Genomic DNA, 54,807 nt, shown 5'->3' on the forward strand with positions numbered 1-54,807 from the left:
CCGAACTCACCGTACATCTCGGTGATGGCCTGGGTCTCCATACCGCCACCCAGCAGGGTGTCCAGTTCCGGGACGCGGAACGAGAGTTTCCTCACGTCCTTTCGCTGCTCGAAGATATCCTTGCCGGTCTTGAACCCGCCAACATCTGCAGCTTCGCGGGCAGCCTTGATGATCTTCTTTGCCGTGGACTCCGAGATCTCCGAGACCTCGGAGAGCTCTGCCGGCGATGCCGTGGCAATGCTCTCGACCGAGAGGTAACCGGCTTCCCGGAGTTTATCCGCAGTGCTCGGGCCGACGCCCGGTAAATCTTCAATCTCGAGTGGTCCTTCAGCCATTTCTTATAACACTCCTATGGCACAACAAGATGTAAAAGATTAGCACATAAACCCCCCAGCGTGCGCAGGGTGAAAGTGCCGTTCATTCGTCCAGGGCGTTTTTCAGGGTCGCTATGTGCGCTGTAACCGTCTCGGGCGTGATCGCCACCGGCACGATCTCTTCCGGGAGGATACGGCTGCCGCGAACGGTGCCGGTGACCTGCAGCTCCGTCCCGGCCGGGAAGTCCGCATCGATAAGGTACCGCTCGCTGCCATTGTCGATGAAAGTGCACCCCGGGCCCGGGATGATGGTCCCGGAGAAAACAATGGGCCGGGCCCGTTCATTTGGGACCCTCACAACGCTCCCGCGTCCTGCCGCAAGCTCGATGTTCCCGAACCGGCCGGGTTTCGCGGTGGCATGGAAGACCTCGATTTTGTCCCCGGTGGCCAGCGGGACGAGCGCATGGTCGCCCCAGAGCACCACGTTCAGGTTGTCGCTCCCATCCGTAATGACGATGTTCTTCACCCAGGACGGGGCACCGTTCCGCGTGGTGAATGACCGTGGCTGCTGCACCTGCTTCACCTCGCCCGTAACGGAATAGATCCCCTGGTCGCCCACCGAACCCGGAGGCGTGAACGGGACAGATATCTCCAGGTCCGCGGGTACGACGGTGCTCTTCTCGTCAAGGCTGTAACTTCGCCCCTCGTCGCGCTGGTTTGGTTTTGCGCCGGTGATGTGGAGGCAGGACCCCGGAGACACTGCAAGGAGGAGTTCCGGTGCCCATGCAACAAGCCGTGCAGTCCCCGCGGCATCCGCGACAAGAGCCTCCACCATCTCCCCGGTCGATCCATCGCGGCGGGTATAGCTGCGGGGCTCCCCGCGGAATACCAGGAGAACGTCGAGATCGACCGGCTCGTTCGAGAGGCTGCCATTCCCGTTTTTTCCCTGCGGGATGTTGATCTCGATACTGACTTTCCGTAACGCCAGTGCATAGATCTCGCGGGTATTCTTCCCGGGGTGGCGGCCGATGACCTCTAAGACCTCTCCGGCAGTCACGTCCAGTGCGGCCCCTGCCTTCTCGTCCCAGAGGACAACGCGGGTGGTCCCGGTCTCGTCGCCAAGGAGGAGCGTTGCGACCCAGCCTTTCTCGCCATCGGCACGGTCGAACTCTTTTGGCTCGGTCTTGTCAACAACTTTCCCGAAAAAAGAAAAAAGGCTGGACTTTGCACTGAGCCCCTTGATCTTCACGTGCTCCCGGCCCAGCTCGCCGACCACCATCATCGCGGCGGTCGGCTCGTCCACGAGGTCGCCGCACTCGTCGATCTTCTTCTCTACGCGCTGTTCGAACTCCTCTTTTGTGATGAGGTCGTCGACCAGTGCATAATGGAAGAGCACAGGGCAGGTCCTCCACTACTCGTTAAAGGGATGGCTGCTTGTGATCGTGAGGAGGCGGTGGAGGTTCACAGCTGCATCTTCCGCATGCGTTCGATTGCTTCCCGGATCCGTGCCACCTCGCGGGTGATGGCAAACCTGACATAGCCCTCCCCGCTTGCACCGAAGCCAACGCCCGGTGTTGCAACGATCCCCGCCTCGGTCAGGAGCCGGCCGGAGAATTCCATGCAGTCCTTTACCGGCAGCCAGACATAGAAGGTCGCCTTCGGGACCGGAACATCGAAGCCAAGGTCTTTCAATCCCTTGCAGAGCACGTCCCGCCGCTCCTGGTAGATAGAGCAGGCCTGCTTCACGCAGTCCTGCGGGCCGGAGAGTGCGGTGATGGCGGCGTGCTGCACGGCATCGAAGACACCGGAGTCCACGTTTGTCTTGACCCGCCCGAGGCCCGCGATGACATCGGCGTTACCAACCGCCATGCCGATCCGCCAGCCGGTCATGTTGTAGGTTTTCGAGAGCGAGTGCATCTCGATACCGACTTCCATGGCCCCGGGGGTTTCGAGGAACGATGGGGCCTTGTAGCCATCAAAGGAGACCTCGGAGTACGCATTGTCCGAGACCACAACAATACCATTGTCGCGGGCAAAGTCCACGACTTCCTTGTAGAACCCTGCCGGGGCAATGGCACCGGTGGGATTGTTCGGGTAGTTGATATACAGGATCTTTGCGGCTTTTGCCACGTTCTTCGGGATGTCGGAGAGGACGGGAAGGAACGAATTCTCCCGCAGGAGCGGCATGTCGTGCACCTTTCCCTCGGCAAAGAGGGTACCGGTCCGGTACACCGGGTAGCCGGGGCTCGGGGCGAGCACGTAGTCGCCGGGGTTGACGAACGCTTCGCCAATGTGGGCGATGCCGTCCTTGGAGCCCATCAGGGCAACGACTTCTTTGTCAGCGTCGAGCGTGACACCGAACCGCTTTTTATACCAGCCGGCAACGGCGTTCCGGTAAGCCGGCATGCCGGCATAGTCCGGGTAGTGGTGGTTCTTTGAGTCCTTTGCTGCCGCAATGAGGGAATCTACGATATGGGGCGGCGTTGCAAGGTCCGGGTCGCCGACACCGAGGTCGATGAGATCGACACCTTTCTTCCGTTGTTCGGCTTTCATCGCGTCGATCCGTGCAAAAAGGTACGGCGGGAGATTGCTCATGCGTGATGCGTACATAGGTACCCACTATTTTGGCGCTGGACGCTATAGAATGTAACTCCCTTCAGGGAACGGGTCTTTCACCGGCCGCCAGTACCGGGAAACATGCTTATCTGCCAGCAGGAATAAGATCAGCGGCATGGAACGAGAGCATCAGGCACAACAGGGAGCGGAGATCTGCGTGATCTGGTCAACGGTGCCACCCTCACGGTCGGAGGACCTGGCACAACGCCTCCTGGAAAAAAACCTGGTCGCCTGTGTCAGCATTCTTCCGGTCCGGTCGCTCTACCGCTGGAAGGGGGAGGCATGCGATGACCGGGAGCACCTGCTGATCATGAAGACCCGCCGGGAGCTTGCGGATGCGGTCATCCGGACCTTAAAAGGCATGCACCCCTATGAAGTCCCGGAGATCATTGTCCTGCCCGTCACGGCCGGCCACCTCCCCTACCTTGCCTGGGTGAAGGGGGAGACACGCGAACCATGATCCATATCCATCACGCCATCCAGGTCACTGGCGGCGTTCCCCGGGAAACCGACGATGCCATCGTCATCGAGGACCGGTTCGAGCTCCTGCTCAATGACCGGCCGGTGGCCACCATGGTTGCGAGCCGCGACCAGCTGCGGGAACTGGGCGCAGGCTACGTGATCAGCGAGGGACTGGTCCGGTGCGTGGATACGGTAATCCTTGACGGGGACAGGATCCTGGTCTGTTCCGGTACCGGTTGCGAAATGAACGGGAAGAAGCAGGAGACGGGATCCTCCGGCGGGCAGAGTTTCCTCTCTCCCTCGAAAAAGGTGGCGGGATCGCCGGATCTCCGCATCACTCCGGAAGAGGTGATTGCCGTCACCCGGGAGATAGAGACCGAACTCTGGAGAAAGACCGGGGGTGTCCACTGCTCGGTCCTCTTCTCCGGTGGCAGGCTCCTTGCAAAAAGCAGCGATGTTGGCCGGCACAATACGGTGGACAAGCTGGTGGGCCATGCGGCCTTGAACGGCATCGATCTCTCCCGGTGCGTGATCGGCTGCACCGGGCGGCAGCCGGCAGGCATGGTCCGGAAATCCGCCAATGCCGGTATTCCCATCATCATCTCGCGGGCTGCCTCGACTGACAAGGGGATCGCGGAAGCGGAAGCAGCGGGGATCACCCTCATCGGGTTCTCGCGGGGCGACCGGTTCACGATCTACACACACCCTTCGCGGGTAGTACTCCCCGAAAACGGCACGACCGGGTTGTAAACCTCCATGCGCAGAATTATCTGATAGAGATGAGTAATGTGAGTACCAGGAGTCAGGGACGGGAAGAACGTGGCAGGTGAACCGATGGCAGATCCGGTGGCGGGGGCAAAAACGGCCCTCCTCGTGCTCGGGTGTCCGCAGGTGCCGGTACAGACAAGTATTGCGCTCTATCTCATGAACCGGCTGAAGAAAGCAGGGATCACGCCGGTCGTTGCCGGGAACAAGGCGGCAAACACCCTGCTTGTGGTTGCAGACCAGGAACGCCACTATCTTGGCGAAGTGCTCGATCTGGACCGGGCAGTAGGCCTCATCACGGACAAGAAGCGCACGTTCGACCTCTGTTTCGTCTTCATCCACAACGATGCCGGCGTCAGCTATGCGGCGACCATGGGCGCGATCACGAACGCCAGGCTGTACGCGCTGGTGTATGGCGAGCATTACGAGGAGCAGGAAAAGAAGATCGACTTTCCCTGCACGGTGGTTGCGGCAAAGGCCGTGCACAATCCCCTGCCCCTGAAGAAGGCGATTGACGAGGTGGCGCCATGGGCTGCGTAGAGTCGATGAACTACGAGATCGTCCTCCGGGATGCTACGTTTAAGGAGTCGCGGGACTATATCCGGGGCCATTTCAGGGAATCGATTGATGTCCAGCCTGGCTTCAAGGTCTTTGACGTCCATGTCATCGGCCTCCCCCCGATCGCTATCGGGCTTGACGGCGATTTTGTCATCTTCCCGTACACAAAGCCCTGCCACGGCACATTTCTCCTCCGGGTCGAGGACAAGGCAGAGGCTGCCCGGCTCCGGGCACTGAAAAAGTAACGGCCTGACTCACTCCTGTTTTCTTTTGCTCTCTGTTTTGCGGGAACCTCTGCCTGCGAACCTGTACGTCGCACGTGCCTGAAGACCGGGAACTGAAAAATACAGAACCAAGTGATATCCTCTATCCCTATATAGCAGGTTGATCAATAAGGAACTATACGGGGTGATCATGGCCGGCAAGGGAAAGATCCTGCTGATGGACGACGAGCAGATTATTCTTGACGTGACAAACGAAGTCCTCGGGTTCCTTGGCTATGAAGTCATGTTTGCGCAGGACGGGGAGGCAGCAGTCGCGCTGTACAAACGCGAGAAGGAAGCCGGTGTCCCGTTCGATGTGGTCATCCTCGATCTCTCCGTCCCGGAAGGGATGGGTGGCAGGGAGGCGATGGAAAAACTGCGGGAATACGATCCTGCGGTGAAGGCCATCGTCTCCAGCGGGTATGGCAATGATCCTGCGGTCACCGCATATACCGATTATGGCTTCTCCGCAAAGCTCACCAAGCCCTATAAGATCACGGACCTGAAGGCAACACTTGAGGAGATACTGAAAAAATAAGGGAATACTGGCACCGGCCCGTCAGCTGCCGGCTTTTTTCCTGATTTTGTCTATTGCTGTGGCTACTGCCCGGCGGACATATTCGTCCTTGTCGTCGAGGAGGGCATGGAGCGCTTCGAGCGCACGGGCATCGCCGATATTCCCGAGTGCATCGGCGGCACCCCAGCGCACGTACCAGTCGCCGCTCTTCAGGCACTGGATGAGAGTATCGACCGGTGCCTCGCTCCCGAGCTTCCCGAGCGCCCAGGTTGCCGGGACCTGCACAAACGAGTCCGGTTCCTTGAGCGCCTTGGAGAGGCAGACCGCGGCCCGCTTGTCGCCGATCTTCCCGAGGGCGTCGGCAGCGCTCCAGCGCACGTACCAGTCCATGTCGTTCACCGACTGGATCAGCGGCTCCACGGCCCGCTTGTCGCCAATCTCCCCGAGCGCCCAGACGGCCCGCACCCGCACCCACCAGAGCGGGTCCTTCAGGGCAAGGATCAGCGGCTCCACGGCCGGCTCCCCGATCTGCGCGAGGACGTAAGCGCTCCGCCACTGGGTGTCGCTGTCCTCGTCATGCAGGGCAGCGATCATGTGAGAGATCGCCACCTCTCCCATGCCGGCAAGGACCCGGGTTGCATGCCACCGGACATCGTGGTCTTCCTCGGACAATGCCCGGAGGAGCTGGGGGATCGCCCGTTCGCCGATATGGCCCAGGGCAAGGCCGGCCAGCCAACGGATGTCATGGTCGTTCTCCCGCAGGGCGCGGACCAGGGGCTTGATTGCCGGTTCCCCGATATCCCCGAGGGCAAGGGCAGCCCTCCACCGGATCCCGAGGTTCGGGTGCCGGATGGCCTTGATGAGCCCGTCCATGTCCATACCGCTTGTCGTGTGGATGGAGTAGGCCTTCCTGTCGGTGCCTGTATGCTGCATTTCCAGTCTGTTCACCCCTGTTCTGATGATTGGTTTGAGGATATTTGAATATGCCGAATGAACGGGATCCGGGGGAATCCGGGGCAGAATTACAGGAAATACAAACGGGTTCCGGGTTTTTTCAGGCACGCCGCCTGCACTCATGCCAACGTATATACGCACCATGGCAGCACCGTATCATACGGGGATACCATGCCAGAAGAACGGGAAGTGTCGGTCCTTGTCGGCGGGAGAGCAGGGGATGGGATCAACAATGCCGGTGCACTCGTTGCCCGGCTGCTCAGCCGGCTCGGGTACCGGATTTACCTGTATTTCGACTACCCCTCGCTCATCCGCGGGGGACATAACTTTGCCGTGGTCCGTGCCGCCAGTCGCGACGTGGGGACCTGCCGGGAGAAAGTCGATTTTGTCCTTGCCTTGAACCAGGAGACGCTGACACGGCACCGGGGGATGTTCCATGAGGGTACGGCGGTTCTCTTCAACGCGGACGTGGTGAAGTCAGAAGGCCAGGGCATCCCGGTCAGACAAATCCTTGCCGCAGAGCAGGCACCGGAGATCATGGGAAACTCTGTCATGATCGGTGGTTTTGCCAAAGCTGCCGGTATCCCCTGGGACCTTGTCGAAGACGTGTTCAGGGCAGTGCTCCCGAAGGGGACGGACCTGAACCTGAAGGTTGCCAGGAGGGCATACGACCAGCTTGCCGTTGCCCGGGCAATCCCGGAACGCGGGGACCCGCCCCTTCCCCTGCTGACCGGAAACGAGGCGATCGGCCTCGGGCTCATCCGGGGCGGGCTGGACGCGTATATCTCCTACCCGATGACGCCCTCCTCAAGCCTGCTGCACTTCCTTGCCGGCGAGAAGGAGAAGTTCGGGATCACCGTGGTCCACCCGGAGAACGAGATCGCCGTTGTCCTCATGGCGCTCGGGTTTGCCTATGCCGGGAAACGTGCTGCGGTCGGCACTTCCGGGGGAGGATTCTGCCTGATGACCGAAGGGCTCTCCCTTGCCGGGATGGCCGAGCTGCCGCTTGTTTTCGTGGTCTCCCAGCGGACGGGGCCTTCTACGGGCCTTCCCACGTACACGGGGCAGTCCGAGCTCGCGTTCGTACTGCATGCCGGGCAGGGGGAGTTCCCCCGGCTGATCGTTGCCCCCGGCGATGCCGGGGAAGCGCTCGCCTGGTCCGCCATTGCGCAGGAGATCTCCTGGCAGTTCCAGGTCCCGGTGTTCGTCCTCCCTGACAAGACCTTGTCGGAAGGGACTTACAGCATTGACACTGCTGCACTCCCCTCGCGGGAAGACGGACTCGCGGTTCCAGGCCGGGCCGCATCCGCATCACTCCCGTACCGCCGTTATGCCGATACACCCGATGGCGTCTCGCCGCCTGCATTCCCCGGCACCCCGGGGGCGGTCGTGAAGGTGAACAGCTATGCCCACGACGAATCCGGGTATACAACGGAAGAAGGCGACATGGTCTCGCTGATGACAGAAAAACGGCTCCGGAAGCAGGAGGCTCTCGCCCGGGCAATGAACACCTTCCCGCAGGTCAATGTCCTTGGAAAGCCCGATGCACCGGTGGCCCTCCTCTGCTGGGGCTCGACAAAGGGTGTCTGTGCTGAGGTGGGAGAGACCCTCGGGCTCCGGGTGGTCCAACCGGTTGTCCTCGAACCATTCCCGGTGACCCAGCTGCGGGTAGCGCTCTCGGGTGCGACAACACTCATCTGCGTGGAGGAGAACGCCACCGGCCAGCTGGCAGCGATCGCGTCTGAATACGGCATCATTGTTGACAAAGAGATCCTCCGGTATGACGGGCGCCCGTTCACGTACGAGAGCCTGCTGGAAAAAGTTCGGGAGGTAGTTTCATGACCGGTCGGGACCTGATCACGGGTGTCCAGAACACCTGGTGCCCCGGGTGCGGGAACTTCACCATCCAGCATACGCTCAAGGCGCTTCTTGCCGAACGCGAGAAGGAAGGCCGGTCGCTGGACAATGTCGTCCTTGTCTCCGGCATCGGCTGCCATGCCAAGATCGCCGATTACCTCAACATCAACAGTTTCTACTCCCTCCACGGCAGGACGATCCCGGTGGCGACCGGGATCAAGCTGGCCAACCCCGACCTGACGGTGATCTGCTGCTGTGGCGACGGGGACTGTTATGCCGAGGGGCTGGACCACCTGATCTTTGCCGCGAAACGGAACATCGACATCACGGTGCTGGTCCACGACAACCGGGTGTACGGCCTTACCACGGGCCAGTACACGCCCACGTCCCCGCTGGGATATAAGGGGAAGTCAACGCCGTCGGGCACCGCGGAACTCCCGCTCAACCCCGTCGAGCTGATGCTTGCGAGTGGCGCAACGTTTGTCGCACGCGGTTACACGAAGAAGATGGACCAGCTCAAAACTCTCATCCGAGAGGGGATTGCCCACAAGGGATTTTCGTTCATTGACGTGCTCCAGATCTGTGCAACCTTCTTCCCTGTTGCCGATTACTATACCTCCCGGGTGTATGAACCGGCCGCCCATGATCCCGCGGATTTTGCAAAGGCCTGCCTGCTTGCCCGGGAATGGGATTACAACTCCGATGCCCGGATCGCGCTCGGAGTCCTGTACCGGAAGGAGATGCCCGGATTTGTCGAACGGGTGGCAGTGCCCATAAAGACGGCTCCCGAGAGAGAACAGGCCGTCCAGGCTATCATTGCAGCACGGATTTAACCCGGGCGGTTCCATGGATACAAAAAAGCGCCCCGGCACAATAAACCCGGGGGATCGCGAGGGCGGGATAAGAGTGGAAGAAGGGGAGCATTCTTGAAGTACCGGGAAACGGGCCGGAAGACCGGACCAGCGCGACAATCCGCGGGCCCGCGGGACCGGATGCAGACAGCCACCGGCCGCCTGATCCTCCTCCCTCTCATCCTTTCCGGTGCATGGATCCTGGAGATATTTTTCCTGCAGGGATGGCCCCGGGTCTTCCTGCACCCGGAACCCTTCGGGCTGCTCTTCTATACCCTGATGACCTGTATCTTTATCGGGATCCTTGTCCCCGTGCTACTCATGCGACAGGCATTCCTCCGGGGGGATGCCAACATGCACCAGCTCGGGTTCCGGTCCGTGCGGCGCACCCTCCTGATGGCCGGTCTTACAGTACTGATCGTCTGGGTGGCGGTCGTCCTCCAGAATCCCGCTGGCACCGATCGCATCGCGTTTCTTTCCCTGTTTCTCCTCCTGCTGCCAACCGGTATTGCCTCTGCCATGGTCTGCTGCGTCCTTGCCGGAACACACGTGCAGGCGTTTGTCCGCGAACGGGGGGCGCTCGTGGCCATCCTTGCCGGGACGGCCGTATCGGCGCTGCTCTTTGCCCTTTCCCTGCCCGCCCACTTCCCGGATGCTGAGATCCCGGTATCCTTCCTCCGCTTCCTCTCGGCAGGCGCCCTCTTTGCCCTCTTCTTCTTTGCTGTGCGGGATGTCTGGGCGGTCTCGGTTGCTGTCACGGGGATCCTTGTCTGGCTCACGGCCGGGTGGCTGGACCCTGCACAGGTCTTTTTGCAGTATCCCGCGGTCTTTGCTGCAGCCCTCATAAGTGCAGGAACCCTTGCTGCACTCCAGTGGCACCTGTCCCGGCATTACGTGACCATTGCTGTGCCGGCCGACCGGTCTTTGTAAAAATATCACTGATGAAGGAAGACTCGTCCCGTACATTATTGAGTATCATCGGCATCGTCTCATCCGTTAAGATGGCTTCCGGCTTTGCACCTGATGTCAGGTCAACAATAGACTGTATGTGTGAAGCAGTATTTACCGGTTAAAATTCCAGCCTGACTGAGATAATATTTGCATATTCTTCTGTTATCCGTTTCATGATCGGATAGGATTCCTTGAGATCGTAAATTACCATGCGGATTGTGTCGATGTTGGCTCTTCCAATCCCGTGAATATACAAAAAATGCAGTCCGTAGCGTTTGTTGCGCCGGATCTTCTCTTCAATCTCACGTCTCACTTAATCAGATGACATCCCGGTTGATACAAAGACAGTGAGTGTTCCCTCTTCGACAATGAGATTATAGGTCGTGAGAATATCCCCTTCAGAATACCCCGATCGCTCTTTCTCTTCAAAGATTGTTTTGATCAGGGTCTCGAAATACCCAGCGCTGCAGAGGTCGCTGATATTCCTTCCACACTTAGAATATCTCCAGATGATCTGCCTTTTCAATTCAGAGATTTCATCTTTTCCCGCCCCATCTGCAAATCGCTTTTTCAGATAGAGAGATGCGCGTAATGCGGTATAATCATCAGGAGGTATCTTACCCTTGAAAAATGCGAGAATCTCTTGTTCATCATGTGTCCGTTCCTTGGATTCAATATCTTCAATACGGCTCTTCGATTTATCCTCAAGCAGGAGTGCCCCGTCTTCGACAGCCTGGGGGATCAAGGGCCGGATAATGTCTTTTTCAGATGTTGTAAGCTTATTCAGGTTTATCCCAAGAGTCTGCCCGCCGTTAAGGCTGGTGAATTTTTCAGAGGTATTGTCGCTGTTTATCTTAATATTGATAAAAGTGAAGGAATTTCCCTCGATCTTAACGAGATGTTTCAGCTTATCCAGAATTGCCATCAGGGACATTTTCAGCCGATAATGTCGATGAGTTCGATAAGTGATGGCAAGTCGGATTTGATATAGATTTCAGATCCTTTTCGGATTCCCGCGAATTCTTCAAGGGTGATATCTTCCCCATCCGGAGTGATGACACGCTGTGCCGGATTGTCTGCTTCAATAAGGTAACCGTCGCTGTCGATTGTTTTGCCAAAGAAGGACAGGATCTCCTGCTTCGATGCAGCATCGAAGGTGATGACGCCCTCCTGCAATAATGATGACATAATACTCGTATCCCGTATATCGTTCGATACCCGATAAAGGTTTTCTCTTGACAACCTGCTGATTATTACAACGATTTTTGGTTGTGCGTTATCAATATGGGGATTGATTTATTATTTATCTTGTGTTTGATTGCATCAGGTTTTGAGCTCAATAGCTTTAAAACCCAAACCTTGTTTTGCACCGAATGTCTGAAATCTGAATCTAACCTCTGAAAAATATCGACTTTTGCACAAAGCCATAACCACCACAATCCTTAACAGTATAGATCGGGTATCCGGTACTGATGACGGGATCGCTCATCACCCCGGAAGTCTTTGCCTTTGTCATTGTACCTGTCCTGATCTTCCTTGCCCGTGTCTGCGACATGAGCCTTGACACGATCCGGGTCATCTTCGTCTCGAAAGGGATCCGCTATCTCCCGGCAATCGTCGGCTTTTTCGAGGTGATCATCTGGCTCGTGGCCATCGGGCAGGTGATGAACAACCTCACCAATGTTGTCTGTTACCTTGCGTACGGTGCTGGATTTGCCACCGGCACCATCATCGGCATGGCCATCGAGGAGCGCCTCTCGCTCGGCCTTGCCATCGTCAGGATCATCACGGATGAAGACCCGGCCGGGCTTATCCAAATCCTGCGTTCGCACGATTACGGGGTGACGGTCCTCGACGGGGAGGGCGGCAAGGGACAAGTCAAGGTCATCTTCACCATCATCAAGCGGCAGGACCTGCAGCATGTTGTTGCCATCATCAAGGATTTCAACCCCGATGCCTTCTACTCGGTCGAGGATGTCAAATCGGTGGCAGAAGGAGTATTTCCTTCCCACAATTCCCATGCCCTCCTCCGGTGGGCAGACCTTTTGAGCCTGCGCCCGAAGGGGAAATGAGGGAGTATCCCCCTTCACTCCCGCAACCAATACCTTCTTTTTGTTCCAGGGCGACGATGACACAAGGAGTGTATATGCCGATCCAGCAGATCCATGTGGAAAATTTCAAGAGTTTCTCCGAGCTCGACATCAACCTTGCACGGTTCAATGTCGTGATCGGGTCAAATGCGGCGGGGAAGTCCAACTTCATCAGCATCTTCCGGTTCCTGCGGGACATTGCCACCGCGGGAGTCGTGAACGCGATTGCGATGCAGGGCGGTGCGGACTATCTCCGGAACGCGAAGATCGGCATATCACGCGACCTCGTAATCCGCGTCCGGTACGTTCCCGAGAGCATGCTTGAGTACGTAGAGAACACGGGAGAGGGCCCGGCACTGCTGGGGATGCGGGCCTGCGAGTCCTGCTACGAGTTTGCGCTGCGGTTCACCGGCCACCAGGACGAATTTTCCATTGTAAAGGACCGGCTCGAGATCGGGTGCGATGTCTCGGCCTGCCGGCATAACGGGGCAGAGGTTGTCGAGGATCGCCTCATCGGGAAGGGGAAGATTGCAATCGAGAGCGAGAACGGAAAAATCCACTACTCGGTCACCATACCGCCGGGCTGCCCGCTTCGGGAGGAGGAGATTATCCCCCTCTTCTTCCGGAACAAGCAGCTGCCGGAGAAGACGCTCCTGTTAGAAACCATCTACGGATTTCCCCTCCCCCACCTTGAAAAATTCTTTGACCGGATCGCGGTATACGACATTGACCCGAAACTCCCGAAGAAAGGAGCGGTCATCACCGGGAAGCGCGAACTGGACCCCGACGGGGGAAACCTCGCCCTCGTGCTCAAGCGGATCATCGATGACCCCGAGAAGAAGCGGAAGTTCTCAAACCTCCTCCGGGACACCCTGCCATTCGTGGAGGAGTTTTCGGTCCAGAAGTTCATGGACGTCTCCCTCATCCTCACCCTCCGCGAACGCTATGCAAAGGAGCGGGACCTGCCGGCCTCCTCGCTCTCCGACGGGACGATCATTATCTTTGCCCTGATCATCGCGCTCTATTTCGAGGACAAGCCGTTTATCATCATCGAGGAACCGGTCAGCCACATCCACCCGTTCCTGGTCGGGCGCCTGATCGCCATGATGAAGGAGGCCTCCAAAAAGAAGCAGATCCTCCTCACCACCCACAGTACCGAGGTGGTCCGGCACACCGGGCTTGACAACATCCTCCTCATCTCCCGGGACAGCGAGGGCTTCTCGATAGTTTCCCGGCCGGCAGACAAGGAGGAAGTGCGGACGTTCCTCGAGAACGAGATCGGCATCGAGGAACTCTATATCCAGAACCTGCTGGGAATCTGAATGAAGAAGCGCCTGTTCATCATGGTGGAGGGTGAGGACGATGTCCGGTTCTTCGGCCGGCTCATCAAACCCCTGATCGCCCCCCGCTATGATTCCATCGAGATCATCCCCTATGCCTGCATCAAGCGCGAGAAGGTGAACCGGTTCTTAAAGAGCGTTATCCTGATGAAGAACGACTACATCTTTGTCGCGGACATCGACAACGAACGGTCGGTGAGGGATAAGAAACAGATCCTGTACTACCGGTTCAGCGAGATCGACGGGGGAAAAATTGTGGTCGTGATCCGCGAGATCGAGAGCTGGTACTATGCAGGGATCGCAGGCTCACTGGCAACTGAACTGGGCATCACGGATACCGGGACTACAGACGACCTGACCAAGGAGGACTTCAATGCACGGATCCCGAGAAAATTCGATTCCCGGATCGATTTCATGTTCGAGATCCTCAAATCGTTCTCCCTTGAAACGGCAGCAAAGAAGAACGCGTCGTTCCGGTTTTTCACGGAGCGGTACCAGGTGTACGAGAACCCCGTCTGATTCCGCCATCCCCCTGTTTTTCGGATGGCACGATGGCAGTATCGAAACCATTTTTTAGCGCATGGCGCCATTCTGTAATACCTGCATTGAGGTATTTTTATGGAAAGGTTCGTTTGTACGATTTGCGGTCATGTCTATGACCCGGAGAGAGGGGAGATTCGCCTGGATCTTGCCCCTGGAAAGGATTTTGCCGACTTCCCCGGCGACTACCTGTGCCCCGTCTGTTTTGCCGGGAAGAGCAAGTTCGTGAAGGCAGGATGATACCATGGTCTCACGAGAGATTGTTAAGGATGTATTCTGGGTCGGTGCCCTGGATTTCGACCGGCGGCTCTTTGACGAGCTGATCCCCCTGCCTGATGGGACGAGCTACAATTCGTACCTTATCCGGGGGAGCGAAAAGACCGCCCTGATTGACACGGTCGACCCGGCAAAAGAGGAGGAGCTCATTGTCAACCTCATCAAGCTCGGGATCGAGCAGATCGATTACATCATCATCAACCATGCCGAGCAGGACCATGCCGGCTCCCTCCCCATGGTACTGGAAATGTACCCAAGGGCAAAAGTCGTGACCAACGAGAAGTGCCGCGACCTTCTTGTTGCCCTCCTCCAGATCCAAAAAGAGTCCGTCATGGTGATAAAGGACGGGGAGACCCTCTCCCTCGGGAATAAGACCGTAAAGTTCCTCCTTACTCCCTGGACCCACTGGCCCGAGACACAGCTCACGTTCCTTGTCGAGGACCGGATCCTCTTCCCCTGCGACCTCTTCGGATTCCACCAGGCAACGAGCGAACTGTACATCACCAATGAGGCCGAGGCATACCGGTCAGCAAAACGGTATTATGCCGAGATCATGATGCCGTTCCGGAACAGCATCAAGGGGTACATCCCGAAGATCCGGGACCTGGACCCGGTCATGATCGCGCCGAGCCACGGCCCGATCAACAAAAACCCGAAGTTCATGCTCGATGCATACGAGGACTGGGTCTCGGACAGCGTGAAGAACGTGGTCGTCCTCCCCTATGTCTCCATGCACGGGAGCACGCAGATCCTGGTCAACCACCTGGTCGGCGCCCTTATCCAGCGGGGCGTTGAGGTCAGACCGTTCAACCTCACGAAAACGGATATCGGGGAACTGGCATATGCCCTCGTGGACGCGGCAACGGTCGTGATCGGGACGCCGACCGTCCTCTTCGGGCCGCACCCCCAGGTTGTCTATGCCACCTACCTTGCCAATGCCTTAAAATCCAAGATGCGGTTTGCATCAGTGATCGGCTCCTATGGCTGGGGCGGGAAAGCAACGGAGACGATCGTGAAGATGCTGGACCATGTCAAGGTCGAGGTGATCGAGCCGGTTGTCATCAAGGGGCTCCCGGACGAGGCTGCCGTTGTTGCCATCAACCGCCTTGCCGATGACATTGCAAAGAAACATACAGAGATCGGTATATTATAACCTGAAGGAATGATCCATGACGAAGATGCCGGAAGTGTACAAGTGCGGTGTCTGCGGGAATATCACGATGGTCGTAAGCCCTTCGGGAGGCACCCTGCTCTGCTGCGGCCAGCCGATGAACCTCCAGGGCGAGAAGAAAGACGATGCAGGGAAGGAGAAGCATGTCCCGGTCATCGGGAAGACCGCAAACGGGATCCGCGTGAAACTCGGAGAAATCCCTCACCCCATGGAGGAGAAGCATTTCATCCAGTGGATCGAGGTGATCTCGGGAGGAGACCTGTATGTCCACGGGCTGAGGCCCGGCCAGGCGCCGGAAGCAGAGTTCCCCGTGAAGGCCGACCATGTAAAGGTCAGGGCATTCTGCAATCTCCACGGCCTCTGGACAACCAGCCACTAATCTCCTTTTTTTCCTTTCACGTTAATTCAAATAGATCCCGGCAGTAACCCATAAGTGATGCGCCGGCTCGAACACCTCTCCACGACCCTTGCCGATCTTGGAGATATCTTCACGTTCATTGCCCCGGTGACGTGTCTTCCCCTCCTTGTCTGCATTATCTTCTCCGAGTGGGAGATGTTGTTGCCCATGGCCACTGTCCCGGCCGTATTTCTTGTTGCCGGTCTCTTCTTCCGGCAGCTCCCCCGCAGTGCCAAGGGCAGCAGGCTCTCGATGGCGATGTGCTCGGTCGCCCTCTTCTGGTTTGCCTGCGCCGTTGTCAGCGGGATACCGTTCATGCTGGGCCTGCACATGAGTTTCACTGACGCAGTTTTCGAGGGGATGGCCGGGTGGACGGGTACGGCCTTCTCGATGATCCGGTCCGTTGATACCGCCCCGTACACCCTCCTCTTCTGGCGATCCTACATGCAGTGGATCGGGGGGATCGGGATCATCGCGTTCACCGTGGCGCTGGCCAGCAGCACGGGACTGTTCCGGTCGCGGATCTTCCGGGACGAGAGCCGGGACGAATCACTGATGCCCGCCGTTGCAGCAGCCGGCCGGTCCCTCTGGAAGATCTATGCCGTACTCACGTTCTGTGCCATCGGCCTGATCCTTTTTACCGGCCTTTCGCTCTGGGAGTCGGTGAACCTTGCCCTCTCGGCGATCTCCACCGGCGGGTTCACCCTGCATGCAGGAGGTATCCTGTTCTATGACAGCGTGGTTCTCCAGCTCCTCCTCATCCCGATCATGATCGCGGGTGCCCTTCCCTTCAAGCTCTATTTCCTGATCCTGGAGCACCGGCGCCTGAGCCTGTTTGGCGACGAGCAGGTCAGGATCTTCTTCCTCCTCCTCCTTGCCGGGACGGCGGTTCTGGTCTATGACCTGGTGCTCTTCTCCGATACCGGTCTGCCTGCTGCAGTCCTCCAGGGCCTGTTCATGGCAGCATCGGCACTGACGACAACCGGGTTCCAGACCGTGAATCTCCAGACCTGGGCCGGCGTGACGATCCTCTTCCTTGCCATGCTGACCTTTATCGGGGGAGCAGCCGGTAGCACGGCCGGCGGGATCAAGCTGGACAGGATAGCCTTTGGCGTGCGGGCGCTGTTGTGGTGGTTCCGCCGGTTCTTTGTCAGCGGCAAGGTCCTTGTCCCGTTCCGGGTAGAAGGGAGGGTCATCCCGCGGGACACTGCCGAGCTGGAGACAGCAAAGAACATGCTTGTCATCCTCCTCTCCGTCATCATTATCTTTGTCGCCTCCCTTGCCGTCCTCCAGTACCATCTCACCACGTTCTCCTTAACGGAGATCGTCTTCCAGGTGGTCTCGGCCTTCTCCACCTGTGGTATCAACACCGGGTACATCATGCCCGATATGCCGGTCATCTCGAAATGGATCTTCATCCTCGTGATGTGGATAGGGAGGCTTGAGGTCATCCCGGTCATCATCCTCTTCCTTTCCCTGGTCCGCGGCCCGGAATAATCCGTCAGCTGATGGAGAGGAACCGGCTGATGATGAGCACGGAGGCAAGCCAGATCCCATAGGCTCCCCCCACGCTCTCCAAAAATCCCCACCGGCTGACAAGGAACCAGAGCGAGATGAGGAAGAGAAGCGACGGGATGGCAAAAAAGAAGGTCCCGAGGACCAGCTGGCGGGTTGTCTCGATCCCCGCTTCGCTGTACGTGAACAGGAACGCGATGGTGGTGATGATGGGTGCGGCGGCAAGGATGCCCCCGTATTTCGGGTTCACCTGCTGTGCAAGATACGTTACCCCGACAATGATGCTCCCGCCGGCAACGAACTTGATCAGGGCCTGCAGGTGATCCATGACATCTTAGGGTCACCGCTCCTTCTGTTTAATACCTGTGCCTCCCCACGGGATTCCTGCGAGACACATTGCCCAAAATTCGTTCACGCTCGCCAGTCCGGCGCAAGTGTACTTTTGTTAACATCAGGAGATCTAATATAAATTGCCGCCCCACTGTGTAGTAATGAAACAGATCGCCCTGTACGGGAAAGGAGGCATCGGGAAGTCCACGACTTCGGCCAACCTCTCTGCCGCACTCTCCCACCGGGATCTCTCCGTCCTCCAGATCGGGTGCGATCCCAAGCGCGACAGCACCCGGATGCTGATGCAGGGCCGGTTCATCCCTACGGTGATGGACCTTGTCCGTGTCCGGGGCGATGCAAACGTCTCCCTTGAGGATGTTGTCTTCACCGGCTACAATGGCATCCGGTGCGTAGAGGCGGGCGGACCTGAGCCGGGCGTTGGCTGTGCCGGGCGCGGGATCATTGCCACGTTCCAGCTGCTCGAGAAGTTCGGGGCCCTGAAAGGCGACGTTATCGTGTACGATGTCCTCGGCGACGTTGTCTGCGGGGGCTTTGCCATGCCGATGCGGGAGGGCTATGCGCAGGAGATCTATCTTGTCACCTCCGGCGAACTGATGTCCCTGTATGCGGCAAATAATATCTGCAAGGCAGTCCAGAGGCTGGCCTCGCGGGTGAAGAGCAAGTGCCGGCTTGGCGGGGTGATCTGTAATGCCAAGGGGCAGCCACGCGAAGAGGAACTGGTATCGGAGTTTGCCCGTCGCGTGAACAGCACGATGGTCCAGTATATCCCCCGGGACCATGTTGTCCAGCAGGCCGAGGTGAACCGGCAGACCGTGATCGAGTTTGCGCCCGACTCGCCCCAGGCCGGCCATTACCGCTCCCTTGCAGGAAGGATCGTGGAGAACACCAATCTTTCCATCCCTACTCCTCTGGAGACTGATGACCTCGAATCCCTTGCCCGCGAATTCCTCTAGGCTCGGCGGCTGTACGCTCACGGGGGCGATCTCGGTGACCTCCCATCTCCGCGATACGGTCACCGTTGTCCACGGGCCGAAGGGGTGCAGCCATCACAATGTCTCCCTCCTCCATGCCAGCTGGCTTGACAACGACCATGCTGTCCTCCCCAGCCTCCTCTCCACGGGACTCTCCGAAAAAGAGGTGATCTTCGGGGGGGAAGATGCTCTCAGGAAGGCGATCGGATCCGCGGCGGGACAGGAGGGTGTCCGTGCGGTTGTTGTCCTCTCCACCTGCGTTGTCGGGACGATCGGGGACGATGTCGGCGCTGTCTGTTCGGAGGAGTACCGCGTGCCGGTGATATCCATCCCCTCGGCGGGATTCCTCGGGGGCACGTTCCAGGACGGGATGAACAAGGCCCTCATCGCCCTTGCGGGTACGGCAGGGCCCTGCCAGAAAGACCGCGGTGTCAACATCATCGGGGAGATGAACCTCGAATTCGAGGTTGAGGAGAATTACCGGGAGATCGAACGGCTCCTTTCCCTCCTGCACCTCCCGGTGAACCTCCGGTTTGTCCACAACCTTTCGTGGGACCAGATTGCACGGCTCGGGAGAGCAGAGCTTAATATCCTGCGGAGCCCGGCCCTTGTCCCGGTGGGAGAGTACCTGAAAAACCGGTTCGGCACCCCGTATATCCCCTCGTTCCCCCACGGGCTCTCTGCAACCCTCTCGTTCATCCGTGAGGTTGCAGCCCATTGCGGCATCGACGGGCAGGTGGCACTGCGGGAGGAGTGCCTGCGGCAGGAAGAGATGCTTGGCCAGTTCTCCGATCTCCGGCAGGTGCCCGTCTCCCTCGACCGCGTCCACTCCGGAGAGGACGAACTCCTTGCTGCCGAGGAGCTGGCTGCTGCGCTGGACCTGGTGATGGGCACACCGGGAACGTGCGCCCGGCTGCCGGTGAGTGCTGCCGTCGGGACCGCCGGGACACGGCGGATGCTCCACCGCTGGAGGAGGGCTGCCCATGCCTGAGTGCGACAATCCCCTCTGGCCGTGCGCCATGACCGGTGCCGCTGCCTGCCTTGCCGGGTTCGACGGGATCGCGGTTGTCATCCACGGTTCCAGCGGGTGCTATTACTACCCCACAACCCTCCTCCATGCGCCGCTCCATGGCACGTTCATCCTCGAGGACGACGTGATCTTCGGTTCGGAGGACCGGCTCCAGGAGGTGATTGGCAGCCTGTCGGGGACGGGAAAACGGATCGCAGTTATCACGACCTGCGTTCCGGCCCTTCTCGGTGAGGACATCCGGTCCATGCTCGATGAACACGACGTGATCCTTGTCGACAGCCCGGGCTTTGCCGGGGATGTCGAGACCGGCTATGCCAAAGCCCTTGCCGTGCTTGGACCTCAGGTTGACCCGGAAACATCCGGAGTCAACATCGATGGAGCCTGCCTCTTTGACCCGTTTGCTGCCGGGAACGTCCAGGAGGCCAGAAGGCTCCTTGATATGGTGTCAGTTCCCGTTGCAACGGTCTTTTCATCGGACCGGTACGACTGCGTGCACCATGCTGCTCCGTTCACCATCAGCACCAACGGGGACTTCCCCTCCGGCATCGGGGACAATCTTGGCGGAATGCTGGGTCTTACTGGCGTCCGAGAGACCTTCGCCCGGATTGGCGACACTATTGATGGTACTGACTGCGATCCGGTCTTTTCGGAACTGGAACAGCAGGAGGAGCGCCTTGTCCGTGCGTGCGATAAGTTTCTCCAGCGGTACGATCCCCCGTTTGCTGCGATCTTTGCCGGTTCCTCGTATGCCCTCTTTGCCGCTGAAACCCTCCACCATTATCTTGACGCGGAGATCTGCTGCATCGGGACCCGGAATGCACCCGGCAACAGCCGCTTCAGGGCTGAGCAGGTATCCAGTCTCTCGCGGGCCCGCGACCTGATCGCGACTCATGAGCCGGATCTTGTGATCGGCTCCTCGTTCGAACGCTCGCTCAACGGAGAGAAAGCATTTACCGGGATCATCCCCCCGCTCCGGGGCCGGGTCAGGATCTATCCTGCACCGCTCGCCGGTATCAACGGCACCCTCTCGTTCATGGAATCTGTGCTGAACTCCTGCATGGATAAAAAACCCTGATCTGTTCTCTTATTCCATCATCCCTCCGACGGCATTTCACTTTCACTCCGCGCACGCCGGGGGGTTATATACCGTCCGGATCAACGCCTGTATACGACAGAAGGTGGTCGTGTATGATGGAAAAAGCAGGGTATCTCCAGGCAACAAGGTCGCAGGCAGTTGACAGCGATGGCATCCCCCACGGGATTGTCGAGCTCCACATTCGCGGGAGCCGGTACGCGATCCGGCGCTCCGACCTGATCCGGGCGGTAACCGGCAGGGTCCACGTCCAGGTCGAGGACCTTACCCGGAACTGGGGGGATTTCCTCGGCCAGACCCGGGGCCTTGCGCAGGTCTCGGCATCCGGGAAAGCCCTGAACATCGACCTCTTCGGGCTGGGGAGTTATACCCTCTCGCTGTCATCGCTCAAGGCCGTGCTCTATGGCAAGGAACGCCTTGCGGTCATCGTGCGCATCCCCGAGGCCCCGCTGGTCAGGATCCGGAGGGTAACGGATGGCCAGCAGACCATTGGCGCCGCAGTCTGAGTTCCTGAAAATCCTTAATAATCCCCTCTTTTACGGCGGTAAGCGTGCAACATTAATAGTTCTGCGACAGATGATCATACGTGATGTAAGCCCTCCTGCCCCGCCGGTATTATGAGTCTTCCGGCACGGGCAGCGGGTGTCGGGTATGGATACCATGGATACGGATTACCGGGCACTTGTTGAGAACCAGCAGGATCTCATAGTACAGTTCAATCTCGAAGGACGCCTCCTTTTTGTCAACGCGGCCTATTGTGCAATCGCAGGAAAGTCCCGCGAGGAACTGAACAACAGCGTCTTCATGCCGGTGACCGGTGAGCGGTACTCCGACGTTGTCGCTACGCAGATGACCAAGCTCTTCCGTCCGCCGTATGCCTGCATTGTCGAACAATGGCTCCCGACCAAGATGGGGCTGCGCTGCATCAGCTGGTCGGCCCGGTCCGTGCTTGGCCCCGACAACACGGTTGTTTCCATTGTTGCAACGGGGCGCGACGTCACCCCGCTGAAAAACGAGCAGAAGGCAATACGGAAACGCGATGCCGAGCTCATGGTCCTTCTCGAGAGCGGGGTGCAGATGTACTATACCCATACCCCCGACCACCGGATGGTCTTTGTCAGCCCGCGGATCCGCGACATGCTCGGGTGCCGCCCGGGCGAGGGGAAACGCCTCTGGACCGACTACCTGACCGACCACCCGATGAACGCCTCAGGTCTTGAACGGACAATTCGTGCCATCGCGTCCGGGAAACGGGAACCCCCCTACCGGCTGGAGATGGCAACCCGCGACGGGAGGAAGATCTGGGTCGAGGCAAACGAGGTCCCGGTGGTGAAGAACGGGAAGACGGTCGCGATTGCGGGATCGCTCACGGATATCACCGAGAAGATGCATGTGGACGAGGGGATCGAGGAGGCCGAGATCCTCTTCAAGGGCGTCCGGCCAAAAGAGCCAAAAGAGGCAGGACGCTCCCCACTGCGTGCCATTCGCTCGATCTTCGGACGTGACGAGGCTGCAGAAGAGGAGTCTGTGTAGCCCTGCCCGGTGACCGTTCTTTACCGTCTTCTGTTTTTATGCCCGGCAAAACCTCGCAGGGGATCAGGCCAATGGCGTTGGTATCCGCTGTCCGCAGGGATGTTTCCGGCATTCTCGAAAGGCCGTATACAGAAACGATTGACCACCGGGCTTTCCAGCCGGACAAACGGATTCTCGTCCTCTGGGCAGCCGATTGCGCGGAGCACGTCCTGCCGTTCTTTACCAGTGAATGCCGTGGCGACGAACGGCCAAACCTCGCGATAATCACGTGCAGAGAATGGGCAGCCACCGGCATTTTCAGGATGGCAGACATCCGGAAGGCTTCCGTCGATGCCCATGCTGCCGCCAGGGATGCGCAGGGAGCGGATGCAAAATTCGCAGCCCATGCAGCAGGACAGGCGGTCGCAGCCATCCATGTTCCAACGCATGCCTTTGGGTGTTCGGTCTATGCAATCCGGGCGGCTGCAGCCCATACCGGTAATGTAAGTGACGGTCTCATTAGGGAACGCGGGTGGCAGATGGAGTGTCTGCGCCGGCATACAGCTGATCGGGAACCCGCATAACGGACACCATGAACCCGGAGTGCGGGAAAGCAGACAAAGCACCCTGCCGGGTTTTTCCTGGCACTCCACACGAAGTCATCTGATACAGATGACAGTGGCAATGCACCTGTGCTTTCGCAGGATGGCCTGAAATAATCCTCTGTCTTTTGCCATAGAGGGGATCGGGCGGTGTACTTATTGTTCTATCCGGACCGGCCTGTTTTCGTAACTAACGTCGATATGTTATAATATTTCTGTGAAATTTCTCCACCCGGTTTTGTTTAGTACACCGTCCGACCCCCCCTTACCCTTTTGCTGAGGGCTGCATTTTTTCATAAGATTACGACGGGCATGGGTACCCAGACCCGGATTGGCGGGAGAGGGGGTCGGGCGGTGTACATATCTCCAGTAAGACAAATGAGTGAGAAGATTGAATGCGAAGCCATATTGGGTATTTTAGTGCGGATGATTATCCTGGAAAAATCTGTTCAGAAGAAATCTTCATTCACAATGATGGGGGCTGATGTCCCCATACCCCCGGTTGTGATGAACGGCCGCCGCCCCGTAGGGCGAGTCGAAATTATCACTTCTCCACAGCCTGCGGCGACATCAAATACCAATCATCCCGACGTCTTGCTTTTCGTTTTAAGAGATGCAAACACGACATCATTGCCAGAGTCAATGAGCTGAATGACTCTTTTCCAGATTGCCCTATCTGATGGAGCAGCACTCATTCCCATAGGGAGGAAGGTACAGTGAGTCATGTTCACTTATTCCCTATTCGAGTCATCGCGAATATTTCTGCACCGGTAATACAGGGGCATCGCCTGCGCCCCCGCCCCCTCGGGGGCAGGGATGGCGCAAGGGGGGGTGATCGTAACAAAGAGATATGTTTTTCAGAAAAAAGAAAAATTCGGTTCGTGAAGAAGAACCCGGTCAACAGCCCTTCTTCACGCACTCCGCGATATACGAGCCGGCCTTTGAGGTGCTGACTGCCTTCCCGCCAAGGTCGCGGGTCACCATGCCGTCGCGGATACTCGCTTCAATGGCCTTTACCACTGCTGCTGCCGCCTCGTGCTCGCCAAGGTGGTCGAGGAGGAGCGATCCTGCCCAGATGGTGGCGATGGGGTTTGCCACGCCCATGCCCTTGTACTTCGGGGCCGAGCCATGGATAGGCTCGAACATCGAGGTGCCCTTCGGGTTGATGTTGCCGCCCGGGGCAAGGCCGAGCCCGCCCTGGATCATGGCGCCGAGGTCGGTGATGATGTCCCCGAACATGTTGGGGGTGACAACCACGTCGAACCACTCGGGGTTCTTGACAAACCACATGGTGACCGCGTCCACGAAGTTGAACTCGGTGGTAACGTCCGGGTAGTTCTTTGCGGTGTCCAAAAAGACATCGCGCCAGAGGCCGTACACGTCCGAAAGGACGTTTGCCTTGTCCACCGAGGTAAGTTTCTTCTTCCGCTGCATCGCGAGGTCGAATGCATAGGTCTGGACCCTGCGGGCGCCTTCGCGGGTGATGACGCCGATCTGGTAGGCGATCTCTTCTGCATCGCTCGTGACATCGAGCCCGAACTTCACGTTGTAGATGTCGCGGACAACGTCGAGCTCGATCTTCTGGTGCTGTTTGAACCGGGAGCCGATACCGACATAGAAGTCCTCGGTGTTCTCCCTCACCACCACGAAGTCGATGTCCTTTGGCCCTTTGCCGGCAAGGGGAGTTTCAACGCCGTCAAGGAGCTTGATGGGGCGGAGGTTGACGTACTGGTCGAAATGGAACCGGAGCGCGAGGAGGATGCCTTTCTCTAAGATCCCCGGTTTCACCCGGTCGTCGCCAATGGAACCGAAGTAGATGGCCTTGAACTTCTTCAGTTCGGCAAGGTCATCCTCCGTGACCAGCTTCTTCGTGGCAAGGTAACGATCCGCCCCGATATCGAAGTCGGTCCACTCGATAGCGAAGTTGAACTTTTCCCCTGCTGCTTCCAGTACTTTCTTTCCCTCGGCCACGATCTCCGGGCCGATCCCGTCTCCACCGATTGATGCTATCTTGTACATGCGGGTGTCTCCTTCAATCCTTTTGCATATTCCACGAGCCCGCCGGCATCGATGATGCCCTGCATGAACTCCGGTACCGGTTCAATGGCGTACTTCTTGTTGTCCGCCTCGATGAACCCCTCTTTGATGTCCAGCCGGATGGCTGCCCCGTCGGCAATCTTGTCCGCATCCGGGCAGACAACCGGGAGCACGCCGACATTGATGGAGTTGCGGAAGAAGATCCGGGCAAACGACCGTGCCACCACGACCTTCACCCCTCCCCCCACGAGGGCGAGCGGGGCGTGTTCGCGGGAGGAGCCGCAGCCGAAGTTGCGTCCCCCGACGATGACATCGCCTGGCTTCACCTTCTTTGCATACTCGTCTCTCGTTCCTTCGAACGCATGCTTTGCCAGTTCGTCCGGGTTATTGATGGTCAGGAACCGGCCGGGGATGATCGCATCGGTATCGATATTGTCGCCGAACTTCCATGTCCGGGCATTCTTCGCCACCGGACCGGACTCGGGTGCGATCTTCCTGACCGGGATACTCTTCTTTGCCGCCATGTCAGACCTCCCTCGGGTCGGTGATCTCTCCCGTGATTGCGCTTGCCGCTGCCGTTGCCGGGGAGCAGAGGTACACCTTGCCGTCCGTGCTGCCCTGACGGCCCTTGAAGTTCCGGTTCGAGGTCGAAAGTGAGACCTCTCCGGGGGCGATAAGGCCGAACGCCCCGCCCATGCAGGGGCCGCAGCAGGGAGCCTCCACAAGGGCGCCTGCCTTTACGAACTTCTCGATGAGCCCTGCCTTTAAGGTCTTGAGGTATTCGTCCCGCGATGCCGGGATGATGATGGTCCGGATCTTCGGGGAGAACTTCTTCTTGCCCAGCACTTCGGCAGCTTCCTTGAGGTCCTCAAACCGCCCGTTCGTGCAGGACCCGATGAAGACCTGGTCGACATGTGTCCCGGCGACCTTGCTGACCGGGACACCGGTATCGACATTGTGCGGCACGGCGACCTGCGGTTCGAGGTCAGAAACATCATAGGAGCGCTTCTCCGCAAATGTTGCATCCGGGTCGCTGTCCAGTTCGAAGGGCTTCATCTTCCGGCGCCCTTTCATGTACTCCCACGTGATCTTGTCCGGGGCAACGATCCCTGCCTTGCCTCCCATCTCGATGGCCATGTTGCACAGCGTCATCCTGCCGGCCATGTCGAGTTTCCTTACGATTTTCCCGGTGAACTCGATGGCCTTGTAGGTCGCTCCGTCGGCACCGATATCGTGGGCGATGGCGAGGATCAGGTCCTTTGCCCCGACGCGCCGGGGGAACTTTCCGGATACTTCCGCACGGATCGTCTCGGGCACCTTGAAGTAGAGGGCGCCGAATTTCAGGGCAAATCCCATGTCGGTGGACCCGATACCCGTGGCGAATGCCCCTGTCGCGCCGTACATACAGGTATGGGAGTCAGCCCCGACAACGATCTCGCCCGGGGCAGCCCGGCCCTTCTCGATCGTCACCTGGTGGCAGACACCTTCGTTGATGTCATAGTTGTGGATGTCCTGCTCAAAAGCAAACTTCCGCATGTACACGTGGTTGTTTGCCGCCTCGATGGAATCTGCGGGGATCTGGTGGTCAAAGAGCATGATGATACGCTTTGGGTCGAACACCTTCTTCCCGCCCATCTCGTAGAACTTCTGGATGGCAAGCGGACCCGTGATGTCGTGGATCATCGCCCCGTCAAGGGGGGCCATGACCACTTCGCCCGCCCGTATCTCCTTGCCACATTTCCTCGAGAATATCTTCTCAACGATTGTCGCTGACATGCTCAATCGTCTCTACTATTGACACGCCCTGCTCATGTAGTTTCTGTGCACCACTTTTCCCGCACCGCCATGACTGCGACAGGATTCGCACTCAAGGCAAGTTTTAATCCCGTTTCTGGCCAAGATTATGCGAATATCATGATGCGAAGACTGAACTTCCTCTGTATTGCGCTTGCCATCCTCATGGTGGCAGTGGTAGGCACCGTTGCTGCGGCAACGGGGGATTCGTCGGCAGACAAGGTCATCCATGCCCAGGGAAGCGGCAATATCATCGGGACGCCCGACCGGGCGCAGGTGACATTGGCCGTCCAGACCGAGAATGCCGATGTCAAGGTGGCCCAGGAACAGAATGCCGCCAAGATGACCAAGGTTATCGATGCCCTTGTGGCGGCAGGCATCCCCCGTGACGCCCTCAAGACAACCGGGTACAACATCTATGCCACGTACGATGACTCGGCCAAGGGGTTCCTTGATCCCAAGGTCAAGTCCTACCAGGTGACAAACACCTTAACCATCACCCTCCACGACGTCTCCAGGACCGGGGAAGTGATCGACCTTGCAGTGGCAAACGGTGCAAACCAGGCAAACTCAATCCAGTTCATGCTCTCGGATGCACAGGCCACAGCCCTGCGGAACGAGGCCTTAATGAAGGCCGTGACCAATGCCCGTGCAGATGCCGAGGCAGTTGCCAGTGCCATGGGTGTCAGCATCACCGGAACAGGGAATGTCGAGATCTACCAGGGCTACATGCCGGTTGTCTTCTCCAATTATGCGCAGGACGCATCTGGCAGGGTAGAAAAAGCTGCAACCACCACACCCATCCAGTCCGGGGATATCACGGTCAATGCGCAGGTCTCCGTGACCTACACCTACCAGTAATCTCTTTTTTTCTCATCCCGCTGCACGCTCTTCACAATGTTTTTAATTTCGCAGCGTGATCATTTCATAAAACCAGCATGTGTGCCGGGAATTCCGGTATACGATAGCAGAAATCTCGAATATCCATCAATCAGCGGATACAATAGGATTGATTTTCACAATGGAGCGCACGATCGGTTTTAAGGAGAGAAGGTATATTGAAGAGCTGCGAATCCTCACCAAGGCAACCGCCCTGGACTGCGTAATCGATGACCGGTTCGACCGGGTCATCTACGTGATCCGGCAGGGTGACATGGGCCTTGCGATCGGGAAGAAAGGCGAGAACATCAAACGGCTGCAGAATGTCCTCGGCAAGCGGATCGAGATGGTCGAATTCGCCGAGACGCCGGATGCGTTCATTGCCAATATCTTCAAGCCGGCCGAGGTCACGAGGGTGGAACGATCGTCCCCGGAGGTACCGGTGAATGTTCTTGTGCGGCAGAGAAGCGACCTCGGGATTGCCATCGGGAAAGCCGGGTGCAATATCGAGAAGGCCCGGGTCCTCTGCCGGCGGTTCTACAACACCGAGGTCGGGGAAGTCCTGCTCGAAAAGGAGGAAGCATGAAGACGCCTGTCGACCCGAAGGTCATAGCCGAACTCTGGCAGATCATCTGCGACCGTGCCGATCACCCGAAAGAGGGGTCCTATACCACCCGGCTTCTGGCGGATGAGAAGGGGATCGACAAGGTGCTGGAGAAGGTGGGCGAGGAGTCCACCGAGTTCATCCTTGCCGTCAAGAACGGCGTTCCCGAGCGGACGGCGAGCGAGGCTGCCGACCTGTTCTTCCACGTGCTCGTTGCGCTCCGTGCCTCGGGCGTGAGCCTCGCTGACGTGATAAAGGAACTGGAACACCGCAGGAAATGATGCGGGTACCCGGAGACTCCCGTTATTTCTGGAGAAACGCCATCAGGTCGACTACCTGCGGGAGGTCCTCGTTTTTCTGTGCTGCCGTGGCAAGAACGGTCTCTTCCACAAAGATCGGGACGTCGCCCCTGAGTGCCAGCGCAATCCCGTCGCTCGGGCGGCAGTCCAGGTATTCCTCGTGCCGGTTGTTCATAAAGACGAGCTGCGCATAGTAGACACCGTCATCGATACTGTCGATCTGGAGCGAGCGCAGGGTGATGGAGAACTTTGCGCAGAGGTCCAAAAAGAGGTCGTGCGTAAAGGGGCGGGGCAGCACCTCCCGGTTCTTTGCGCTGTTGATGGAGACTGCCTCCCAGATCCCGATGAAGATCGGGAGGAATCTGTCGGAACCGTCCGTGAGGATCACGAGGGGGACCGTTGCCGTCTCACCGGTAGCCATGAAGACACCTTTGACCTCGCAACGGACCTGTGTCATGCCAGTGCACAGTGATTGCTGTCAACCGTGATAAGGATTCAGGTGGAAGGCGGCGGTGGCGGGCAGTTCCCCTCTTCGAGACAGGCCCGGGCTTCCCGCCGGACAATGATGATGCTTGAGAGGATGCCGAGCGCGATATTGAAGTAATAGAGGACAATGCGCCAGAGCACGACAAAGATCCCGACAACCCCGGCCGGGAGGAAGAGGGCGTACATGGATGTGGCGCCGACTTCTGCAATGCCCGAGCTCCCCGGGGTTAAGGGGAGCATCATCAGGATTGCGAGGATGAGCTGGATGACGAACGACTCCAGGATGAGCGGGGGTTGTCCGAGCCCCACGAGGATGAGGGATGCGGTGATGATCTCGGAGACCCAGTAGAGGAGGGTAAAGATCATTCCCCAGACGAGCCCTCCTTTTGCCGTGTGGACAAACCGGACCGTTGATCCCTGAAAATTATCAATTTCCTTGTCTGCCCGTACCAGCAGCGACTCGACCCGGGAATTCTCCCACGTACGGGTCAGCCACCGCGTGCAGCGTGCGACGACCCGCTTCACCACATCCGGGCGCCGTATGGCCAGGTAGAAGAGGAAGAGGCACCCGGCAACGAAGATCCAGGTGACAAAGACCATGATCTCCGAGACCGTTCCGAGCTGCTTCCACTGGTCGGTCAGGACAATCATGGAGAAAGCGGCCAGAGCTGCAAGGGCGATCCCATCGAGGACCCGTTCCATAATGACTACCGCAGTCGCATCCCCGAGAGGGACATTTGCCTTGTAGAGTTCGTGGACCCGGACCGGCTCTCCCCCTGCCTGTGCCGGTGTGATTGCTGAAGCGAGGAGGTTTGCAAAGACCAGGTTCAGGCTGTACCAGAATCCGACACGGTAGCCAAGCGAACCCGCCATCATCTTGACCCGCATGGCCCAGAAGCACATGGTCAGGAGGTGGGTGAGGAATGCAAGGAGGAGGAACCAGGGATTGATCTGGGTAAGGTAGGTGATGGTGTTCTCGTTGATGGTGAGGAGGAGGATAACCACGAGGACGGCAAGGGAGAACCCGACGGAAATATAGAGCCATTTCAACTGAGACTTGTCCATTGACGTACCCCGGTAATTCTGCAACTGTCAGTCTAACAGGTTATAGGGCAAAGTATATACTTTTTCTTTCGCCGGTTCCCCGTCAGTCCACGGTGAAGATTTCGTGGTTTGCATGGATGGCAAAGAGACCGGATCCGACCCCGGCATCGAGCCAGCCGTGGCCATAGCTGAAGCAGGATAAAGCGTCTTCTCTCCTTCCCTCCGAAGCCTCCCGGCTCCCGTTCTCCAGGTAGATCCCTGCAATGAACAGCACTTGTCCTGCAAAGGCATGCGCAGGTGTCCCGGGGGCCGGTGCAGGGGTTACCGAGGCAATGGCAGTCTGAAGGAGCCGCGCATACCGTCCGGTCTTCTCGCCCAGTTTCAGGAAGTGGGTGGCCGGCACCCGTTCCGCCGGGGTGGCAAAGGGGCACCGGGAGTTCCCGCCGGAACAGGCGAGCGCCCCGGACGCGATGCCGCAGTGGAGCCATCCCAGGCCGTACAGGAACGCGGCAAGGGCGTTGACCGGATCATCTATGGAAAGGAATGTCCGGCCATCACTCTCGTACGCGGATGCCATCCGGAGCACGGCATCCCCGGTCTTCCCAAGCAGTGTCCCCTCCGGTGCACTGCACGTTGTCTGTTCAAGGGCCGATGCAAGCACTGTTGCGCATTCTGCGATCCTCATAGGCCGGCGAACATCTCCAGGTACTCCCGCTCCATATCGTGCAGTTCCGCCGGCACGATCAGGATGTGGAGTGGCGGACCGAAATCACAGGCCCTGACCAACTCTTCCGGCCCTGCCCGTACCACCGGCTCACCGGACCCTGCCCGGGCAATGCCCACGTACAGCGGGATTTTGGCCTTCCGTGCCGCTGCCATCTCCTCCAGCAGGGCAACGGCTTCCGGCACGGTCATGTACCGTTCGTCCTGGATGTCAAGATAGACCAGCGTATGGAGCCGCTGGGACAGGTTTGTCAGGATGACGTCAAGGGGCGTTGTCGGGAACCAGTTCTTCTGCGGGAATGGAAGGGAACAGGACTTCCCGAACCGGTAGTTCTGGAGCCCCGAGAGGCCGCAGACAGCGCTCGCGATGGAGGCGGCATGGATGATCGCGGTCCTGATCCCTCTTTCTGCAGCCCGCATACGGAGGTCGGCATGGGTTGTTGAGACCATCGGGTCTCCCGCGCAGAGAAACACCACGTCTTTCTCCGCGGCCTCGTCCAGCATTGCGCCGGGATCCTGTTCTACATCGGACCGGTACAGCGGGGTAACGGGCCTCCCGTAATATTCCTCAAGTTCCTCCCGCGTTGCACCCATGAGGCGCGACGTGTAGCATTCAAGGTAGACCCTGTCCGCGTTCCGGATACGAACGAGCCCCTTTTCCGATACGTCCGTCTTGTCAAAGAGGCCAAGGCCGATGAACGTCAGCATGTTCTCCCGTCCCGGTCAGTACCTGAACTGGGTTATCGAGTCCACGAGCGATTCAAGGACGAAATTCACATCAGTTTTCCGGGTTGCCGAGATCTGGTAGAGGGGGACCTCGTTGCTGATCGCAAGAACCCTACGGATCAGTTCCGGGTCGAGTGTTCCCGTCAGGTCGTTCTTATTTACCACAACGGCAAACGGGATCCTCCGTCGTGCAATCATGTCGCTCAGGAGGCGAGCCCGGGGGAGCTGGTCCGCGTTTGTAGCGTCGATGATAAGGAGCGCCCCCATCGCGTGCCCGAGATAAGAAGGCAGGAGGGAATCGAAGCGCTCCTGCCCCGGTGTCCCGTAGAGCGTGATGTCGAAATCCTTCCACCGGATCCAGCCGAAATCCAGCGCTACCGTTGTCATGCCTCCCTCCTGTGCCTTCCGGTCAACAGAGTGCCCCTCATCCGCGGCATTGAGGACAAACGTTGATTTCCCCGATGAAGCCGGACCCGTGACCACGATACGGGGGATGTAGGGAATGATCCTTCCCTCGCCAATGATGAACGGGACCGAGCGGACGGGCAGATCTGCCCACGAGGTATGGACAAGGGTGAAATAATTGAACTGCGGGAAGGGCCGGAACGACGAGCGGATGGCAAGCACGAGATCGAACTTCATGTCGCGGATGAAATGTTCAGGGAGATCCGGGCCCTCCAGGTTCAGGTGTTCGATGATAAGCGTGATCCCGTTTTTCCTCTCCATCTCCTGCACCGAGATGAAGATCACGGCTGCGGCATCGGTCCCGAACTCCTCGTTTAAAAGATCGAAATAGACAAAGATGATATCCACGTCATGCTGGCGGCAGAGTTTCCGGATCCGCGCCTGCAGTTCGCGTGCCCTTCCCTCCGGCGACCTGCTGCTCTTTAAGATCCGTTCCCAATCGATGGCATCGAAGAAGGTGACCGGTGCCATGGCAAGATCGGGCCGGGGCCCGTACATTGCCTGCACATCGTTCCGGAATGCATCGACCGTTGTGTTCGGGAGGACGACAAGGCAGGATTGTTTCTTTGCCAGTGCACAGGACAGGGTCGAGATCATGAAGAGCTGGCCGTCAACCCCGGGTTCAAGGCTGTACAGCACTTTACTGCCCTCCGGGATACCGCTTCCGAGCATCTCGTCCAGGCCGCTTATCCCGGTCGAGATCATGGGAGGATGGTCACCTGACCTTTCGAGACGGAGAATTTCATCCAGTCTCCCTGCATGCCGGGAAGCCCGCGGATGCGCATCATGTTGACATTCTGCTCGATCTTGACCTCGATGACACAGTTCATCAGCTGCTTGATCAAGGAGAGTGTCTTGTCATCGAAGGACTCGTTGTTGAGGAGATAGACTCCCACGCCTTCGATCTTCTTCAGTTTTGCCGTGAGCACATGGAGGAACTGGTACAGCACTTCGAGCCGGCGGTACATCAGGAGGGTGGAGATGGAGTTGACACAGAACCGGATCGGCGGCGGAAACAGGCCGGTCTCGCCGTCGGCAAAATCCCCCTCGAAAATGCATTCCACCATGTTCGAGAACTTGATCCCGATGCCGGTCAGGTCCGTGGGGCTGGAGACGAACATCAGCCGGGTGGTGTCGGTGATGCCCGGTGTCGAGCTCTTGGTGATGGCATCAATCACGCCGGTGAACCGCTTGTCGGCCCCGGCTACCTTGAATGCGTCGACCACTTCGGCAGCGCGTTCATTGGTCGAGAGTACGATGGCGTACTCGCCCGGTATTGGTTTTGTCAGTGCGTACGCCAGCTGGTCGGCGGCACTCATGGGCGGACCTAAGATGAGGATATTGGTCCCGGCATCAAAACCGCCGGTCTTCTCGTCTATCTGCGCGATACCCGATTTATAGGTGTACATTGATCGATTGATCATTTTATCAGAAAGACTTATAATCTCTCCTGTCGGGCCGGGTAGCGAAGATGTCGTATCAACGGGTGGAGCCGCTCCTGGCCCCGGCAATTTTTAGGCATTCCGAAATATTTTAGCATTAGGGAAGCCTAAAAGTAATGGATGGCGTCGGAGCAACTGGAAGAATATCTCGAGAGTATTCTGGACATCGAGGAGAAACACGGGATCGCCCGGACATCCGCGATTGCCAAGTGTGTCAAGGTGGCGCCCGCGAGCGTGACGGAGGCTCTCCAGGCCCTCTCCGATAAAGGCTTCGTGAAGTACGAGCCCTACAAGGGGGCAACCCTGACAGAGCGGGGCCGGGAGATGGCGCGGAAGGTGAAGCGCCGGCACCGGCTCCTCGAGGTCTTCTTAACCGATGTGCTCCATATCACCAGGGATAATGTCCATGACGAAGCCTGTAAAATGGAGCACACCCTCTCGGACGAGACGGAGTGTGCGCTCTGTAAGCTGCTCAATGCCCCGGCCCGGTGCCCCCACGGCAGCCTGATCGAGGCTTGCGACCGGAAGGTGGAGAGCTGCTCGGCCTGTCTCGATGAAGGGCAGGCCCCGCCCGCTCCCGCCCGCGAGGAACCGCTGCTCCCGGTCACCTCCCTTGCTCCCGGTCAGAAAGGGACCATCGCGTTCATCCGGGGCGATACCAGCGTTGTCCAGCGGTTGACGGATCTTGGTCTCACCCTCAAAACCGAGATCCAGCTGGTCAGGAAGGCCCCCCTTCTCGGGCCGGTGGAGATTGCTGTCCGGAGGACAAAGCTGGCAATCGACCATGCTATCGCCGATCACATCTTTGTCACTCCCTGTGGTGAGAAGAGCAGATGAGCGGGTGCAAAAACTGCAGCGGGTGTGACATCCTGCACCCCCCTGTTGACACAAAGACGGAATATGTCGTTGCCCTTGCCGGTAATGCCAACGTCGGGAAGAGCGCGACCTTTAACCAGCTCACCGGGGTTGACCAGGACATCGGCAACTGGCCGGGCAAGACAGTCGAGCGCGCCGAAGCCCTCCTCCAGCACCGGGGCCGGCGGATCCGGGTCATCGACCTCCCGGGCATCTACTCGATCACCGCGCTCTCGACTGAAGAGCAGGTGTCCCGGGAGTTTATTGCCCATGACCGCCCGGATGTTGTCGTAAACGTGCTGGATGCCTCAGCCCTCGAACGCAACCTCTTCTTCACGCTCCAGCTCACGGAACTGGAAAGCCCGCTCGTGATAGCCCTGAACCAGGCGGACCTTGCAGCAAAGAAAGGAATTGTCCTTGATGCGGGGAAACTTTCAGATCTCCTCGGCGTACCGGTCATCCCGACCGTGGCGATCCAGGGAAAGGGGATAGCGGAACTCTCGGACGCGATCGTGAGTGCAACCAGCTCCCGCCCCCGCCCGAAGATTATCCGGTACGGGAAAGAGGTCGAGGACCGGATCGCCCGCATCCAGGCCCTGCTTCCCGAAGGATCGGGGGGCTACCCGCCCCGCTGGACGGCGATCAAGCTGCTGGAAGGCGATCCTGACACGGTCTGGGAAGTCCGGCAGCATTCTTTGGACGTGGCTGCCGCCGCCCTTGAATCGGGCCGCGAACTGGAGAAGATACACGGGGAACCGGCAGCAACGGTCATGAGCGCAGAGCGGTATCATGCTGCTGAAGAGCTGGCCGCAAGCGTGATGGAGATCCGGCCGCCGGGGGACAACGAGGTCTCCCTCACCGAGAAGGTCGACCGCATTGCGCTCCATCCGGTTCTTGGGTATCTCCTCCTTGCCGCCACGATCGGCGGGCTGCTTGTCTGGACATTTGTCATCGGTGCCTGGATCTCCGGTGTCCTGACGGAGTTCCTTTCGGGTATCGCCCCGGTCGAGCCGCTGATCACGGGAACCCTTCCCGAGATTATCTTCAACGGTGCCTGGACGGGTTTTGTGGCCGCCCTCACGCTGATCGTGCCCTACGTGATCCCCTTCTACCTTGTCCTTGCCCTGATCGAGGACTCCGGTTTTCTCACAAGGTTCTCCCTGATGCTCGACAAGGGGATGCACCGCATGGGGCTGCACGGAAAGGCCATCATCCCGCTCGTGCTCGGGTTTGGCTGCACCGTGCCTGCCTGCCTCTCGTGCCGGATCATCGAAGCCCCCAAGCAGAAACTGATTGCGGCATTCCTGGTCACGCTCATCCCCTGCTCGGCCCGGACCATCGTGATCCTTGGCGTTGTTGCGGTGTTTGTGAATATCTGGTGGGCGCTTGCCCTGTACCTGCTCGTCTTTGTCCTGATCGTGGTCCTCGGCCGGCTCGCGTTCCGGCTGCTGCCCGGCGAATCGGTGGGCATGATCATGGAGATGCCGGACTACCATGTCCCTCACCTGCAAGGGGTACTTGGCCAGACCTGGCAGAGGACCCGGTCGCTCATCGGGATCGTGCTTCCGGCCTATATTATCGGCAGCATCGTCATCACCGGGGCCTATGCAGCCGGGCTCCTTGAGCCCATCAATGCTGCACTCTATCCCGTCACCGTCATCCTGCTGGGCCTCCCGGCTGTGACCGGCGTGGTGTTTATCTTTGGCATCATCCGGAAGGAGATGACCATCCTTGCCCTTGCGGCGATTCTCGGGACAACCGTCTTCTCAGATGTCCTCACCCCAATCCAGATCATCGTCTTCGGGCTCGTGACCCTGCTCTATGCCCCGTGCATCTCCACGATCCTTGCGCTGGCAAAGGATTTCGGGTGGAAGGCGGCGCTCTCGATCACGGCACTCGAGACCAGCCTTGCGATCGCGCTCGGCACACTCGTCTTCCACCTTATCGGCCCCTTCCTCTGAACGGGCCACCATCAGGCCTAATTACCTTGGGCAGGCTATACCTAAGTGAGAATGATCTACTGGCTCTACGCGCAGCTGCTAAGGCGGCAGATTGTGGACCTGCCGGAACAGGTCTGTTTCATGATCAGCGGGGAAGACCTTGCCGGCGCGCCCGATTCGCTCTTTGCTGTCACCTCGTGGTGCAACGCGATCTCGGCGCACGTGACACGGCATGGTCCGGCCGGCGCTCACGGGATATGCCACCTGATGTTCCATATCGCGACGAAGGACCCCGACCAGATCGACGTGCTCCTCCCGGCCATCCGGAAGATCAGCACGATTGCGCACCTGAGCCTCCATGCCGGCAGCCGCAAGGAGACCGGCGGGAGCGGGATGGATGTTGTCGTGGCCGTGGGCAAGAGCGGCAGGGAGGAGATTACGGAGTGCATCCGGAAGATGGCACGGGACAATGTTCCTCCGGAGACCGTGGATGAGAAGGTGATCGAGTCCTACCTGACCTTCCAGTATGCTCCCGATGTCGTGATCAAGAGCGGCGGGGACCATCTCACGGATTTTTTGATCTGGCAGTCCGTGTACTCCGAGCTCTTCTTCTCGGACGTGAACTGGGCGCACTTCCGCGAGGTGGACTTCCTCCGGATCCTCCGGGACTACCAGGCGCGGATCCGGCGGTTCGGTAAATAATCGCGGCCCATCACCGGAGCCGGATGTTAATCCAGGACGGTTCACCGTCCAGACTCTTCTCTTTTATGGCGAACTGGTTCTTGAGGGCAACGGTAACAGTTTTTTTCTCCGGGACCGGGGTGATCCGGTGCTCGCGGCACCACCGTGTGAATGCCTGGTAGAGCGCCTCTTTTGTCACATGATCGTCTTCGGTATCCCCGCGGATGGTCGCCTCGGTGATGAACCGTTTCAGTGCCTGCCCCTTTCCGGATTTTGCCGGTTTTTTCCGTGCCGGCGTTTTCTCTTTTTTTACGGGAGCACTGGCGGCAGGGGGCGGGGTTGCCGGGGACTTCTCTGGTACCGGGGCCCGCCCGGGCAATGCTGCGGGAACAGTCCTTTTGGCCGGCCGGGGTACCTGCTTTACCGCTGAAGCAGCCCGGGGGTCGTCCGCGTTGATGACCGGGCGGAGGTTATCGGGAGATGATGCCAAAGCGGCGCCCGGTGCTCTCGCAGCGGCCCCGTCTTTTGCAACAATCACGGGCGCGGGGGGCTCTTCCGGTTCTGCGCCCTCTTTAGTGTATGGAATCCCGGTTGCATGGGCAAGCGCCCGGTTGCAGATCTCCGCGATGTCAAGGCCGGATACCTGCGCCTGCCTCAGGATATCCTGCCGGATGGCGATACCGGTCAGGCCCCCTGTAGGAGCCTCTCCCTTCTTTCCCGTCATGAACGATCAATTCCTGATCTGTTGTTCAAGATAGATAGAGTACGCGATTACGGAACGATGGGTGCGCCGGGTTTTCAGGAACTCTTTGCAGCACACCGCTGGTCATAGATCCGGATGGCCCGCAACAGGTCGATCTTCCGGAAGAGCGGCCAGTACGGGGCACAGAAGTAGACCGCGGACTCGTGCCCTGCGGCAAGCCACGGGAGGAAGTTCGAGGTCCGGCACTCGTTGCCCGTCCTGATGATCAGGTCAACGGGGGGGATCCCCTTGCCGCGGTGGAGGTGCTCCTCGACCATGCTGACATCAATGGTATCGGGGTCGGCCCCGGTCTTCCTGACGGTTTCCAGGATGTCCCGGGCAGCAAGGACGATCTCGTTCCTCCCGCCATAGGCAAGGGCGATGTTGAGGAAGAAGCCGGTATGCTCCTTTGTGGCCTCCTCCGCTGCAAGGACTGCCTCTTTCAAATCGTCCGGGAGCATCGACGGGTCGCCGACCATCTGGACGCGGATCCGGTATTTCTTTACCCGTTCATCGGTGAGGACACTCAAAAACTTCTCCCGGAACATAGCAAAGAGATACCCGACCTCGTTCTTCTCGCGCGAGAAGTTCTCGGTCGAGAACGTGTAGAGCGTGACGTGCCGGATGCCCAGTTCGTGTGCCCAGTCCAGCATCTTCTCCGTCTTGTCGGCACCTGCGCGGTGGCCGGAGGCCGTATCCAGCCCGAGCATCTTTGCGTACCGCCGGTTCCCGTCCATGATGATGGCAACATGATTGGGGATGTGCCGGCACTGCCGCACGAGCTGCTGTTCGTAGAGAGGTTCGAGAATGCCCTGCAGGTTCATAGCGGGGTCAGCTCCACGACCATGCCCCGGTTGGGGTAACGCTCGATCACGCACTTCTTCCCGGGCATCCCGTCTTTGTGTTCTTCGAGGAGCCACCAGGCCATCTCGATGCCATCCGCCGATTCCTCGAAACTGTCCGGGTCCAGCCGTTCCCGGCAGAACCGCAGAACTGCCTCCCGCTCCCCAACCTCCGGCTCGACAATACCGTACACGATGGTGCCATCGTCGGTGATCTCGTCGAACGGGCGGGCCGTGTTCTCTGCGATCCGCTTCAGCCGCTCCCGGAGCTGGACCGAGTCCTTGAATCCCGAGGAGCACCAGTGGACCTTATCGTGCTTCACGAGTTCTTCCGCCCATTCGCGGGCGCCGTAAATGGCATTGTGGAGCTCGTCGGCAAGATCGTAGCCCCGCTCCCGCATGGCGTACGCATTGGTCTCGCCCCATTCGAGTTCATTGATATTCAGGAAGTCAAGGTATGGGAGCGCGGGGATGAGGAGTTCCAGCCCGGGGAGGGCAGGCACTTCGATCCCGATATCAAATCCCATCTCTTTTGCCCGCTGTGCCGAACGGATGAAGTCCGAGTCCAGGATTGTGTCCCAGCACTCGCGGGGTGGGTGGAGCCGGATCTCGTCCACGAGTCCCTGCATCTCCGCCAGTTCGCTGTCTGAAGGGGCCTTTGCGGTATACAGGTGGATCTGGTGCTCCGTCCCGAAATAGTCCTTGAGCATCCGGCAGTATTCCGTCACTTTCTCAAGGCAGAGGAGCGGTTCGCCGCCCGTGACACCCGTGCCGAGCGCGCTCATGGTCTCGGCGACTTCGATGATCTGCGACGGGGCATCAATGGGGACTTCGTTTGCGTACACCGTGTCCGTCCCTTTCCGCTCGGACGAGAGGGGGCAGTACCAGCAGGTGCGGTGGCAGCGTCCCGTAACAAAGAGCACCATCTTTGCGCCCTGGTGGCAGAGTACACAGCCTTGTGATAGGGTCACGATTGTACCAGTCCCGGACCGGCTTTTCCGGTCGTAAACGTGATCATACTGTTTGACGGGTGAGATTCAAAACCCTTCTGTGCAGTTCCGGGTGAACGGAAAGTACGGCCCGACCCCCCGTGAGATCAGTTTTTTCCCTCCCGACCCCCTCCACATAATTACCGGATTCCGGTAGTATTTTACGATAGAGATATGGTTTTTCTGGAAAAAATGTGGTGGGGGGTCGGGAGGGATAAACATGTTTTGGCCCGGCCGGTCGTTCGGTCCTGCATGGTTAAATGGCTTGTGTTTTACGTCATACAAGGGGGAATACCGGGTCCCGATCTCAAATCATGAAGTGCTCATCAGTACCCCGCCCGACCCCCTTTGGCTCATTTTGAATGGTGGATGTGCCGGCCCCGCCCCCGTATCGTGCTGCCCTGCATCTCACGACGGGTACTTTTATAAGCCGAGCCATACACGATTTAATAGATGAAAAAAGTCGGTGGTGCGGGAGGAGACCGGGATGCCGGACTGTCTGAGGTGGTCGGATTTGTCCTGATCATCGCGCTTCTCATGGCGGTTTTTTCGCTCTACCTGACGTACGGTGTTCCGGCACAGGGTCGCGAGAACGAGATTCTGCATATGGGCGTGGTCAAGGACCAGTTTATCGATTATAAGATCGGGCTCGATTCCCTGTCCACCAATAATAAAGTGGATACAACCCTGAGTAACTCCTTCTCGCTTGGATCAGATGGTGGATATACCCAAGGGGGAGTCCTGGGTTTCATCCCGATCATGAACCCGGTGAGTTCCGGGGGGACATTCTCGATCAACCGGCGGACTACGGTACCTGAGACGCTGAACATCTCCTCACTGTCGCTTATTGTGGATTCTTTGAATACAAATTCCCGTACCTCGGAGGATCTCCCGGCAACGGTCAATTATACGCCAAGCCACGTCTTTGTTAATATTTCTGGTATTCAGAGTTCGGATCTTTCAGCCAGCAAACGGTTCGGGGCAACGGTGAATCAAACTTCGTGGGCTGCTTATGTGAATCTCACACCTCAATCGACTTTTTATCAATATTACTCTAAAATCCCTGCGCAAACGTGTCCGACCTCTAATGGAACACCGGCCATAAACTTGGGAGGTAATGAGTGTCTTGTCGCTATTAATGCATACAATTACACTGGCACTGATCTCACCCTCTCTCTTAAACGGGGCGGAATCGTCACGATGGAGAATTACCCGGTATATCGGAATGTCAAGGCCGGCACTACCTACGCCATTGATCTCATGGATCCGGCATACGGGCTGAGATCAGCGATCACCCCGGGTGAAACCATCGGTCTCAAGACGGATCTGCCCCGGGGATCTGTGACGGCAACGGGAAATATTACGTATAATTTCATTGAAAAAACGTATCAGATCACTCCTATCACGCTGGGAGCCATCGATTATCAGTCCCAGAATCACTACTGGCTCTCCCAGGAGTATTATTACCAGATGGGCGGGGTCTTCCTCTCCCAGGTCGATGGCAACAATACGTACAAACTTCCCCCGGAGATCTCGTTCTCCCGCGATAATTCCGATCCCAGCAGGCCCGTTACCAGGGTAACCATCAATGCCGTGAGTATCAGCAATCCGTACGGCGGCAGCGTTGTCGGCGGCAACAGCCCGGTCCAGGTCAAGACCACCCTCGACTCTGTTTACAATCTTCCCTATGCTGCGGGAAAAGCGAATACCAAATGGATCCGGATTGCTGTCAATACCTCCGATAAACAGGCCCGGGGGATGTGGAAGAATTATTTTGACTACACCGCAATGGTTGCCGGCATTCCCCATTGGGAAACCGGTATCGCGGGAACCGAGAGTTACATCCGTATCGGTACCGATTACGACTCAAATCCCGTGAAAAAATACGACATCAACGTGATTGCATCGAATGCAACCTACACGGCCCTGCTGTATGGCGTAGGCGGATAAACCGTGAAGACCGATAACCACTCCGGAGCCTCTGAAGTTCTGGGAGCAGTTATCCTGATTGCGGTTATCGGTACGGTGGTCTCCATCGCGGGAGTGGCGATCCTCTCCCAGCCCCCGCCGGAGAAGATTCCCGCCCTGCATGCTGAGATTAAACTCCTTGGTAATACTGTCATGATCACGCACAATGGCGGCGATGCACTCCAAGAAGATCAGATGAAGATCATGGTGGACGGTTGATCGGACGAATTCGTTCGTTCTCATGAATGGGAATATCTGGTCCCGCTGGATAATCGGGGATACCCTTGTATACACAGGAGAATCGGCCCCTCCGGGAGCCATCCAGATCATCTATACCGGTGGCTCGTCCTAGCGTGTCCTCCAGTCATGGGGGGACTCTACCACTGTCGCCGGCACCCCAACGGCAACCACCACAACCACTGTCCCCACAACGACAACCCCTGTGCCCACCGTTCTCAACGCGGATTTCAGCGGCACTCCGACAAGCGGGTACCTGCCGCGTAACGTGCACTTTACTGATCAGTCTACCGGGCCAATTGACCAGTGGAGCTGGGCGTTTGGTGACGGTAATACCTCGTCAGTACCAAGCCCGCAGTATACCTATCCCGATGCAGGGAGTTACACGGTCATCCTGACTGTGACAAATACCACTTACGGTATAACCAGCACGGCAACAAAGGTGAAATACATCCATGTACTGTCTTTTGCCGAATACGTCAGTAACGAGAGCGTCTTTGTATATGGAACCAAACTGGTCTTCAGAGGGTATACAATAAACGGTGAGAATTCCACGATCGTCTTCATGGGCCCGTTACTCTCAACTGAACTTGATGGCGGGGCCAAAATCAATGTCTCAAAGATATATGTTGATGGGGATGCCGATCTGGGTGCGAGTAATATAGCCCTGGGATATCAACCCCAACCCGGTAATACATATATCCACGGATATCTGAAGAGTCAGGCTAACCTCTATGGGGAAGTCAATGTTGCTGGAGATGCAACCTTGACCGGAGCGAAGATCCATGGGAATGTGTCGGTGGATGGTGATCTCACCGTGGATGATTGGAAACCGACGTTCGACTCGAATTCATATATCTATTACACCGGCAGTCTCATCACGCCCGGTGGGGATAACTCCCGTTGTATCCATGTGGATACCTTGCCGGGGTTCACCATCCCGGACCTGCCGTTACCTTCGACGAAGGCCCAGGCCTGGTACGATGCGAGGGGGTATGTCTCCGGGGGTACTCTGACGAGCAATCTGAAGGTATTTGCAGATAGTATTACATCCGATTCGTGGAGGCCATCAGCATATAATGTAGTAATCGTTGCCCGCACGGGCGATATCACGTTGACCGGGCTTGGTGGGAGCACGGTGAGTGGCGTGTTATTTGCCCCGAATGGACAGGTGACTTTTTACGGTGGGGCTTTCGAAGGTGTGGTGATCGCCCGGGATGGCTTCTATGTCACGAGTGGTGGAACTACGGTAAGGTTCAAAAATATGGACGAATATATCAGTGATTCGGCCGATTATCCGTTCTAATCGCTCGTATCGGGAGGAGACACTTATTTTTCATCTTCATGTGAAGATGAATTCGGGCCGGTCGGGCAGTTCAATCGTCAGGCGATAAAAATCATGTTCAAATACCCTTCACAAGGGGTATGAGGACTGTATCCTGATTGGTATTGATTCCCGGGTTTTGTTATAAAATTGCCAAAAGGGAACCTTCAGATACCAACACGTTTCTAGTACCACAACAGTACTATAATAGATTATTATCCTTTGAGTCGGATGACCTGTGCTGCAGCATACAGGAAGGGTTCGCACCCATGAATATGGCGTATCTGAAGTGATTGGCGCAGTAATGCTCATAGCCGTGGTTGGTGCAGCCGTTGCCATCATTGGGGTTGCATTGCTGTCGCAACCTGCTCCGGAGAAGATCCCGGCACTCGAAGCGGTCATCTCGAATACCGGAAATACCATCCAGATCTTCCATAATGGTGGGGATACGCTCCAGAAAGATCAGATGAAGATCATGGTGGACGGTGTTGATCGGACGAACTCGTTCGTTCTCAGGGATGGAAATGGCTGGTCCAAATGGATGATTGGTGATACCCTTATTTACACGGCAGATCCGGCCCCTACGGGAGCCATTCAGATCATATATACCGGTGGCTCATCCGGGCGTGTCCTCCTTTCATGGGAAGGTACAACTTCTGCGGGTATTGGCACAACTACCACGACAACGCCGGTTACGACAACGCCGGTTACGACACCGACACTCCCGGTTCTCACCGCGGATTTTTACGGCAATCCGACGAGCGACTACCTGCCGCTTCCCGTGCTGTTTACCGATCTGTCTACCGGGCCAATTGACCAGTGGAGCTGGGCATTTGGTGATGGGAGTACCTCGTCAGTGCCAAGCCCGCAGTATACCTATCCCGATGCAGGGATTTACACGGTCATCCTGACTGTGACAAATACCACTTACAGTATAACCAGCACGGCAACAAAGGTGGACTACATCCATGTACTGTCTTTTGCCGAATACGTCAGTAACGAGAATGTCTTTGTATATGGGACAAAGCTATTCTTCTTTGGAGATACGATTACTGGTGAAGATGCCACGGTCGTTATAACGGGGTCTTTACTCTCAACCGAAATGAACATGAACGCGGCTATCGCGATCAAAACCATCTATGTCGATGGAGATGTCTACCTGGGCCCCGGCAGTGCCAGTCTGGGATATCCCGGCAAGATCGGCAATACCTCTGTGAACGGTGATTTCAACATCGCCAGCGGGAGTCACATGATCTATGGAAATGTGAACATCTCAGGTAATGCCAACCTTGCAGGTGCGACTATCCGGGATACTGTGACCGTAGATGGAGATGTAAACCTGGGCTGGGGTACCGTGTTTGGCGACGATGCGCTGGTCTTCTATACCGGAGAGCTGACAAAACCTGCCTATTATTCGAGACCCTCAATAGAATCAAAATGCATCCACGTGGATAGCGTACCAGGAGTTACCATGCCTGATCTGCCGATTCCCTCAGCGAAGGACGCCAGTTGGTACGCAGAGGAAGGATACACGTACGACCTCCTGCTGAGCTCCAATACGAAGATCTATTCGCCTTTTGGCTATACATCAGCATTAATAGGAACCGTGTCCAACGTGATTATTGTCGCAGCGGACGGGGATATTACCCTTATGGGTGGCGGAAGTCATGTTTCCGGCGTATTGTTTGCCCCGAAAGGGAGAGTAACAATCGCCGGGGATTCCTTTGAAGGTGTTATCATCGCTCGCGATGGCCTTTATGTTCCCTCCGGTGGAACCGATATCACGTTCAAGGATCTTGAGGATTATATCGCTGATACGGAAGATTATCCGTTTTAGGGATTACTCCCCCTCTTTTTTTATTCATAAATTTCCCTCATCAATTCACCCGCACAGGGTATTATTTGGGGAAACCTGATACAGCAGGTACTGCCGGTTTTTGCATATTGGGAGGTATATCCGGAAGATAAACCAGCATCCCGTCGGGTTCTCTGTTTTTACTACAAATGGAAGAATATTATACCCCCTGTTCTAATACCACAACAGTACAATAATCCATAGTTTCAAAGCGGTCGGATGACCTGTGTTGCACAAGACAGAAATGGTCAGAACTCACGAAAACGGCGTGTCTGAAACAATCAGTGCCGTGATGCTGATTGCGGTTACAGTGTCAGCCATCGCGATCATCTCTGTTTTTTCCTCTCCCAACCCCCTCCCGAGAAGATTCCGGCGCTGGAGACGGTAATCTCGAATACCGGAATTGTTGTCCAGATCCTCCATAATGGCGGGGATCCGCTCCCGTACAGCGATTTCAGGGTTATGCTCGACAGTCAGCCGGCTGAACTTCCTCCGGATTCGGATATGATATGGTCTTCTGGTGAATCCCTGACGTTTTCCGGGGTCGATGTGAAGAATGTTCAGGTCCAGTATACGCAGGACGGAGGTTCGAAATATGCGCTGTTGTCGTCAGCTGACTTTGGGGGAGTCCCGGGCCCTTCGGTGGCCCTGAAAATCATGGCAGGTGCCGGGGAGGGAGGTAGCATCTCGCCTTCTGGTGCCGTGGCGGTTGTTTATGGCGGGAGCCAGACGTTTTCAATCATCCCGGATGCCGGATACCGGATTTCCGAGGTGAAAGTTGACGGTAATTCGCAGGGTGCCATTTCAACCTATACCTTTGACGCGATTACCATGGGCCATACTATCTATGCAGAATTTGCAGTAAACCCGGTTATCACCGCATCTGCCGGCCCGAACGGGGCTGTTGCACCTCCAGGTGCGACTTCGGTCAGTTACGGCGCTACACCGACCTACACTATAACGCCAAACGCCGGGTATCACGTGGCGGATGTTCTTGTTGACGGGACATCTGTGGGCGCTGTGACCAGTTACACGTTCCTCCCGGTCACCACGGATAGGATGATCTCGGCCACGTTTGCAATCAACACGTATACGATCACGGCGAGCAGCGGAGCGAACGGAGCGATAACACCTGCGGGAGTAACAACCGTGAATTATGGCGGCAGCCAGGAATACACGATTACACCCTCGATCAAATACCACATTCAAACACTGGTAGTTGACGGTATAACAACAACCTATCCCCCGAAGATAACATCCCCCTACACATTCACCAACGTGCAGGAGGATCATACAATAAGCGTCACGTTTGCACCGAATCCACGTCAGGAAATATTCTTTGACACGTTTGATCTGCTTGCTCCCGCCGATAATGGGTGGACCATAATAGGTAGTCCTGACTGGCAGACTGATGCACCGGTAAGTGGAACACATAGCATTCGATTCCGGGGAAGTGTTGCTTATCCAGGACCTGATGAGGGTATTTATCGGACTGTCCCAACTACCGGTTATTCGGATATCATTGTGTCATATCTCCTGGGAGCACAATCCCTGGATACCACCAGCGAGGGTTTTGCCGCTCAATATTCAACGAATGCGGGGGGATCGTATACCGATATCACCAGATTTACAGGTCCATATACGGGTTCTACCACGTTTACCTCCTACACAAGCGGGATACTGCCCACTGCTGCCAACAACCAGGCCAGCAACTTCCGGATACGGTTTGCGATGTGGGGAAGCAACACTAATGACAGAGGTTGGTGTGACGATGTGAAGGTAACCGGCATTCCTGATTACCTGTAATCCCGTTCCAGGCTACGATGGGACGATCCGTAATCAATTCTCTGCCAGATCCCGGCACCATTAGCGATGGTTTCAGGGAATCGGGTCGTTTTTTAATCTCCCTATAAATGAGCGCGATTATTCAAAAGCAAAAAGGATAGTATCCTCTGAGCATCTTCGATTTTCCCACAAGTATCCGTTTCTCTTATACCAGCTCAGCGTTCCGTCCGAAAAATCACTGAAGAGAGCAGCGAGTAACCCAGCCAAACGGCAACTTCTCCCGTGGAAGAAGATAGAAAAAGGAGGGGGTTATGAGCCATCCCCTGAAAGACACCCGTATCACGGAAAACGAATTTGGTAACGTCATTATCCAATTATCCTCAAGATCCAACACTATCCTTCCCCTGTTCATAATCGTAATTGTTGGTTTCACAGCCTGAACCAGTGAAAAACCTGAACTCTTATGAGGAGGAGGGAACAATGCATCAAAACAGGCATAAACCAGGGTGAGCTGCTGCTCACCCCGTGATAAGTACAGGACTCCTGCAAACCGCGTTGCTATCCTGATATACGCGGGGCAGGATCTGGCCGTCCGCTACACCTCACAGTATATCCTGCAATCCGAGTCTCTGACGCAGGGTTAAGCGCGGTATCGCTTCCTGAACGGGGTACGGCTGGCAGGATAAGAAACTCAGGAGAGCACTCCCTCTCCTTTTTGGAGGCAGCCCTGACTGAAATCTATGGGAATCCGGTCAGGTATCTTACACCGTTGTATGGATCTCTGCAATCCCCCTGGGCACGGTAGTATTCGCTATCGCGGTCAGCACCCCGCCCTTATAGACCCGTATCTCCAGAAGTCTCGTGCTCCCGTCTGCCTTCTCCAGCGTCGCGTCGATGGTCCCGCGATTCATCACCATCTGGAAGATCTGGTCCCCATTACCATAGACCGCCCGCACCTGGCCGTTCGAACTGATCGTTCCGGAATAATCCCCCAGGTAGCTCACCTGCACCCAGACCCCGGTATCGGGCACCGTGATTTGGACAGGCCCGGCTTCGGGTGCCGGGGGTTCCGCAACAACCGGTGCCTGCATCTCCTTCACGTCCGGGCCTATGAGGGCGGGCCCGACAGATACATGCATCTCCACAATCCCCCTTGGTGAGGTTGTCTCACGCCGGGCGAGAAGGGTTCCCCCGTTATACATCGAGACCTCAAGTCTCTGCCCGGACCCGTCGCCCTTCTCGATGAACCCGTCAACCGTGGTGTTCTTTACCGGCAGCTGGTACCATTGCGTCCCGTAACTGTTCACGTCTTTGCGCCATGCCCCGGCTGAGAGGAATCCCGTATACTGTCCCGGGTACGTGATCCTCACCCAGATGCCGTTTCCCGGTATTGTGCTGAAATTGCCCTGCGCTGTGCCGGTAATCGCGGACGGTGTGGCAGCCGGTGCGGGTGACAGAACCGGTACAGGCGTCCGGGCTGGCGTCGGGGAAGGGGTACCGCTGGCCTTTGCGAGGGCAGCTTTCTCCCAGGGCTGTGGCCCCGGTTCCGGTATTGGCGAGACCATGGCCACGACCATGATCGCTGCAAGGATGACGATGGCAATGAGGGTGAAGGCCGGGGATACCGGTTTTGGCTCGTCAGGGAGGGCCTGCCGTGTGCTCTGGGCAGGGCCGTATACCGTCCATTCCGGGACGGCCGGACGGCCGGTGGGTGCATCGGTATCCAGCGTTCCCGCATCCATCCTCTCCCGCCGGGCGCGGGAATAGTAATCTGCAGGCGTTGGATCGGGGCGGACCGGGATGCCCTGCTTTTCGAGGACGGTAAGGCACCGGTCGCGGTTCTGGATGTTCCTTCCCGCGGCAAGGAAGATGAAAATCAGCTCGACCCCGCGCATACCCCCGTCGGCACTACCATACGTGATCCGGATTACAGGCTCCCGGAGCCGGTTGGTCTCCGCGAAAGCAAGCGTGATGTCCTGGTAGGGGATCTCCAGCCGGGACATTGCGGTATCCTCGCTGGTCAGGATGAGCCGCCCTTCGAGAAAGACGGCTTCGTAGCCGATACCGTTGATGATCAGCCGTTGTGTCCTGTGGATAACCGCATCCCCGTTCTCATTGCCCGGAGTATCCATGGTCGCCTGCCGGATATTACCAGTACCTACTGTACCCCTTCATCCTAATAATCTCTGCAGTGTGGCGGGGCATGTGGCGTTATTCCCCGTGCCCGCCAGCCTCGCGCACCTCCGTGTTCCGGTTCACGAAAAGGTTCCAGGAATCGTGGGCACGGTTGTACCGGACCAGTACGCCCCGGAGTTCCAGCACGGAGCCATAGCCGGCAGAGATCAGGGCCTCGTTTCCTTCCGTGCGGTGAAACGCCGGGAGCACGGCATAGACCGGCGCTTTTGCGGTGCCGTCGCAGACCTTGAAGAGGTGGTTCTTTGCATCGCCGAGTTCAGCGCTCATCTTTGCAATAATCGTGTTCACCCGTTTTCCCTCGTGGAGGTGCAGTTTCGAGAGAAGAAGGAACCGTGTCAAGGGAACCCCCCGGGCCCCCTCGCGGCGTATCCCGGCCCGCCGGAGGACTGCGAAGCTGTACTTGATGTCCGTGTTGATGTACCGGTACGGCTCGTCGCACCGGGCAAGCGTCTCCATCAGGCGGGTAGGCCGGATGGCAGGCGCAGTGGCAAAACTCCAGCACCGCGGAGCTTTACAGGCAGTGCCCCGGAAGAGCGGGCAGGGGGAGTGCACGAAAAGCCCGGCAGGCTCAAGGCTGGCGGCAAGTGTCCGCATGCGGGTGGAGTTCTCTTCATCAGCGGGTTCGATGATAACAACTGCCCCGCCGGGCGCGAGCCGCTCCGCGAACCGGCTGACAATTGCGGCACGCGCATCTCCATCCCGCCCCGCGAACTCCCCGAGGACATTGGAGAAGATGATGAGGTCGAACCGTTCCGGCAGGGATGCGGGGAGCGGTTCGCGGATGTCCGCTTTTTTCGGTGGCTTGACCGATACCGGCCCTCCCCGCGGCACGAATGCATCCCTGAGGTACAGGAACGCCTCGATATGCTCCTCCGACTGCTCGATGGAATAGACCGAGGCCTTCACCCCGTCAAGCCGGGAGATGAAGTCCGCGATAGCGAGCGGGACAACGCCCGGCCCGGTCCCGGCATCGAGGACCGTCATCGACTTTTTCATGAATCCATCTCCTGCAAGCCGTAAGAGCAGGTGTTCGGTCTGCAGGAAATACACCGGGAAGTGATAGGCAAGGTACCCGAGCACGCTGTACCCTTTCGTATACCTGAGGGATCGCTTGTGGAGCGGCTTCCAGTAATCATCCTTCTGGGAGGTGATCGCCTTCCGGAGCCGGTCGAGCGTGACCGGGTCATCCCAGGGCTTCCCCACCTTTTTCGTGATGTACTGTTCGATTGCCGTGGCAAGGGCGGGGGGCAGTTCCCTCTTCTCAAGGAATGCGCCGGTACGCGTGCGCCCGCCATCGTCCAGGAGGTACGGCTGGGGCGGGACCAGTTTCGTGATCTCGACATCCCGGCCCCGTGGTGTTGCCGTAAGACCAAGCCGGGGCAGTTCCGGTGCAATAGCCCGGTACATTTCATCGACCGGCAACGGCTCGTCAAGGTACGGTACGATCTCCGAGAGCAGGAACGAGCGCCGGGTCCCGGCAATGCACTTGATTGTGGAGATCAGGGGATTTCCGGCCATAACCTGCCGGATAGTTGGGTGACTGCCCACATACATCTTTCCCCGGCCGGTTCCCGTGCAGTCCCGCTCCTGTCCTGATCGCTGGCTTCATCTGCTTTGGCACGAGATATTCTGGCAGATCCAGCCATGCTCGACCACTGTCCCGGTGCCGCGAACCTCCGCACCCCGACGCTCGCCATCAAGAAATGCCCCCGGTGCGGCGATGAAGTCGAACTCTTCTCAAACGATGTCTCCGTGAAGTGCAGCACCTGCGGGTTCGAGGTGTACAACGACACCATCTCCTGCGTCCAGTGGTGCAAGTACGCAAAGGAGTGCGTGGGCGAGGAGACCTACCATAAGGTTATGGCGCAGCTGAAGGCACAGGAAAAGAAGTGATCCCTTACGGGAGGGCAAGCATCCGTTCGATCGCGGCCCGTGCCCTGGCAGCTACATCGTCCGGCACAGTCACGCGGGGCCGGAGGGTCAGAAGGGAGTCGCGGACTTTTTCGAGGCTGGTCTTCTTCATGTTCCGGCAGACGCCCTTGTCATCGAGCGGGAAGCACACCTTGTCCGGGCACTCCTTTTTCAGCCGGTAGAGGATGCCGATCTCCGTGCCGATGATAAACTCCCTCTTTTTTGAGGCTTTTACCTCCTTTATGATCCCGGACGTGCTTGCCACGTGGTCGGCAAGGTCGATGACCTCCGGCCGGCACTCGGGGTGGACGAGCAGGACGGCATCCGGGTGAGCTTTTTTCACCGCCATCACCTGCGCCGGCGTGATCCGGTCGTGGACGATACAGAACCCTTCCCACGGGAGGACCTTCTTCTTCGTGAACCGCTGGGCGTACCGGCCAAGGTTCCGGTCCGGGACAAAGAGGATCTCGTCCTCCTTAACGGAGTTGACCACCTTCACCGCGTTCGAGGACGTGCAGCAGATGTCGCTCTCGGCCTTGACCTCCGCGCTGGTGTTGACATAGCAGACCACGGCAGCGTCCGGGTGCCGCTCCTTTGCAAGCCGCAGCTCGGCAGCGCTGATCATCTGCGCCATGGGGCAGCAGGCATCCTCCGCGGGCAAAAGGACGGTCTTTTCCGGGGAGAGGATCGCCGCGGTCTCGGCCATGAAGTCAACGCCGCAGAAGACGATGACTCCCTCCTCGCGTGTAGCCGCTGCCCGTGAAAGTTCGAGGGAGTCCCCTGTGATATCTGCAATATCCTGTATCTCGTCAGGCTGGTAGTTGTGGACAAGGAGGATCGCGTCCTGTTCCTCCTTCAGCCGTTGGATCTCCGCTGTGATCTCCGCGGAACCTGCTAACCTGTCCATAATCCTGTATCCTGTTCATCGCAGATTCCTATTAAACCGATGCTCCCGGCCGGCACACCCGGATATTTATGCATCCGGCCCGCCCAGTACCTCACAAGGCTATGAAGATCCTCCTTCCGGACAAATGCCGCCGCGATGCCGGGCCTGGCCCGGTGACCGTGGAGGCGCTCCTCAGCGAGCTCGGGTTCGATCCCATCGAGGTGATCGTCTCGCGGAACGGGATGCTCGTTACGGAAGATGCGGTTGTCGGGAACGATGATGAGATCCGGATCATCCGGATCGCGCACGGGGGATGAACGGTGGTGCACACCGCAGGACACGGTATAACTCCCCGCTGCGATACCTGCGGTGAACCCGCGGTCTACCGGGAGAGAACAACCGGCCGCCATTTCTGCAAAAACCATTTCATTGCTGACGTGGAAGGGCGCGTTCTTGAGACGATCCGTTCAAGGAACCTGATCGCGCCCGGCGACCACGTTGCTGTTGCCCTGAGCGGCGGCAAGGACAGCACGGCCCTCCTGGTGATCCTCTCAAAGGTCCTGCCCGGCGTGGGCCCGGTCCGGCTCACCGCGATCACCATCGATGAAGGGATTGCCGGCTACCGCGAGGATACCGTCCGCTCGGCTGATACGCTGGTCGCCCGCTACGCCCTCCCGCACCTGACGGTCTCCTTCCCGGATCTCTTCGGGGGGACGCTCGATGCGTTCCTTGCGGGGCGGGAACCGGAGGCGTGCAGCGTCTGTGGGATCCTGCGGAGGAAGGCACTGAATGTTGCAGCGGAGCGGGCCGGCGCAACAAAACTTGCCACCGGCCATAACCTTGACGATGAGGCCCAGTCGGTCTTCATGAACGTGCTCCGGGGCGACCTGCCCCGGCTCGTGCGGGACTCCGGCAGCGATTCACAGGGGCGGTTCATCCCGCGGATCAAGCCCCTGATGTTCGTTTCGGAAAAGGAGATCGCTGTCTATCTCATGCTGCACGGGATGTGGGCGGACCTGCCCGAGTGCCCGTACGCGGTGCATGCCCTCCGCGGCGAGGTGCGGCGCATGCTTGCCACCCTTGAATCAAGACACCCGGGCACGATGCTCAACCTGATGAAGAGCAAGGCGAAGATCGAGGCACAGTGTGGCGGGCTCCTGGAGGATGAGGCCGTGCACCGCTGCCGGGAATGCGGCGACCCGTGCAGTGGGGAGATCTGCCAGCTCTGTACGCTGAAAAAAACTCTGAGATAAACTCCGCGTTACAAGAGAAGAGGAGCGTTAATCATTTATTTAGTGACAAATTTGTACTCAAAATTCGACACCAGATTGATGATGGGAGCTGATGCCCCCATACCCCCGGTTGTGATGAACGGCCGCCGAAGTCGAAGAACGCTTCGCGTTCTTCTCCCATCTCACCTCCTTGAGGTTCGATGCCCCGAAGGGCGAAATCGAAGGTTGAAACCTTCTCCAGTCAATCCTCGCTGATGCGATGATTGACTCCCCGCGGCGGCATCAATTTCTTTTAATGAAAACAACTCTTTGTCGAAGTACTCCTTAAAGGTAATGCCGAGGCATCACAATGCGCCCCGTCCCCCTCGGGGGAAGACCGCTCTCGAATGAGAGCCGGCTGGAGAAGAGCCATCAGGCTCTCCGACTCTGGTGGCGCAAGAGGGGGGCGATCTATTCATTTGAAGTGGGTTTTCTTGATAGAATTATGAGAAAACAAGTCTTAAAAGAAACATTCTGATTTTCATGAGTTGTCAAACAAATCACTGCGGGGCGGGTGCAGCGCCGGTGATCCGCTCCGCATGCGTATAGATCACCATCTTGCTGCTCCTCGCAAACCCGACAACGGTGAGGCCGGTCTTCTCTGCGGTCTCCACGGCAAGCGTTGTCGTTGCCCCGCGGGAGACAATGATGGGGATACCCGCGATCAGGCACTTTCGTACCATCTCCGACGAGATGCGGCCTGAAACGATCACCCAGGTCTTCGAGAGGTCGATCTTGTTCCGGAGTGCGTGCCCGATGACGCGGTCAAGGGCATTGTGCCGCCCGATGTCCTCGGAAACGGCAAGGACCTTCTGCCGGTCAATCAGTGCCACGATATGGATGCCTCCCGTTGTCATGTGGAGTTCGGAGTTCAGGACGGCTTTAGCCGATGTCCAGATATCCGCATTCGTGATGGAATAGTCGGACTGGATCTTCGGGAGTTTTTCGGTATCGATAAACGAGGTGGACCCGCCGCACCCCGAGAGGATCGTCTTCTTTGGCCCGAGCACCTTGAAGAGGTTCTTTGTTATGACGCTCATCCGGTTCTGCTCGATCCGGATGGACTCGATCTCGTCGATATTTTTGATGATCTGCTCGGTGTAGAGGTAGCCGGTCACGAAGTCCTCCAGCTGGACAGGGCTCATCATCGCCGTCATCGCGTGCCGCCCGTTGACGAAGAGGGCGAGCGGGACTTCCTCGATGACCTCGTGGAGGCTTTTTCCCGCGGTGTCGCCGTCCACCTTGATGCAGGAGAGCCTCCTGTACATGGTGTCGTCCGCGTTCCCGCCTGCTTTTTTCGAAGAGGAATCCCGTTTCATTTCAGCACTTCGTCTAAACTGCCGCTCCGGTAACCTTCAAGGTCGAGGGTGATATAGGAGAATCCGAGAGACCGGAGGTGTGCGGCAATCAGGTCTTTCTGCTCCAGTATTCGCCCCATCTCCACTTTATGTACTTCTATCCGTGCAATATTCCCGTGCAGCCGGACGCGGAGCTGCCCAAACCCGCGCTCTCTCAAGAATGCCTCGGCCTCTTCGATCTTCCTGAGGCCATCCCTCGTGATCCGGTCGCCGTACGGGATGCGGGAGGAGAGGCAGGCTGCCGACGGTTTCTGCCAGACTGGAAGTCCCATATCGCGGGCAATGTCGCGGATGTCCTGCTTCGTGCACCCGCATTCGATGAACGGGTGGACGATCCCTTCCTCCGTGGACGCCTGGAGCCCCGGGCGGTGTTCGCGGGTATCAGAGACGTTCATCCCGTCGGCAATGCAGGCCAGCCCGAGTTCTATAGCCCGTCGCTTCAGGAACGTGGCCGAGATCTTCTTGCAGTGAT

60 protein-coding genes and 1 pseudogene (1 of these 61 only partly in view) are annotated in these 54,807 nt (G+C 57.8%); 37 read left to right on the top strand and 24 right to left on the bottom strand.

Annotation, left to right across the window (positions count from 1 at the left end; all coding sequences use genetic code 11):
* From PHF39_RS08250 to PHF39_RS08260, 3 genes are all read right to left on the bottom strand, one after another.
* The coding region (locus PHF39_RS08250) for a helix-hairpin-helix domain-containing protein (RefSeq protein WP_300222844.1) at positions 1–335 on the bottom strand (335 nt) is incomplete at its 3' end.
* An 82-nt stretch (positions 336–417) separates the two neighbouring features.
* A complete protein-coding gene (locus tag PHF39_RS08255; protein WP_300222847.1) occupies positions 418–1,710 on the bottom strand; it encodes a nucleic acid-binding protein in 1,293 nt (430 codons plus the stop codon).
* 65 nt (positions 1,711–1,775) lie between these two features.
* The gene (locus PHF39_RS08260) at positions 1,776–2,924 is read right to left on the bottom strand and encodes an LL-diaminopimelate aminotransferase (RefSeq protein WP_300222852.1); all 1,149 of its coding nucleotides are present in this window, start codon (positions 2,922–2,924) and stop codon (positions 1,776–1,778) included.
* A 121-nt stretch (positions 2,925–3,045) separates the two neighbouring features.
* Here PHF39_RS08260 and cutA point away from each other — a divergent pair, with 121 nt between their 5' ends.
* From cutA to PHF39_RS08285, 5 genes are all read left to right on the top strand, one after another.
* Complete coding sequence (cutA, locus tag PHF39_RS08265; RefSeq protein ID WP_300222855.1) at positions 3,046–3,390, top strand: divalent-cation tolerance protein CutA; 345 nt, start codon at positions 3,046–3,048, stop codon at positions 3,388–3,390.
* Positions 3,387–4,142 carry a formate dehydrogenase accessory sulfurtransferase FdhD gene (gene fdhD / locus PHF39_RS08270; protein ID WP_300222858.1) on the top strand — a complete coding sequence of 252 codons (756 nt, stop codon included), beginning with the start codon at positions 3,387–3,389 and terminating at the stop codon, positions 4,140–4,142. Before cutA ends, fdhD (PHF39_RS08270) begins: the two co-directional genes overlap by 4 nt.
* Before the next feature lie 84 nt (positions 4,143–4,226).
* The gene (locus PHF39_RS08275) at positions 4,227–4,697 is read left to right on the top strand and encodes a DUF1890 domain-containing protein (protein ID WP_300222861.1); all 471 of its coding nucleotides are present in this window, start codon (positions 4,227–4,229) and stop codon (positions 4,695–4,697) included.
* Positions 4,685–4,960: a DUF1894 domain-containing protein gene (locus tag PHF39_RS08280; RefSeq protein ID WP_300222864.1), complete on the top strand. Its 276-nt coding sequence runs from the start codon at positions 4,685–4,687 to the stop codon at positions 4,958–4,960. The genes PHF39_RS08275 and PHF39_RS08280 overlap by 13 nt, the downstream gene beginning before the upstream one ends.
* A gap of 169 nt (positions 4,961–5,129) precedes the next feature.
* Positions 5,130–5,516, top strand: coding sequence for a response regulator (locus tag PHF39_RS08285; protein ID WP_300222867.1), 387 nt, complete (start codon positions 5,130–5,132; stop codon positions 5,514–5,516).
* A 21-nt stretch (positions 5,517–5,537) separates the two neighbouring features.
* On the opposite strand, the gene PHF39_RS08290 is transcribed toward PHF39_RS08285, so the two are convergent.
* Positions 5,538–6,428, bottom strand: a complete 891-nt coding sequence (locus PHF39_RS08290) for a HEAT repeat domain-containing protein (RefSeq protein WP_300222871.1) — start codon at positions 6,426–6,428, stop codon at positions 5,538–5,540.
* Positions 6,429–6,620: 192 nt separating this feature from the next.
* Here PHF39_RS08290 and PHF39_RS08295 point away from each other — a divergent pair, with 192 nt between their 5' ends.
* The 3 genes from PHF39_RS08295 to PHF39_RS08305 all read left to right on the top strand — a co-directional run bounded on the left by PHF39_RS08295 (position 6,621) and on the right by PHF39_RS08305 (position 10,087).
* Complete coding sequence (locus tag PHF39_RS08295; RefSeq protein WP_300222874.1) at positions 6,621–8,291, top strand: 2-oxoacid:acceptor oxidoreductase subunit alpha; 1,671 nt, start codon at positions 6,621–6,623, stop codon at positions 8,289–8,291.
* Positions 8,288–9,139: a thiamine pyrophosphate-dependent enzyme gene (locus PHF39_RS08300; RefSeq protein ID WP_300222876.1), complete on the top strand. Its 852-nt coding sequence runs from the start codon at positions 8,288–8,290 to the stop codon at positions 9,137–9,139. The genes PHF39_RS08295 and PHF39_RS08300 overlap by 4 nt, the downstream gene beginning before the upstream one ends.
* A gap of 93 nt (positions 9,140–9,232) precedes the next feature.
* A complete protein-coding gene (locus PHF39_RS08305) occupies positions 9,233–10,087 on the top strand; it encodes a hypothetical protein (RefSeq protein ID WP_300222879.1) in 855 nt (284 codons plus the stop codon).
* Positions 10,088–10,421: 334 nt separating this feature from the next.
* Here PHF39_RS08305 and PHF39_RS08310 read toward each other — a convergent pair whose 3' ends face one another.
* On the bottom strand, positions 10,422–11,033 hold the full coding sequence (locus PHF39_RS08310; RefSeq protein WP_300222882.1) for a hypothetical protein: 612 nt from the start codon (positions 11,031–11,033) through the stop codon (positions 10,422–10,424).
* An 11-nt stretch (positions 11,034–11,044) separates the two neighbouring features.
* Positions 11,045–11,296, bottom strand: coding sequence for a hypothetical protein (locus PHF39_RS08315; protein ID WP_300222885.1), 252 nt, complete (start codon positions 11,294–11,296; stop codon positions 11,045–11,047).
* Between the two features lie 284 nt (positions 11,297–11,580).
* Here PHF39_RS08315 and PHF39_RS08320 point away from each other — a divergent pair, with 284 nt between their 5' ends.
* From PHF39_RS08320 to PHF39_RS08350, 8 genes and pseudogenes are all read left to right on the top strand, one after another.
* Positions 11,581–12,180, top strand: coding sequence for a DUF2179 domain-containing protein (locus PHF39_RS08320; protein WP_300222888.1), 600 nt, complete (start codon positions 11,581–11,583; stop codon positions 12,178–12,180).
* A 74-nt stretch (positions 12,181–12,254) separates the two neighbouring features.
* Positions 12,255–12,464, top strand: a pseudogene (locus tag PHF39_RS13950) (AAA family ATPase); the annotation flags it as partial.
* A 132-nt stretch (positions 12,465–12,596) separates the two neighbouring features.
* Positions 12,597–13,520 (top strand): AAA family ATPase, encoded by a 924-nt coding sequence (locus PHF39_RS08325; protein ID WP_366144213.1) that lies wholly within the window; start codon positions 12,597–12,599, stop codon positions 13,518–13,520.
* Entirely contained in the window at positions 13,521–14,057 is a 537-nt protein-coding gene (locus PHF39_RS08330; RefSeq protein ID WP_300222894.1) for a hypothetical protein, read from the top strand.
* Between the two features lie 99 nt (positions 14,058–14,156).
* Positions 14,157–14,318 (top strand): rubredoxin, encoded by a 162-nt coding sequence (locus tag PHF39_RS08335; protein WP_300222897.1) that lies wholly within the window; start codon positions 14,157–14,159, stop codon positions 14,316–14,318.
* Positions 14,319–14,322: 4 nt separating this feature from the next.
* Positions 14,323–15,507 carry an FprA family A-type flavoprotein gene (locus PHF39_RS08340; RefSeq protein WP_300222900.1) on the top strand — a complete coding sequence of 395 codons (1,185 nt, stop codon included), beginning with the start codon at positions 14,323–14,325 and terminating at the stop codon, positions 15,505–15,507.
* 16 nt (positions 15,508–15,523) lie between these two features.
* The gene (locus tag PHF39_RS08345; RefSeq protein WP_300222903.1) at positions 15,524–15,904 is read left to right on the top strand and encodes a desulfoferrodoxin; all 381 of its coding nucleotides are present in this window, start codon (positions 15,524–15,526) and stop codon (positions 15,902–15,904) included.
* A gap of 57 nt (positions 15,905–15,961) precedes the next feature.
* Positions 15,962–17,419, top strand: a complete 1,458-nt coding sequence (locus PHF39_RS08350) for a potassium transporter TrkG (protein WP_300222906.1) — start codon at positions 15,962–15,964, stop codon at positions 17,417–17,419.
* A gap of 4 nt (positions 17,420–17,423) precedes the next feature.
* Here PHF39_RS08350 and PHF39_RS08355 read toward each other — a convergent pair whose 3' ends face one another.
* Positions 17,424–17,765, bottom strand: coding sequence for a DUF3147 family protein (locus PHF39_RS08355; RefSeq protein ID WP_300222909.1), 342 nt, complete (start codon positions 17,763–17,765; stop codon positions 17,424–17,426).
* A gap of 163 nt (positions 17,766–17,928) precedes the next feature.
* On the opposite strand from PHF39_RS08355, the gene cfbC reads away from it, so the two are divergent.
* The 7 genes from cfbC to PHF39_RS08390 all read left to right on the top strand — a co-directional run bounded on the left by cfbC (position 17,929) and on the right by PHF39_RS08390 (position 23,647).
* Positions 17,929–18,741, top strand: coding sequence for a Ni-sirohydrochlorin a,c-diamide reductive cyclase ATP-dependent reductase subunit (gene cfbC, locus PHF39_RS08360; protein ID WP_300222912.1), 813 nt, complete (start codon positions 17,929–17,931; stop codon positions 18,739–18,741).
* On the top strand, positions 18,707–19,750 hold the full coding sequence (locus PHF39_RS08365) for a nitrogenase component 1 (RefSeq protein ID WP_300222915.1): 1,044 nt from the start codon (positions 18,707–18,709) through the stop codon (positions 19,748–19,750). Before cfbC ends, PHF39_RS08365 begins: the two co-directional genes overlap by 35 nt.
* The gene (locus PHF39_RS08370) at positions 19,743–20,864 is read left to right on the top strand and encodes a nitrogenase component 1 (protein ID WP_300222918.1); all 1,122 of its coding nucleotides are present in this window, start codon (positions 19,743–19,745) and stop codon (positions 20,862–20,864) included. Before PHF39_RS08365 ends, PHF39_RS08370 begins: the two co-directional genes overlap by 8 nt.
* A 113-nt stretch (positions 20,865–20,977) precedes the next feature.
* A complete protein-coding gene (locus tag PHF39_RS08375; RefSeq protein ID WP_300222920.1) occupies positions 20,978–21,388 on the top strand; it encodes a hypothetical protein in 411 nt (136 codons plus the stop codon).
* Between the two features lie 145 nt (positions 21,389–21,533).
* Positions 21,534–22,415, top strand: coding sequence for a PAS domain-containing protein (locus tag PHF39_RS08380; protein ID WP_300222922.1), 882 nt, complete (start codon positions 21,534–21,536; stop codon positions 22,413–22,415).
* A gap of 71 nt (positions 22,416–22,486) precedes the next feature.
* The gene (locus PHF39_RS08385) at positions 22,487–22,978 is read left to right on the top strand and encodes a putative immunity protein (RefSeq protein ID WP_300222924.1); all 492 of its coding nucleotides are present in this window, start codon (positions 22,487–22,489) and stop codon (positions 22,976–22,978) included.
* A 396-nt stretch (positions 22,979–23,374) separates the two neighbouring features.
* Entirely contained in the window at positions 23,375–23,647 is a 273-nt protein-coding gene (locus PHF39_RS08390; protein ID WP_300222926.1) for a hypothetical protein, read from the top strand.
* Between the two features lie 246 nt (positions 23,648–23,893).
* Here the strand turns inward: PHF39_RS08390 and PHF39_RS08395 are convergent, their stop codons facing one another.
* From PHF39_RS08395 to PHF39_RS08405, 3 genes are read right to left on the bottom strand one after another with little or no spacing between them, the layout of a single operon-like run.
* Positions 23,894–25,015 carry an isocitrate/isopropylmalate family dehydrogenase gene (locus PHF39_RS08395; protein ID WP_300222928.1) on the bottom strand — a complete coding sequence of 374 codons (1,122 nt, stop codon included), beginning with the start codon at positions 25,013–25,015 and terminating at the stop codon, positions 23,894–23,896.
* Positions 25,003–25,557: a 3-isopropylmalate dehydratase gene (locus tag PHF39_RS08400; protein WP_300222930.1), complete on the bottom strand. Its 555-nt coding sequence runs from the start codon at positions 25,555–25,557 to the stop codon at positions 25,003–25,005. Before PHF39_RS08400 ends, PHF39_RS08395 begins: the two co-directional genes overlap by 13 nt.
* A 1-nt stretch (position 25,558) precedes the next feature.
* Positions 25,559–26,809 (bottom strand): 3-isopropylmalate dehydratase large subunit, encoded by a 1,251-nt coding sequence (locus PHF39_RS08405; RefSeq protein ID WP_300222931.1) that lies wholly within the window; start codon positions 26,807–26,809, stop codon positions 25,559–25,561.
* A gap of 138 nt (positions 26,810–26,947) precedes the next feature.
* On the opposite strand from PHF39_RS08405, the gene PHF39_RS08410 reads away from it, so the two are divergent.
* From PHF39_RS08410 to hisE, 3 genes are all read left to right on the top strand, one after another.
* A complete protein-coding gene (locus PHF39_RS08410) occupies positions 26,948–27,688 on the top strand; it encodes an SIMPL domain-containing protein (RefSeq protein WP_300222933.1) in 741 nt (246 codons plus the stop codon).
* A gap of 160 nt (positions 27,689–27,848) precedes the next feature.
* Positions 27,849–28,292 (top strand): NusA-like transcription termination signal-binding factor, encoded by a 444-nt coding sequence (locus tag PHF39_RS08415; RefSeq protein WP_300222935.1) that lies wholly within the window; start codon positions 27,849–27,851, stop codon positions 28,290–28,292.
* A complete protein-coding gene (gene hisE / locus PHF39_RS08420) occupies positions 28,289–28,591 on the top strand; it encodes a phosphoribosyl-ATP diphosphatase (protein WP_300222937.1) in 303 nt (100 codons plus the stop codon). The genes PHF39_RS08415 and hisE overlap by 4 nt, the downstream gene beginning before the upstream one ends.
* A 22-nt stretch (positions 28,592–28,613) precedes the next feature.
* On the opposite strand, the gene PHF39_RS08425 is transcribed toward hisE, so the two are convergent.
* The 6 genes from PHF39_RS08425 to PHF39_RS08450 form a co-directional block, all read right to left on the bottom strand.
* Positions 28,614–29,066, bottom strand: a complete 453-nt coding sequence (locus PHF39_RS08425; protein WP_300222939.1) for a bifunctional nuclease family protein — start codon at positions 29,064–29,066, stop codon at positions 28,614–28,616.
* Positions 29,067–29,104: 38 nt separating this feature from the next.
* On the bottom strand, positions 29,105–30,160 hold the full coding sequence (locus PHF39_RS08430) for a flippase-like domain-containing protein (RefSeq protein WP_300222941.1): 1,056 nt from the start codon (positions 30,158–30,160) through the stop codon (positions 29,105–29,107).
* A gap of 82 nt (positions 30,161–30,242) precedes the next feature.
* Positions 30,243–30,824 (bottom strand): DUF357 domain-containing protein, encoded by a 582-nt coding sequence (locus tag PHF39_RS08435; protein ID WP_300222943.1) that lies wholly within the window; start codon positions 30,822–30,824, stop codon positions 30,243–30,245.
* Entirely contained in the window at positions 30,821–31,570 is a 750-nt protein-coding gene (dph5, locus tag PHF39_RS08440; protein WP_300222945.1) for a diphthine synthase, read from the bottom strand. The genes PHF39_RS08435 and dph5 overlap by 4 nt, the downstream gene beginning before the upstream one ends.
* Positions 31,571–31,585: 15 nt before the next feature.
* Positions 31,586–32,758 carry an ATP/GTP-binding protein gene (locus PHF39_RS08445; protein WP_300222947.1) on the bottom strand — a complete coding sequence of 391 codons (1,173 nt, stop codon included), beginning with the start codon at positions 32,756–32,758 and terminating at the stop codon, positions 31,586–31,588.
* On the bottom strand, positions 32,755–33,462 hold the full coding sequence (locus PHF39_RS08450) for a hypothetical protein (RefSeq protein WP_300222949.1): 708 nt from the start codon (positions 33,460–33,462) through the stop codon (positions 32,755–32,757). The genes PHF39_RS08445 and PHF39_RS08450 overlap by 4 nt, the downstream gene beginning before the upstream one ends.
* 153 nt (positions 33,463–33,615) lie before the next feature.
* Here PHF39_RS08450 and PHF39_RS08455 point away from each other — a divergent pair, with 153 nt between their 5' ends.
* The 3 genes from PHF39_RS08455 to PHF39_RS08465 are packed head-to-tail and all read left to right on the top strand — an operon-like array spanning position 33,616 to position 36,992.
* Positions 33,616–34,332, top strand: a complete 717-nt coding sequence (locus tag PHF39_RS08455) for a metal-dependent transcriptional regulator (protein WP_300222951.1) — start codon at positions 33,616–33,618, stop codon at positions 34,330–34,332.
* Positions 34,329–36,311 carry a ferrous iron transport protein B gene (gene feoB / locus PHF39_RS08460; RefSeq protein WP_300222953.1) on the top strand — a complete coding sequence of 661 codons (1,983 nt, stop codon included), beginning with the start codon at positions 34,329–34,331 and terminating at the stop codon, positions 36,309–36,311. Before PHF39_RS08455 ends, feoB begins: the two co-directional genes overlap by 4 nt.
* A 51-nt stretch (positions 36,312–36,362) precedes the next feature.
* On the top strand, positions 36,363–36,992 hold the full coding sequence (locus PHF39_RS08465; RefSeq protein WP_300222955.1) for an undecaprenyl diphosphate synthase family protein: 630 nt from the start codon (positions 36,363–36,365) through the stop codon (positions 36,990–36,992).
* A gap of 10 nt (positions 36,993–37,002) precedes the next feature.
* On the opposite strand, the gene PHF39_RS08470 is transcribed toward PHF39_RS08465, so the two are convergent.
* The 3 genes from PHF39_RS08470 to PHF39_RS08480 all read right to left on the bottom strand — a co-directional run bounded on the left by PHF39_RS08470 (position 37,003) and on the right by PHF39_RS08480 (position 39,526).
* On the bottom strand, positions 37,003–37,695 hold the full coding sequence (locus PHF39_RS08470) for a hypothetical protein (RefSeq protein ID WP_300222957.1): 693 nt from the start codon (positions 37,693–37,695) through the stop codon (positions 37,003–37,005).
* A gap of 74 nt (positions 37,696–37,769) precedes the next feature.
* Entirely contained in the window at positions 37,770–38,537 is a 768-nt protein-coding gene (uppS, locus tag PHF39_RS08475) for a polyprenyl diphosphate synthase (protein WP_300222959.1), read from the bottom strand.
* Entirely contained in the window at positions 38,534–39,526 is a 993-nt protein-coding gene (locus PHF39_RS08480; RefSeq protein WP_300222961.1) for a 4Fe-4S cluster-binding domain-containing protein, read from the bottom strand. Before PHF39_RS08480 ends, uppS begins: the two co-directional genes overlap by 4 nt.
* Before the next feature lie 471 nt (positions 39,527–39,997).
* Here PHF39_RS08480 and PHF39_RS08485 point away from each other — a divergent pair, with 471 nt between their 5' ends.
* The 5 genes from PHF39_RS08485 to PHF39_RS08505 all read left to right on the top strand — a co-directional run bounded on the left by PHF39_RS08485 (position 39,998) and on the right by PHF39_RS08505 (position 46,734).
* Positions 39,998–41,494, top strand: coding sequence for a hypothetical protein (locus PHF39_RS08485; protein ID WP_300222963.1), 1,497 nt, complete (start codon positions 39,998–40,000; stop codon positions 41,492–41,494).
* A gap of 3 nt (positions 41,495–41,497) precedes the next feature.
* Positions 41,498–41,731, top strand: a complete 234-nt coding sequence (locus PHF39_RS08490) for a type IV pilin N-terminal domain-containing protein (RefSeq protein WP_300222965.1) — start codon at positions 41,498–41,500, stop codon at positions 41,729–41,731.
* 223 nt (positions 41,732–41,954) lie between these two features.
* On the top strand, positions 41,955–43,055 hold the full coding sequence (locus PHF39_RS08495; RefSeq protein WP_300222967.1) for a PKD domain-containing protein: 1,101 nt from the start codon (positions 41,955–41,957) through the stop codon (positions 43,053–43,055).
* Between the two features lie 256 nt (positions 43,056–43,311).
* Complete coding sequence (locus PHF39_RS08500; RefSeq protein ID WP_300222969.1) at positions 43,312–44,910, top strand: PKD domain-containing protein; 1,599 nt, start codon at positions 43,312–43,314, stop codon at positions 44,908–44,910.
* 522 nt (positions 44,911–45,432) lie between these two features.
* Positions 45,433–46,734, top strand: coding sequence for a hypothetical protein (locus PHF39_RS08505; protein WP_300222971.1), 1,302 nt, complete (start codon positions 45,433–45,435; stop codon positions 46,732–46,734).
* 740 nt (positions 46,735–47,474) lie between these two features.
* On the opposite strand, the gene PHF39_RS08510 is transcribed toward PHF39_RS08505, so the two are convergent.
* Both PHF39_RS08510 and PHF39_RS08515 read right to left on the bottom strand, forming a co-directional pair.
* Positions 47,475–48,845, bottom strand: a complete 1,371-nt coding sequence (locus PHF39_RS08510) for a hypothetical protein (RefSeq protein WP_300222973.1) — start codon at positions 48,843–48,845, stop codon at positions 47,475–47,477.
* A gap of 79 nt (positions 48,846–48,924) precedes the next feature.
* Positions 48,925–50,457 (bottom strand): methyltransferase domain-containing protein, encoded by a 1,533-nt coding sequence (locus tag PHF39_RS08515; RefSeq protein ID WP_300222975.1) that lies wholly within the window; start codon positions 50,455–50,457, stop codon positions 48,925–48,927.
* Between the two features lie 66 nt (positions 50,458–50,523).
* Here PHF39_RS08515 and PHF39_RS08520 point away from each other — a divergent pair, with 66 nt between their 5' ends.
* Complete coding sequence (locus tag PHF39_RS08520; RefSeq protein WP_300222977.1) at positions 50,524–50,802, top strand: hypothetical protein; 279 nt, start codon at positions 50,524–50,526, stop codon at positions 50,800–50,802.
* A gap of 4 nt (positions 50,803–50,806) precedes the next feature.
* Here PHF39_RS08520 and nadA read toward each other — a convergent pair whose 3' ends face one another.
* Positions 50,807–51,727 carry a quinolinate synthase NadA gene (nadA, locus tag PHF39_RS08525; protein ID WP_300222979.1) on the bottom strand — a complete coding sequence of 307 codons (921 nt, stop codon included), beginning with the start codon at positions 51,725–51,727 and terminating at the stop codon, positions 50,807–50,809.
* Between the two features lie 101 nt (positions 51,728–51,828).
* Here nadA and PHF39_RS08530 point away from each other — a divergent pair, with 101 nt between their 5' ends.
* Together PHF39_RS08530 and PHF39_RS08535 are read left to right on the top strand one after the other, a co-directional pair.
* The gene (locus PHF39_RS08530; RefSeq protein WP_300222981.1) at positions 51,829–52,023 is read left to right on the top strand and encodes a MoaD/ThiS family protein; all 195 of its coding nucleotides are present in this window, start codon (positions 51,829–51,831) and stop codon (positions 52,021–52,023) included.
* A 3-nt stretch (positions 52,024–52,026) separates the two neighbouring features.
* Positions 52,027–52,959, top strand: coding sequence for a TIGR00269 family protein (locus tag PHF39_RS08535; RefSeq protein WP_300222983.1), 933 nt, complete (start codon positions 52,027–52,029; stop codon positions 52,957–52,959).
* Positions 52,960–53,477: 518 nt separating this feature from the next.
* Here the strand turns inward: PHF39_RS08535 and fdhD (PHF39_RS08540) are convergent.
* Together fdhD (PHF39_RS08540) and larE are read right to left on the bottom strand one after the other, a co-directional pair.
* Positions 53,478–54,296, bottom strand: coding sequence for a formate dehydrogenase accessory sulfurtransferase FdhD (fdhD, locus tag PHF39_RS08540; protein ID WP_300222985.1), 819 nt, complete (start codon positions 54,294–54,296; stop codon positions 53,478–53,480).
* Positions 54,293–54,807 carry the 3' portion of an ATP-dependent sacrificial sulfur transferase LarE gene (larE, locus tag PHF39_RS08545; protein ID WP_300222987.1) on the bottom strand. It continues 286 nt past the right edge of the window, so the window shows 515 of its 801 coding nt (coding positions 287–801); its start codon lies beyond the right edge, outside the window; it ends in the stop codon at positions 54,293–54,295. The genes fdhD (PHF39_RS08540) and larE overlap by 4 nt, the downstream gene beginning before the upstream one ends.

Source organism: Methanoregula sp. (assembly GCF_028712425.1).
Lineage (GTDB): Archaea > Halobacteriota > Methanomicrobia > Methanomicrobiales > Methanospirillaceae > Methanoregula.

Excerpts from the sequence above, each read along its gene's own strand:
- PHF39_RS08355 (WP_300222909.1), bottom strand. The coding sequence starts at position 17,765 with ATGGATCACCTGCAGGCCCTGATCAAGTTCGTTGCCGGCGGGAGCATC.
- PHF39_RS08425 (WP_300222939.1), bottom strand. The coding sequence starts at position 29,066 with ATGACACAGGTCCGTTGCGAGGTCAAAGGTGTCTTCATGGCTACCGGT.
- PHF39_RS08470 (WP_300222957.1), bottom strand. The coding sequence starts at position 37,695 with ATGACGGGAAAGAAGGGAGAGGCTCCTACAGGGGGCCTGACCGGTATC.
- PHF39_RS08320 (WP_300222888.1), top strand. The coding sequence starts at position 11,581 with ATGACGGGATCGCTCATCACCCCGGAAGTCTTTGCCTTTGTCATTGTA.
- nadA (WP_300222979.1), bottom strand. The coding sequence starts at position 51,727 with ATGGACAGGTTAGCAGGTTCCGCGGAGATCACAGCGGAGATCCAACGG.
- PHF39_RS08335 (WP_300222897.1), top strand. The coding sequence starts at position 14,157 with ATGGAAAGGTTCGTTTGTACGATTTGCGGTCATGTCTATGACCCGGAG.
- PHF39_RS08430 (WP_300222941.1), bottom strand. The coding sequence starts at position 30,160 with ATGGACAAGTCTCAGTTGAAATGGCTCTATATTTCCGTCGGGTTCTCC.
- fdhD (WP_300222985.1), bottom strand. The coding sequence starts at position 54,296 with ATGAAACGGGATTCCTCTTCGAAAAAAGCAGGCGGGAACGCGGACGAC.
- dph5 (WP_300222945.1), bottom strand. The coding sequence starts at position 31,570 with ATGCTGACGTTCATCGGCCTTGGCCTCTTTGACAAGACGGACGTATCG.
- PHF39_RS08345 (WP_300222903.1), top strand. The coding sequence starts at position 15,524 with ATGACGAAGATGCCGGAAGTGTACAAGTGCGGTGTCTGCGGGAATATC.
- PHF39_RS08435 (WP_300222943.1), bottom strand. The coding sequence starts at position 30,824 with ATGAGGATCGCAGAATGCGCAACAGTGCTTGCATCGGCCCTTGAACAG.
- PHF39_RS08350 (WP_300222906.1), top strand. The coding sequence starts at position 15,962 with ATGCGCCGGCTCGAACACCTCTCCACGACCCTTGCCGATCTTGGAGAT.
- PHF39_RS08455 (WP_300222951.1), top strand. The coding sequence starts at position 33,616 with ATGGCGTCGGAGCAACTGGAAGAATATCTCGAGAGTATTCTGGACATC.
- PHF39_RS08300 (WP_300222876.1), top strand. The coding sequence starts at position 8,288 with ATGACCGGTCGGGACCTGATCACGGGTGTCCAGAACACCTGGTGCCCC.
- PHF39_RS08280 (WP_300222864.1), top strand. The coding sequence starts at position 4,685 with ATGGGCTGCGTAGAGTCGATGAACTACGAGATCGTCCTCCGGGATGCT.
- PHF39_RS08385 (WP_300222924.1), top strand. The coding sequence starts at position 22,487 with ATGGCGTTGGTATCCGCTGTCCGCAGGGATGTTTCCGGCATTCTCGAA.
- PHF39_RS08390 (WP_300222926.1), top strand. The coding sequence starts at position 23,375 with ATGAGTGAGAAGATTGAATGCGAAGCCATATTGGGTATTTTAGTGCGG.
- PHF39_RS08465 (WP_300222955.1), top strand. The coding sequence starts at position 36,363 with ATGATCTACTGGCTCTACGCGCAGCTGCTAAGGCGGCAGATTGTGGAC.
- PHF39_RS08330 (WP_300222894.1), top strand. The coding sequence starts at position 13,521 with ATGAAGAAGCGCCTGTTCATCATGGTGGAGGGTGAGGACGATGTCCGG.
- PHF39_RS08395 (WP_300222928.1), bottom strand. The coding sequence starts at position 25,015 with ATGTACAAGATAGCATCAATCGGTGGAGACGGGATCGGCCCGGAGATC.
- PHF39_RS08410 (WP_300222933.1), top strand. The coding sequence starts at position 26,948 with ATGATGCGAAGACTGAACTTCCTCTGTATTGCGCTTGCCATCCTCATG.
- PHF39_RS08505 (WP_300222971.1), top strand. The coding sequence starts at position 45,433 with ATGATATGGTCTTCTGGTGAATCCCTGACGTTTTCCGGGGTCGATGTG.
- PHF39_RS08405 (WP_300222931.1), bottom strand. The coding sequence starts at position 26,809 with ATGTCAGCGACAATCGTTGAGAAGATATTCTCGAGGAAATGTGGCAAG.
- PHF39_RS08370 (WP_300222918.1), top strand. The coding sequence starts at position 19,743 with ATGCCTGAGTGCGACAATCCCCTCTGGCCGTGCGCCATGACCGGTGCC.
- cfbC (WP_300222912.1), top strand. The coding sequence starts at position 17,929 with ATGAAACAGATCGCCCTGTACGGGAAAGGAGGCATCGGGAAGTCCACG.
- PHF39_RS08365 (WP_300222915.1), top strand. The coding sequence starts at position 18,707 with ATGACCTCGAATCCCTTGCCCGCGAATTCCTCTAGGCTCGGCGGCTGT.
- PHF39_RS08260 (WP_300222852.1), bottom strand. The coding sequence starts at position 2,924 with ATGTACGCATCACGCATGAGCAATCTCCCGCCGTACCTTTTTGCACGG.
- PHF39_RS08310 (WP_300222882.1), bottom strand. The coding sequence starts at position 11,033 with ATGGCAATTCTGGATAAGCTGAAACATCTCGTTAAGATCGAGGGAAAT.
- PHF39_RS08415 (WP_300222935.1), top strand. The coding sequence starts at position 27,849 with ATGGAGCGCACGATCGGTTTTAAGGAGAGAAGGTATATTGAAGAGCTG.
- PHF39_RS08290 (WP_300222871.1), bottom strand. The coding sequence starts at position 6,428 with ATGCAGCATACAGGCACCGACAGGAAGGCCTACTCCATCCACACGACA.
- PHF39_RS08375 (WP_300222920.1), top strand. The coding sequence starts at position 20,978 with ATGATGGAAAAAGCAGGGTATCTCCAGGCAACAAGGTCGCAGGCAGTT.
- PHF39_RS08400 (WP_300222930.1), bottom strand. The coding sequence starts at position 25,557 with ATGGCGGCAAAGAAGAGTATCCCGGTCAGGAAGATCGCACCCGAGTCC.
- fdhD (WP_300222858.1), top strand. The coding sequence starts at position 3,387 with ATGATCCATATCCATCACGCCATCCAGGTCACTGGCGGCGTTCCCCGG.
- PHF39_RS08295 (WP_300222874.1), top strand. The coding sequence starts at position 6,621 with ATGCCAGAAGAACGGGAAGTGTCGGTCCTTGTCGGCGGGAGAGCAGGG.
- PHF39_RS08510 (WP_300222973.1), bottom strand. The coding sequence starts at position 48,845 with ATGGATACTCCGGGCAATGAGAACGGGGATGCGGTTATCCACAGGACA.
- PHF39_RS08485 (WP_300222963.1), top strand. The coding sequence starts at position 39,998 with ATGAAAAAAGTCGGTGGTGCGGGAGGAGACCGGGATGCCGGACTGTCT.
- PHF39_RS08315 (WP_300222885.1), bottom strand. The coding sequence starts at position 11,296 with ATGTCATCATTATTGCAGGAGGGCGTCATCACCTTCGATGCTGCATCG.
- PHF39_RS08445 (WP_300222947.1), bottom strand. The coding sequence starts at position 32,758 with ATGATCTCGACCGGGATAAGCGGCCTGGACGAGATGCTCGGAAGCGGT.
- PHF39_RS08380 (WP_300222922.1), top strand. The coding sequence starts at position 21,534 with ATGGATACCATGGATACGGATTACCGGGCACTTGTTGAGAACCAGCAG.
- PHF39_RS08450 (WP_300222949.1), bottom strand. The coding sequence starts at position 33,462 with ATGTACACCTATAAATCGGGTATCGCGCAGATAGACGAGAAGACCGGC.
- PHF39_RS08340 (WP_300222900.1), top strand. The coding sequence starts at position 14,323 with ATGGTCTCACGAGAGATTGTTAAGGATGTATTCTGGGTCGGTGCCCTG.
- PHF39_RS08285 (WP_300222867.1), top strand. The coding sequence starts at position 5,130 with ATGGCCGGCAAGGGAAAGATCCTGCTGATGGACGACGAGCAGATTATT.
- hisE (WP_300222937.1), top strand. The coding sequence starts at position 28,289 with ATGAAGACGCCTGTCGACCCGAAGGTCATAGCCGAACTCTGGCAGATC.
- PHF39_RS08275 (WP_300222861.1), top strand. The coding sequence starts at position 4,227 with ATGGCAGATCCGGTGGCGGGGGCAAAAACGGCCCTCCTCGTGCTCGGG.
- cutA (WP_300222855.1), top strand. The coding sequence starts at position 3,046 with ATGGAACGAGAGCATCAGGCACAACAGGGAGCGGAGATCTGCGTGATC.
- PHF39_RS08530 (WP_300222981.1), top strand. The coding sequence starts at position 51,829 with ATGAAGATCCTCCTTCCGGACAAATGCCGCCGCGATGCCGGGCCTGGC.
- feoB (WP_300222953.1), top strand. The coding sequence starts at position 34,329 with ATGAGCGGGTGCAAAAACTGCAGCGGGTGTGACATCCTGCACCCCCCT.
- uppS (WP_300222959.1), bottom strand. The coding sequence starts at position 38,537 with ATGAACCTGCAGGGCATTCTCGAACCTCTCTACGAACAGCAGCTCGTG.